The sequence below is a fragment of the Streptomyces sp. NPDC001851 genome (genome assembly GCF_040297165.1).
Lineage (GTDB): Bacteria > Actinomycetota > Actinomycetes > Streptomycetales > Streptomycetaceae > Streptomyces.
Genome location: NZ_JBEOYR010000008.1, coordinates 225,387 through 281,547 on the forward strand (window position 1 = coordinate 225,387; position 56,161 = coordinate 281,547).

Annotated in this window: 50 protein-coding genes and 7 pseudogenes (2 of these 57 only partly in view); 31 read left to right on the forward strand and 26 right to left on the reverse strand. The window is 70.4% G+C overall.

The window, feature by feature from the left end; all coding sequences use genetic code 11:
• From ABT171_RS14345 to ABT171_RS41895, 4 genes and pseudogenes are all read right to left on the reverse strand, one after another.
• Positions 1-347, reverse strand: the 5' portion of a protein-coding gene (locus ABT171_RS14345) for a PRC-barrel domain-containing protein (protein WP_351243355.1). The gene continues 85 nt to the left of window position 1, outside the view; 347 of the gene's 432 nt are visible here — the first part of the coding sequence; the start codon lies at positions 345-347; its stop codon lies beyond the left edge, outside the window.
• Entirely contained in the window at positions 344-946 is a 603-nt protein-coding gene (locus tag ABT171_RS14350) for a PRC-barrel domain-containing protein (protein WP_351243357.1), read from the reverse strand. Before ABT171_RS14350 ends, ABT171_RS14345 begins: the two co-directional genes overlap by 4 nt.
• On the reverse strand, positions 943-1,089 hold the full coding sequence (locus ABT171_RS14355; RefSeq protein WP_351243359.1) for a hypothetical protein: 147 nt from the start codon (positions 1,087-1,089) through the stop codon (positions 943-945). The genes ABT171_RS14350 and ABT171_RS14355 overlap by 4 nt, the downstream gene beginning before the upstream one ends.
• A gap of 58 nt (positions 1,090-1,147) precedes the next feature.
• A pseudogene (locus ABT171_RS41895) lies at positions 1,148-1,508 on the reverse strand (ATP-binding protein); the annotation flags it as partial.
• Positions 1,509-1,558: 50 nt separating this feature from the next.
• Between ABT171_RS41895 and ABT171_RS14365 the strand changes: the two are divergent.
• Positions 1,559-1,954: pseudogene (locus ABT171_RS14365) on the forward strand (amino acid transporter); the annotation flags it as partial.
• A 112-nt stretch (positions 1,955-2,066) separates the two neighbouring features.
• Here ABT171_RS14365 and glgX read toward each other — a convergent pair.
• Positions 2,067-4,208, reverse strand: a complete 2,142-nt coding sequence (glgX, locus tag ABT171_RS14370) for a glycogen debranching protein GlgX (RefSeq protein ID WP_351243361.1) — start codon at positions 4,206-4,208, stop codon at positions 2,067-2,069.
• Positions 4,209-4,418: 210 nt separating this feature from the next.
• Positions 4,419-4,574 (reverse strand): annotated as a pseudogene (locus tag ABT171_RS14375) (transposase); the annotation flags it as partial.
• A gap of 201 nt (positions 4,575-4,775) precedes the next feature.
• On the opposite strand from ABT171_RS14375, the gene ABT171_RS14380 reads away from it, so the two are divergent.
• Both ABT171_RS14380 and ABT171_RS14385 read left to right on the forward strand, forming a co-directional pair.
• A complete protein-coding gene (locus ABT171_RS14380) occupies positions 4,776-5,267 on the forward strand; it encodes a hypothetical protein (RefSeq protein WP_351243363.1) in 492 nt (163 codons plus the stop codon).
• Positions 5,264-5,584 (forward strand): transcriptional regulator, encoded by a 321-nt coding sequence (locus tag ABT171_RS14385; protein ID WP_225101151.1) that lies wholly within the window; start codon positions 5,264-5,266, stop codon positions 5,582-5,584. The genes ABT171_RS14380 and ABT171_RS14385 overlap by 4 nt, the downstream gene beginning before the upstream one ends.
• Positions 5,585-5,860: 276 nt before the next feature.
• On the opposite strand, the gene ABT171_RS14390 is transcribed toward ABT171_RS14385, so the two are convergent.
• Positions 5,861-6,310, reverse strand: coding sequence for a DprA-like winged helix domain-containing protein (locus tag ABT171_RS14390; protein WP_351243366.1), 450 nt, complete (start codon positions 6,308-6,310; stop codon positions 5,861-5,863).
• Positions 6,311-6,567: 257 nt separating this feature from the next.
• Between ABT171_RS14390 and ABT171_RS14395 the strand changes: the two genes are divergently transcribed.
• From ABT171_RS14395 to ABT171_RS14410, 4 genes are all read left to right on the forward strand, one after another.
• On the forward strand, positions 6,568-6,693 hold the full coding sequence (locus ABT171_RS14395; RefSeq protein WP_351243592.1) for a hypothetical protein: 126 nt from the start codon (positions 6,568-6,570) through the stop codon (positions 6,691-6,693).
• 312 nt (positions 6,694-7,005) lie between these two features.
• Positions 7,006-7,959: an AI-2E family transporter gene (locus tag ABT171_RS14400; protein WP_351243368.1), complete on the forward strand. Its 954-nt coding sequence runs from the start codon at positions 7,006-7,008 to the stop codon at positions 7,957-7,959.
• A 219-nt stretch (positions 7,960-8,178) separates the two neighbouring features.
• The gene (locus ABT171_RS14405) at positions 8,179-8,574 is read left to right on the forward strand and encodes a DUF2267 domain-containing protein (RefSeq protein WP_351243370.1); all 396 of its coding nucleotides are present in this window, start codon (positions 8,179-8,181) and stop codon (positions 8,572-8,574) included.
• 865 nt (positions 8,575-9,439) lie between these two features.
• Positions 9,440-9,622 (forward strand): hypothetical protein, encoded by a 183-nt coding sequence (locus ABT171_RS14410; protein ID WP_351243372.1) that lies wholly within the window; start codon positions 9,440-9,442, stop codon positions 9,620-9,622.
• A gap of 175 nt (positions 9,623-9,797) precedes the next feature.
• Here the strand turns inward: ABT171_RS14410 and ABT171_RS14415 are convergent.
• The 4 genes and pseudogenes from ABT171_RS14415 to ABT171_RS14430 all read right to left on the reverse strand — a co-directional run.
• Positions 9,798-10,058: pseudogene (locus ABT171_RS14415) on the reverse strand (AraC family transcriptional regulator); the annotation flags it as partial.
• A gap of 149 nt (positions 10,059-10,207) precedes the next feature.
• Complete coding sequence (locus ABT171_RS14420; RefSeq protein ID WP_351243580.1) at positions 10,208-11,014, reverse strand: RNA polymerase sigma factor SigF; 807 nt, start codon at positions 11,012-11,014, stop codon at positions 10,208-10,210.
• A gap of 202 nt (positions 11,015-11,216) precedes the next feature.
• Entirely contained in the window at positions 11,217-11,594 is a 378-nt protein-coding gene (locus tag ABT171_RS14425; protein ID WP_351243374.1) for an ATP-binding protein, read from the reverse strand.
• 370 nt (positions 11,595-11,964) lie between these two features.
• Positions 11,965-12,450 carry a MarR family winged helix-turn-helix transcriptional regulator gene (locus ABT171_RS14430; protein WP_351243376.1) on the reverse strand — a complete coding sequence of 162 codons (486 nt, stop codon included), beginning with the start codon at positions 12,448-12,450 and terminating at the stop codon, positions 11,965-11,967.
• A gap of 158 nt (positions 12,451-12,608) precedes the next feature.
• Between ABT171_RS14430 and ABT171_RS14435 the strand changes: the two genes are divergently transcribed.
• From ABT171_RS14435 to ABT171_RS14465, 7 genes are all read left to right on the forward strand, one after another.
• The gene (locus tag ABT171_RS14435; RefSeq protein ID WP_351243378.1) at positions 12,609-13,769 is read left to right on the forward strand and encodes a PP2C family protein-serine/threonine phosphatase; all 1,161 of its coding nucleotides are present in this window, start codon (positions 12,609-12,611) and stop codon (positions 13,767-13,769) included.
• A 148-nt stretch (positions 13,770-13,917) separates the two neighbouring features.
• Complete coding sequence (locus ABT171_RS14440; protein WP_351243380.1) at positions 13,918-14,802, forward strand: STAS domain-containing protein; 885 nt, start codon at positions 13,918-13,920, stop codon at positions 14,800-14,802.
• Positions 14,799-15,212, forward strand: coding sequence for an STAS domain-containing protein (locus tag ABT171_RS14445; protein ID WP_351243382.1), 414 nt, complete (start codon positions 14,799-14,801; stop codon positions 15,210-15,212). Before ABT171_RS14440 ends, ABT171_RS14445 begins: the two co-directional genes overlap by 4 nt.
• Positions 15,212-15,658: an ATP-binding protein gene (locus ABT171_RS14450; protein WP_351243384.1), complete on the forward strand. Its 447-nt coding sequence runs from the start codon at positions 15,212-15,214 to the stop codon at positions 15,656-15,658. The genes ABT171_RS14445 and ABT171_RS14450 overlap by 1 nt, the downstream gene beginning before the upstream one ends.
• Entirely contained in the window at positions 15,655-16,701 is a 1,047-nt protein-coding gene (locus ABT171_RS14455) for a SpoIIE family protein phosphatase (RefSeq protein ID WP_351243386.1), read from the forward strand. Before ABT171_RS14450 ends, ABT171_RS14455 begins: the two co-directional genes overlap by 4 nt.
• Positions 16,698-18,542 (forward strand): PP2C family protein-serine/threonine phosphatase, encoded by a 1,845-nt coding sequence (locus tag ABT171_RS14460; protein WP_351243388.1) that lies wholly within the window; start codon positions 16,698-16,700, stop codon positions 18,540-18,542. Before ABT171_RS14455 ends, ABT171_RS14460 begins: the two co-directional genes overlap by 4 nt.
• The gene (locus ABT171_RS14465) at positions 18,520-19,737 is read left to right on the forward strand and encodes a PP2C family protein-serine/threonine phosphatase (RefSeq protein ID WP_351243390.1); all 1,218 of its coding nucleotides are present in this window, start codon (positions 18,520-18,522) and stop codon (positions 19,735-19,737) included. The genes ABT171_RS14460 and ABT171_RS14465 overlap by 23 nt, the downstream gene beginning before the upstream one ends.
• 10 nt (positions 19,738-19,747) lie before the next feature.
• On the opposite strand, the gene ABT171_RS14470 is transcribed toward ABT171_RS14465, so the two are convergent.
• A complete protein-coding gene (locus ABT171_RS14470; RefSeq protein ID WP_351243392.1) occupies positions 19,748-20,260 on the reverse strand; it encodes a MarR family winged helix-turn-helix transcriptional regulator in 513 nt (170 codons plus the stop codon).
• Between the two features lie 336 nt (positions 20,261-20,596).
• Here ABT171_RS14470 and ABT171_RS14475 point away from each other — a divergent pair, with 336 nt between their 5' ends.
• Positions 20,597-23,005: a SpoIIE family protein phosphatase gene (locus ABT171_RS14475; protein WP_503075165.1), complete on the forward strand. Its 2,409-nt coding sequence runs from the start codon at positions 20,597-20,599 to the stop codon at positions 23,003-23,005.
• 50 nt (positions 23,006-23,055) lie between these two features.
• On the opposite strand, the gene ABT171_RS14480 is transcribed toward ABT171_RS14475, so the two are convergent.
• Both ABT171_RS14480 and ABT171_RS14485 read right to left on the reverse strand, forming a co-directional pair.
• Entirely contained in the window at positions 23,056-23,925 is an 870-nt protein-coding gene (locus ABT171_RS14480) for an acyl-CoA thioesterase (RefSeq protein WP_351243396.1), read from the reverse strand.
• A gap of 40 nt (positions 23,926-23,965) precedes the next feature.
• Positions 23,966-26,479, reverse strand: coding sequence for a DEAD/DEAH box helicase (locus ABT171_RS14485; RefSeq protein WP_351243398.1), 2,514 nt, complete (start codon positions 26,477-26,479; stop codon positions 23,966-23,968).
• Between the two features lie 145 nt (positions 26,480-26,624).
• Here ABT171_RS14485 and ABT171_RS14490 point away from each other — a divergent pair, with 145 nt between their 5' ends.
• Positions 26,625-27,419, forward strand: a complete 795-nt coding sequence (locus ABT171_RS14490; protein ID WP_351243400.1) for a metal-dependent hydrolase — start codon at positions 26,625-26,627, stop codon at positions 27,417-27,419.
• A 35-nt stretch (positions 27,420-27,454) separates the two neighbouring features.
• On the opposite strand, the gene ABT171_RS14495 is transcribed toward ABT171_RS14490, so the two are convergent.
• From ABT171_RS14495 to ABT171_RS14510, 4 genes are all read right to left on the reverse strand, one after another.
• The gene (locus ABT171_RS14495) at positions 27,455-27,718 is read right to left on the reverse strand and encodes a type B 50S ribosomal protein L31 (RefSeq protein WP_351243402.1); all 264 of its coding nucleotides are present in this window, start codon (positions 27,716-27,718) and stop codon (positions 27,455-27,457) included.
• A gap of 18 nt (positions 27,719-27,736) precedes the next feature.
• On the reverse strand, positions 27,737-28,207 hold the full coding sequence (locus ABT171_RS14500; RefSeq protein ID WP_351243404.1) for a DUF5709 domain-containing protein: 471 nt from the start codon (positions 28,205-28,207) through the stop codon (positions 27,737-27,739).
• A 757-nt stretch (positions 28,208-28,964) separates the two neighbouring features.
• A complete protein-coding gene (locus ABT171_RS14505) occupies positions 28,965-30,746 on the reverse strand; it encodes an ABC transporter ATP-binding protein (RefSeq protein WP_351243406.1) in 1,782 nt (593 codons plus the stop codon).
• Positions 30,743-32,548: an ABC transporter transmembrane domain-containing protein gene (locus ABT171_RS14510; RefSeq protein ID WP_351243408.1), complete on the reverse strand. Its 1,806-nt coding sequence runs from the start codon at positions 32,546-32,548 to the stop codon at positions 30,743-30,745. Before ABT171_RS14510 ends, ABT171_RS14505 begins: the two co-directional genes overlap by 4 nt.
• A 146-nt stretch (positions 32,549-32,694) precedes the next feature.
• On the opposite strand from ABT171_RS14510, the gene ABT171_RS14515 reads away from it, so the two are divergent.
• The gene (locus ABT171_RS14515; protein WP_351243410.1) at positions 32,695-33,465 is read left to right on the forward strand and encodes a L,D-transpeptidase family protein; all 771 of its coding nucleotides are present in this window, start codon (positions 32,695-32,697) and stop codon (positions 33,463-33,465) included.
• A 55-nt stretch (positions 33,466-33,520) separates the two neighbouring features.
• Here ABT171_RS14515 and ABT171_RS14520 read toward each other — a convergent pair whose 3' ends face one another.
• Together ABT171_RS14520 and ABT171_RS14525 are read right to left on the reverse strand one after the other, a co-directional pair.
• On the reverse strand, positions 33,521-35,539 hold the full coding sequence (locus ABT171_RS14520; RefSeq protein ID WP_503075171.1) for an N-acetylmuramoyl-L-alanine amidase: 2,019 nt from the start codon (positions 35,537-35,539) through the stop codon (positions 33,521-33,523).
• 159 nt (positions 35,540-35,698) lie between these two features.
• Positions 35,699-37,267 carry a M1 family metallopeptidase gene (locus ABT171_RS14525; RefSeq protein WP_351243414.1) on the reverse strand — a complete coding sequence of 523 codons (1,569 nt, stop codon included), beginning with the start codon at positions 37,265-37,267 and terminating at the stop codon, positions 35,699-35,701.
• Between the two features lie 151 nt (positions 37,268-37,418).
• Between ABT171_RS14525 and ABT171_RS14530 the strand changes: the two genes are divergently transcribed.
• Positions 37,419-39,029, forward strand: coding sequence for a peptide-N4-asparagine amidase (locus ABT171_RS14530; protein ID WP_351243416.1), 1,611 nt, complete (start codon positions 37,419-37,421; stop codon positions 39,027-39,029).
• A 202-nt stretch (positions 39,030-39,231) separates the two neighbouring features.
• Here ABT171_RS14530 and ABT171_RS14535 read toward each other — a convergent pair whose 3' ends face one another.
• The gene (locus ABT171_RS14535; RefSeq protein WP_351243418.1) at positions 39,232-39,681 is read right to left on the reverse strand and encodes a MarR family winged helix-turn-helix transcriptional regulator; all 450 of its coding nucleotides are present in this window, start codon (positions 39,679-39,681) and stop codon (positions 39,232-39,234) included.
• A 114-nt stretch (positions 39,682-39,795) separates the two neighbouring features.
• Here ABT171_RS14535 and ABT171_RS14540 point away from each other — a divergent pair, with 114 nt between their 5' ends.
• Complete coding sequence (locus tag ABT171_RS14540; RefSeq protein WP_351243420.1) at positions 39,796-41,604, forward strand: ABC transporter ATP-binding protein; 1,809 nt, start codon at positions 39,796-39,798, stop codon at positions 41,602-41,604.
• A gap of 62 nt (positions 41,605-41,666) precedes the next feature.
• Positions 41,667-42,566, forward strand: a complete 900-nt coding sequence (mltG, locus tag ABT171_RS14545) for an endolytic transglycosylase MltG (protein WP_351243422.1) — start codon at positions 41,667-41,669, stop codon at positions 42,564-42,566.
• Between the two features lie 12 nt (positions 42,567-42,578).
• Here the strand turns inward: mltG and ABT171_RS14550 are convergent, their stop codons facing one another.
• Together ABT171_RS14550 and ABT171_RS41900 are read right to left on the reverse strand one after the other, a co-directional pair.
• Positions 42,579-43,667 carry an NAD(P)-binding domain-containing protein gene (locus ABT171_RS14550; RefSeq protein WP_351243424.1) on the reverse strand — a complete coding sequence of 363 codons (1,089 nt, stop codon included), beginning with the start codon at positions 43,665-43,667 and terminating at the stop codon, positions 42,579-42,581.
• A 246-nt stretch (positions 43,668-43,913) separates the two neighbouring features.
• Positions 43,914-44,200: pseudogene (locus tag ABT171_RS41900) on the reverse strand (hypothetical protein); the annotation flags it as partial.
• Positions 44,201-44,770: 570 nt separating this feature from the next.
• On the opposite strand from ABT171_RS41900, the gene ABT171_RS14560 reads away from it, so the two are divergent.
• The gene (locus ABT171_RS14560) at positions 44,771-45,193 is read left to right on the forward strand and encodes a secondary thiamine-phosphate synthase enzyme YjbQ (RefSeq protein ID WP_351243426.1); all 423 of its coding nucleotides are present in this window, start codon (positions 44,771-44,773) and stop codon (positions 45,191-45,193) included.
• Positions 45,194-45,336: 143 nt separating this feature from the next.
• Here the strand turns inward: ABT171_RS14560 and ABT171_RS14565 are convergent, their stop codons facing one another.
• Together ABT171_RS14565 and ABT171_RS14570 are read right to left on the reverse strand one after the other, a co-directional pair.
• Positions 45,337-46,137 (reverse strand): FkbM family methyltransferase, encoded by an 801-nt coding sequence (locus tag ABT171_RS14565; RefSeq protein WP_351243428.1) that lies wholly within the window; start codon positions 46,135-46,137, stop codon positions 45,337-45,339.
• A 124-nt stretch (positions 46,138-46,261) separates the two neighbouring features.
• Positions 46,262-47,086 carry a helix-turn-helix transcriptional regulator gene (locus ABT171_RS14570; protein ID WP_351243430.1) on the reverse strand — a complete coding sequence of 275 codons (825 nt, stop codon included), beginning with the start codon at positions 47,084-47,086 and terminating at the stop codon, positions 46,262-46,264.
• A gap of 219 nt (positions 47,087-47,305) precedes the next feature.
• Here ABT171_RS14570 and ABT171_RS14575 point away from each other — a divergent pair, with 219 nt between their 5' ends.
• The gene (locus ABT171_RS14575; RefSeq protein WP_351243432.1) at positions 47,306-48,043 is read left to right on the forward strand and encodes an SDR family oxidoreductase; all 738 of its coding nucleotides are present in this window, start codon (positions 47,306-47,308) and stop codon (positions 48,041-48,043) included.
• Between the two features lie 669 nt (positions 48,044-48,712).
• Here ABT171_RS14575 and ABT171_RS14580 read toward each other — a convergent pair.
• On the reverse strand, positions 48,713-49,330 hold the full coding sequence (locus tag ABT171_RS14580; protein ID WP_351243434.1) for a TetR/AcrR family transcriptional regulator C-terminal domain-containing protein: 618 nt from the start codon (positions 49,328-49,330) through the stop codon (positions 48,713-48,715).
• 64 nt (positions 49,331-49,394) lie between these two features.
• Here ABT171_RS14580 and ABT171_RS14585 point away from each other — a divergent pair, with 64 nt between their 5' ends.
• The 9 genes and pseudogenes from ABT171_RS14585 to ABT171_RS14625 all read left to right on the forward strand — a co-directional run.
• Positions 49,395-50,657 carry a beta-ketoacyl-[acyl-carrier-protein] synthase family protein gene (locus ABT171_RS14585; RefSeq protein WP_351243436.1) on the forward strand — a complete coding sequence of 421 codons (1,263 nt, stop codon included), beginning with the start codon at positions 49,395-49,397 and terminating at the stop codon, positions 50,655-50,657.
• A gap of 20 nt (positions 50,658-50,677) precedes the next feature.
• Positions 50,678-50,833 (forward strand): annotated as a pseudogene (locus ABT171_RS14590) (Tn3 family transposase); the annotation flags it as partial.
• A gap of 110 nt (positions 50,834-50,943) precedes the next feature.
• On the forward strand, positions 50,944-51,600 hold the full coding sequence (locus ABT171_RS14595; protein WP_351243438.1) for a TetR/AcrR family transcriptional regulator: 657 nt from the start codon (positions 50,944-50,946) through the stop codon (positions 51,598-51,600).
• Entirely contained in the window at positions 51,597-53,024 is a 1,428-nt protein-coding gene (locus ABT171_RS14600) for an MFS transporter (RefSeq protein ID WP_351243440.1), read from the forward strand. Before ABT171_RS14595 ends, ABT171_RS14600 begins: the two co-directional genes overlap by 4 nt.
• A gap of 25 nt (positions 53,025-53,049) precedes the next feature.
• Positions 53,050-53,639: pseudogene (locus ABT171_RS14605) on the forward strand (IS5 family transposase); the annotation flags it as partial.
• A 53-nt stretch (positions 53,640-53,692) separates the two neighbouring features.
• Positions 53,693-54,472 carry a class I SAM-dependent methyltransferase gene (locus ABT171_RS14610; RefSeq protein ID WP_351243442.1) on the forward strand — a complete coding sequence of 260 codons (780 nt, stop codon included), beginning with the start codon at positions 53,693-53,695 and terminating at the stop codon, positions 54,470-54,472.
• 554 nt (positions 54,473-55,026) lie between these two features.
• On the forward strand, positions 55,027-55,446 hold the full coding sequence (locus tag ABT171_RS14615; protein WP_351243444.1) for a hypothetical protein: 420 nt from the start codon (positions 55,027-55,029) through the stop codon (positions 55,444-55,446).
• 8 nt (positions 55,447-55,454) lie between these two features.
• Positions 55,455-55,871 (forward strand): hypothetical protein, encoded by a 417-nt coding sequence (locus tag ABT171_RS14620; protein WP_351243446.1) that lies wholly within the window; start codon positions 55,455-55,457, stop codon positions 55,869-55,871.
• Between the two features lie 24 nt (positions 55,872-55,895).
• A protein-coding gene (locus ABT171_RS14625; RefSeq protein WP_351243448.1) for a hypothetical protein crosses the window boundary here: on the forward strand, positions 55,896-56,161 show its 5' portion. 148 nt of this gene lie beyond the right edge of the window; 266 of the gene's 414 nt are visible here — the first part of the coding sequence; the start codon lies at positions 55,896-55,898; its stop codon lies beyond the right edge, outside the window.

Consider the following 56,161-nt stretch of genomic DNA (forward strand, 5'->3'; position numbering starts at 1 on the left):
AGCGTGCGGACCTGGCCGGTCGTCTCGTCGAAGGCGATGTCCTTGACGGTGCCGTGGACGGTGCCGTCCTCGGTGAGGACGCGCCGGCCGAGGGCCTCGTGGTGAGGGGGGAAGGTGCTCTGGCCGGCATCGGTGGCGGTGCGGGAGCGCACGATGACGGCGTCAGGTCCCATGCCTTCGATCGCGTCCCAGGCGATGGTCGCAGCGTGCTTCGGTGCTCCGGAGAGACGCAGGCAGGCGATGCTCCTGGTGTGCGCGTCGATGGTCAGGCCCTCGACTCGCCCAAGCGGTTCGGCCTCCTCGGCGGTGATCACGGGAAGGTCCTCGGCCTGGGTGAACAGCATCATGCCTGGCCTCCTTCTCCGGTGGACGTGCCCCCGTACGGTTCTGCGGCATGCGTGTGGAAGGCCTCGACCTGGGCGCTGAAGCTGGGCAGATCGTCGGCGACGAAGTGACGGGCGTGGGCGGGAACGACCAGCGCTCGTCCGGAGACGGCCAGCGTTTCTCCTCGGGGGATGAACGCCCTCCGCTGCTCGTGGTCCAGATTCTCGTTGGCGGCGATCTCGAAGCCGATGACGCGCCCGCTGCTGCCGGCCTCGATCACGACGTCCAGGACCGTGCCGATCGCGGTCCCCTGGTCGGTGAGGACGGACGCGCCGATGACCTGGCCGTGTCCGGCTTCATCGGCTCCCACGACCATGTCGCGCTTCTCCAGGGCCGTCTCACTGAGGATCATCACGGCGGACGGTCCGACGGCGTGCACCTCGGAGAAGGGCAGGCTCTCCTTGAGAGGGCCGGCCAGCAGGCCGCGCCCGCTCAGAGTGAAGCCGGTGATCCGGCCGGCCCGTGCGTCGAAGACCGTATCCCGGATCTGGGCGACCGCCTCGCCGCCCAGCGTCACGACTACCCGTCTGGTCAGTTCCGAGGCGAGCAGAAGAGTGTTCACCGCGGATCCTCCCGACCGGGCCGGGGGCCCGTGCGTACGGCGATCACCGTGCCGCTGCGGCGTTTGGCCTGAACCGCCAGCGCCGCCGCGGTGATCACACCCGCCACCGCGATGAGGAAGACCACCCAACTCCACCACTCCATCGCCGACCTCCTTCATACCGTCTTGGCCATGGCCGTCGTTCTGTCCGGCGGTCCCTGGCTATCCGCTTGCCCGCAGCAGGGGCTCGCACGCCTTGCGCGACCGGAGTTGGCCGACCAGGTCACCTCTGCGAGTGACTCTGCCGGGGCAGGCGTACGACAGTGACGAAGAACTCGTCGATCTGGCGTACGGGGTGGAGCAGAGGCGGGTACCGCCGGTGTACGCGGTGTCGATCCAGAGATGGCCGCCGTGGAATTCCACGATCTTCTTGCAGCGAGCCAGGCCGATTCCGGTTTCCGAGTATGCGTCCCGGCCGTGCAGCCGCTGGAAGATGACGAACACCTTTTCCGTGAACTCATCGGGGATGCAGATTCCGTTGTGGCTCGCAGGTGATGCGGACCTCGGGGGTCCGGTCGGGGTGCCCTGAACTTGACCGCTGGCGCACCAGTACCTCGGGGAGGTGGGCGGCACTTCATGGGAGCGGCTGTCCTCATCACGTTCTGGTTCCCCGCGAACGTCGACAAGCAGAGCGGCGCCTACGCGACCGGCATGCTGGTACTGACGCTGTCGGCGTCCTTCGCCTCCACGGTCGCGGCGCACCGCCGGGGCCACCGGTGTGCGACCGCCGGCTTCGTGGTGATCACCGCCGTCTTCGGCTACACCCTGGTCGCCAACGTGGTCGAACGGCCCGACGGCATCAGGATCGCCGGCATCTTCGTCGTGGCCATCCTGACCACCTGCTTCGGCTCGCGCATCCACCGGGCGTTCGGACTGCGGGTCACGGACGTCCGTCTGGATGCGGAGGCGCGGCATGTCGTCGACCGGGCCGCCGCGCACGGCCCACTGCAACTGATCGCCCATGAGCCGCCCGGGCAGCACGGAGAGCCCCTGGAGTTCATGCCGCGGGCGCTCACCCGAGCCTGCGCCGACGGACCACCCCTGACCCGGAGCTCCGGCCGCGTGTCCACGTGAGCTGAGGTCACCCGTCCTGGTGAGCACGGAGGACGAGCATGGCACGGGCGTCGACCTCAACCTCGCTGCCCCCCTTGGTCAGTGGCCGGTACTCGGTGTAAGGGATGGCGGTGTCCACCTCGACCGCCCACCACGTGCCGAGCCCTTTGGGAACGGTGAAGGCGAGCGCCTGGCTGTGGGCGTTGAAGAGCAGGAGGAACGAGTCGTCCTCCACCCGCAGCCCCCGTAGATCCGGTTCCGTGATGGCCTTGCCGTTGAGGTGGACCATCAGGGACCTGGCGAAGCCGGTCTCCCAGTCGGTCTCGGTCATCTCGCGCCCGGCAGGCGTGAACCAGGCGATGTCCTTCACCGGGTTGCCGGATGCGAGCGCCGCACGTCCCCGGAAGAACCGGCGCCGCCGGAAGACGGGATGGTCGCGGCGCAGGGCGATCAGCTTGCGTGTGAAGTCGAGCAGTTCGCTGCCCTCGGTCACATGGGACCAGTCGATCCAGGTCAGTTCGTTGTCCTGGCAGTAGGCGTTGTTGTTGCCGTGCTGGGTGCGGCCGAGCTCGTCACCGTGCAGCAGCATGGGCACGCCCTGGGAGAGCAGCAGGGTGGCGAGGAGGTTGCGCTGCTGACGGGCGCGCAGGGCGAGGACGCCGCGGTGGTGAGTGGGGCCCTCCGCGCCGCAGTTCCAGGAGCGGTTGTGACTCTCGCCGTCGCGGTTGTCCTCGCCGTTGGCCTCGTTGTGCTTGCCGTTGTACGCGACCAGGTCGCGCAGCGTGAAGCCGTCGTGCGCGGTGACGAAGTTGATGGAGGCGTAGGGCCGGCGGCCGTCGCTCTGGTACAGGTCGGAGGAGCCGGTGAGGCGGGAGGCGAACTCGCCCAGGGTGCCGCCCTCGCCGCGCCAGAAGTCGCGTACGGTGTCGCGGTACTTGCCGTTCCACTCGGTCCACAGCGGCGGGAAGTTGCCCACCTGGTAACCGCCATCACCCACGTCCCACGGTTCGGCGATCAGCTTCACCTGGGAGATGACCGGGTCCTGCTGGACGAGGTCGAAGAACGACGACAGCCGGTCGACCTCGTGGAACTGGCGGGCCAGGGTGGCAGCCAGGTCGAAGCGGAAGCCGTCGACGTGCATCTCGGTCACCCAGTACCGCAGCGAGTCCATGATCAGCTGCAGGGTGTGGGGGTGGTTCATCCGCAGGCTGTTGCCCGTGCCGGTGGTGTCCCAGTAGAAGCGCGGGTCTTCCTCGGACAGACGGTAGTAGGCCGCGTTGTCCAGGCCGCGCAGCGACAGTACCGGTCCGAGGTGGTTCCCTTCGGCGGTGTGGTTGTAGACGACGTCGAGGATGACCTCGATGCCGGCCTCGTGCAGGGTCTTGACCATCGAGCGGAACTCCTGCACCTGCTCCCCCCGCTGCCCGGACGAGCAGTAGGCGTTGTGCGGGGCGAAGAAGCCGATGGTGTTGTACCCCCAGTAGTTCGACAGCCCCCTCTGCGTCAACACGTGGTCGTGGACGAACTGGTGGACCGGCATCAGCTCCACCGCGGTGACGCCCAGCGTGACGAAGTAGTCGACCATGGCCGGGTGCGCCAGCGCCGCGTACGTACCGCGCATCGCCTCCGGTATCGCCGGATGGGTCTTCGTCATGCCCTTCACGTGGGCCTCGTAGATGACCGTCTCGTGATAGGGCGTCCGTGGCGGGTGGTCGCTGCCCCAGTCGAAGAAGGGGTTCACCACCACAGACTTCGGGGCGTACGGAGCGGAGTCCAGGCTGTTCCGTCGGCCAGGGGCACCGAAGTGGTACGGGAAGAGCGCCTCGTTCCACTCGACCTCGCCCTCGATCGCCTTGGCGTACGGATCGAGCAGCAGTTTGTGGTGGTTGCAGCGCTCACCACGCTCGGGTCGGTATGGTCCGTGCACCCGGAACCCGTAGCGCCGGCCCGGTCCGACGTCTGGCAGATAGATGTGGTGGACGAATCCGTCCACCTCTTTCAACGTGACCCGCTCCTCGGCGCCATCCTCGTCGAAGAGACACAGCTCCACGCGCTCCGCTACCTCGGAGAACACGGCGAAGTTCGTTCCTGCACCGTCGAACGTCGCGCCCAATGGCGACATCTGACCCGGTCGCGGGCCCACCTCGGTACTCTCCTGCCATATACGCATGATCACGCGCCTCCCCAGCAAGGACGGCGGGCAGCCCGCGCCCGTCGTTCCCTTTTGCCCGCGCCACCGGTGAGCATGCGCGCAGGCCTGCCCGGCACGGCCAGGGGCGGGTGACGGCGTGTGGTCATGTCCCGCGGGGTGGTGTAGTCGCGGCAGCTGTTTCGGTTCCGGTTGTGGGGTGATCTGCGGTTCGGGTTCTGCCGGCTTGGTGGTGAAGAGCTCGGCCATGGAGGCTTCCGGCAGGTAGCGGCGGTCGAAGACCTGCCACTCGTCGTGGAGTTCGGCCAGCACCGCGGCGGCGAGCCGGTCCAGGGCGGCGGGGCTGGGAAAGACCTGGACCACGTCGGCCCGCCGTTTGATCTCCCGCGCACCTTCGGGATCTCCAGGTCCAGGTCACCGGCCTGCGTGGTCAGCAACTGTCTCCGGGACCCTGCCCGGCTGCCCCACTTCGTGGGGCGCGATCCGATCACGATCGAAGAGGCAGAACCGAAGCGGCCGAGTCACTCAGTTGCCGTACCGGAAACTTGCCTCTTTCCATACTGGAAACCAGCCGCTACTCTTTCCGGCATGGAAACTCACGGGGTACAGCTGACGCCGGAGCAGGCCCATGTGGCCCTGGCCGACACCGCGCACATCCGGGCCTCAACTGCGGCAGTGTCGGCCACACCGTGGCCGAACTGGTTCTTCGTCACGGTCACGCTCTACATCGCCGCGCTCCCGATCACCTGCGGAGGCGTCACGGCAGACTCGGACTGGCTGCTGCCGCGCCCCGCATGGATGGCCATCCTGCTGACGAGTACCGCGGTGTACGCGGCGCTCTTCGCCGTCGCGGCGAGGGCGTGGCGCGACAAGACCGGGGTGGCGCTACGGTTCGACGTGCTGCCGAAGCGGGCGACCGTGCCGCTCGCGGTCGGCCTGCCCGTGCTGCTGGTGGGGGCAGCGCTCGCCTTCCGCGTCACGGGGCGGCCGGTGTGGCTGATCGCGGCATCGCTGATCGGTGCCGCCGTGTCCGTCGGCTTCCACGTTGCCTTCGTCCGCCTGCACCGGAAGACGCCGTGAGCGCCGAGATCCACGACCGGCTGGAGGGTTTCGACACCACCATCCACGCCCCGAACCGGCTGCGCATCTGCGCCCTCCTGGACGCTGCGGGCGAGGCGGAGTTCGGACTGGTCCAAAAGCAACTCGACCTCTCCGCCTCCGTGTTGAGCAAGCATGTCACCGTGCTGATGGGCGCCGGCTACGTCGAGCAGCGCAAGGCCGTCCGCGACACCCGGCAGCGGGTGTGGCTCCGGCTGACCCGGCAAGGCCGGGACGCATATCAGGGGCACCTTGCGGCACTGCGGGCGATAGTGGGGCCGTCGGATCCGGCTCTCTGATCACGATCGGAGCCAGATGAGGACCGCGGCGGAGTGACCGTGCCGACGCAGACGCATCTGCGTCGGGCCCGGAGGCCACCGCGGCGCAAGACTCCTTTCCGCTTGCTGCTTGGCGAGCCGGTTTCCACCGGCGTCGGCAAAAGCGACATCAGGGAGCATGCACCGCCAGCGGATGCGCGTCCCGGGCAGACACCCGCGCGTTCCCCATCTCCTCGGTCCCTACCAGCAGACAGAGGCTGGGCATGGCGTATATCCAAGGGGCGGCGCCTGCCACGCTCAGAGCGGCGAGCGGCTGCGAGGCACCCGCGCCAGAGGGCTCACAGCCCCGTACAGCTGGTTGAACGTGTCCCGCAATACAGGGCGGTCTGCTGGTGCGGCGGTCACCAGTGTTTGTTCCAGAAGTTGACGACGGCGCTGACGTGTCGCTTCGAGCACACACTTTCCGGCGCCAGCGAGGCAGAACTCGCCGGACGGGAGGCGCCGTACCAGCGCGCGCTGCTCCAAGCGGTCAAGCAACCGGGTCGCCCATGAGGCGCTGACGCACAGGTCCCGGGCCATCCGGTCAGGATCGGTTGGCTCGCTGCCCACGGCGAGCAGAACTCGCATCTGCTCCTCGGAAACCGTGGGGGCGACGTCCTCATGGGCTTGCTGCCACAACTTGATCATCGCTTCGGCGACGTGTTCCGCAGCAGGACTCGCTTCGGCACGTTCGGGTTCCACTGACATGGCTTCCCCTTTCCTCGATGCCGTTGAGTACGCGCTTACCCGACCGTAGGACCGTCAGCCCCGCCTGGGTGTTCGAAAATGCTATGAGCTGGGGCGGGAGCTCAATAATATGTAGAATTGGTCGGTCGTCCGGGTGACACGATCCTTGTTTGGGGACCGATATTTCTCTCATTCCGCGAATTATCGCCGCTTGCCAGCCGGCGGGAATTCGGAGTGCAGTGCAACACGGACGTCATCTGGCGAGGAGACCGGAGTCCATGCTGGCCATTGTTTCTGCTGCCCTGTTCTTCATCGCCTTTTTGATCAACGCGGCGGACATCTCGGCCAACCCTCCGTCTGCCGGCACTTCGACGGCCTGCCACGGACGCGCGGGTACGGCTTGAGGGACACAGGATCGGGGAGGATGGGAAGACCGCCTGGGCACGGGCCGCGGCTCGGCGCTTCGATCAATACCATCCGACCCGCGCTGAGGAGGGCTGCTCATGGCACGCAGCTACGCCGCCCGGCTACGCCGTCGTGGGCGGGCGGCGAACGGATCGGTGCGGGGAACCCAGACCACCGCCGGGGAGCCGAGAAGCGGCGGGCAGGGGAGGAGAGGACTCGGAGGCGTCCGGCCACGGCCCGTAGAACGGAGTGGGTCGTGGCTGCGGGCCGGCTTTGCCCTGGGTCTCGGTGCGACTCTGGCCTGGCTGCTCGTGCACACCGTTCTGCAGATCGGAGAGCTGCTGTCACTGTTCTTGGCGGCCGTCTTCGTCGCGATCGGCCTGGAGCCGCTGGTCACCCTGCTGACCAGGCATCGCGTACGTCGCGGCTGGGCGGTTCTGGTCGTGCTCCTCGGTTTCGTGCTGTGCCTGGCGGGGTTCGTCGCGCTGATCGCCCAGCCGGTGACGGACGAGATCAACTCGTTGATCAAGGCGATTCCCAAGTGGCTGACCCAGTTGCACGACCGGCACACCTTCCTCGGCCACCTGGAGGACCGCTACCACCTGATCTCCAAGGTCCGCACCGCTCTGGCCTCGGGCGGTTCGAGTGTTCTCGGCGGGCTGCTGGGAGCGGGCAAGATGGTGCTCAGTCTGGTCACGTCGGTGGTCATCGTCGTGGTCGTGACCATCTACCTGATGGTCGCCCTGCCCGAGATCAAGCAGTTCGGATTCCGCTTCGTCGCCGCGAGCAAGCGCGCGCGGGTCGAGGCGGTGACGGACGAGATCCTGACCCGGACGGGCCGGTTCATGCTGGCCAACCTCGCGACGTCGGGCATCGCCGGGCTGGCGACCTTCGCCTGGTGCGCGGCCATCGGCGTACCGTACCCGGCCGCCCTGGGCTTCTTCGTCGCGCTCATGGATCTGATCCCGGTCGTCGGCTCAACGGTTGCCGGGGTGGCCGTGAGCCTGGTCGCCCTGTCGGTCTCCCTGCCGATCGCGGGTGCCACAGCCGGCTTCTACGTCGCCTTCCGCCTCGCCGAGGACTATCTGATCATGCCTCGCGCGATGAAGTACGCCGTCGACGTGCATCCCGTGGTCACCGTCGTGGGCGTCCTCGTCGGTGGTGCGCTGCTGGGGATCATCGGTGCCTTGGTCGCCGTACCGGCGGCCGTTGCCATCGGCATCCTGCTGGACGAGTACGTCTTTCCCGGCACCGACGCGAAGTGACGGCGTCGACGCGGGGCTCGCGGCGGCGCGGACGCGAGCCCGTTCGGGTGCTGCCTCGGCGGTTCCGGCGCCAGGCGGCCATCAGCGTGAAGACGGCGAAGGATGTGGTGGTCATCCCGTCTGGTCGTTCCGTCACCCGTCCGGCGCAGCCAGGGCATCCGCGGTGGCCCCGGGGGTACGCGACGCACCCAGCGGACATGCAGCGAGAGGAGCGTTCGAATGAACCAGCCGTGGGATCTGTTTCTGGGGCGGGTGCGTGAGAACGGTGCGTATGCCACCGACAAGGAAGCGGAAAGGGTCGTCCGTGCGGTCCTGGTCGCACTAGGAGCCCTACTTGAGAGCGAGGCCCGTACGGACCTGGCAGCGCAGCTACCGCCGAGGTGTGAGCCACTTCTGCTCGATCCGCTGCCGGCCACCAGGCCCATGACACCGGCGGAGTTCGTCGCGGCGGTGGCACTGCTGATCGACGGTGCAACCGAGGAGACTGCGCGCTGGGATACCAGCGCGGTCCTCAGCACCGTGGCGGACTCCGTCGACAGCCGGCTTGTTCGGCAGATTCTCGCTCAACTGCCTCCCGGCTACGGACTGCTGTTCGGCCATCCGGCTCGCACCTGACGAGCCGCTCGCCGGCCGGCGCTGCGCTGGTGCTCGCCGCGTCTGGAACTGCCCACCCGAAGGGCGGAGCCGGATACGGGCGAGGAGGGGTATGTCGAGGACGTGACATTGCCTGAAGACATGAACGGAGGCGGTGTCGCGCGAGTGGGCGCGCGACCCTACGCCGAAGTCGAACGTGCGCTTGACGACCTGGCGGTCCACCGAAGGGTGCGCTCGTCACAGTTCTCCATCGGGGCGGCTGCGGCATACGAGTGGGCCCTCGGGCGTATCGAGAATCCTCCGGTGACCGGTCGGGGCGGCCGGGGCACTCTTGATCTTCTCCAGTTGACATCCGAGTTGGACGCGGCCGCTGCTCTGCTCGAAATCCCTGAGGATCAGCCCGGCACCCTCGACTTCCTGCGCGGGGTGCGTACGGCTCTGGCGTGGGTGTGCGGTGATGACCGAGCCTCTGCGACCGACCGGGCTCGGGGTGGATGAGCTGCGGTGATCGCCCGTCGTGGCTGTCCGGTTCCGTCCCACGCCTGCCGACATCAGCGCCCGCTTCCGTGCCGTCGGAATGCTGTCGCTTCTGCCTCCGGGGAGAGAGAAGAAGACCGTGATCGTCCTCGCTGTCTTTGTTTATGGGGATGGCCTTGATCGCATCCGGTTCGCCGCCCGGGGTATTGAGCTGCAACACTGCGGGCGATTCGTCGCGGGCCACGCCGTCTGGCTGTCTCAACCGCCGCGCTGCCCGTAGGCTGCCGACGTGACCGACTCTGGGGACTTGTTCGAAGAGGTGTCGGCAGTGTTAGCCGCTGCCGGGTTCGATCTTGGATCTTCTGAGTCCGGGCTGTTCGTTGAGACTGTGGGGGATACGGCGCTACGGGTGACTTGGCGTCCCGCGGACATGCTGTCCCGCTCCACCCCGGTAGCCGGCACCGACAGGTTCTTCTGGCTGCACACCGTCCTGTACCGGGCACTTGCCGTCCTGCTCCAGGAGGCCGGATTCCGAGTCGAGTTCGAGGACTTGCGCGTCATGCACATATCGCGCTCCACCGTGTGCGGTTGAGGCCCGCGCGGAGGCGAGCCGTCGTTGGTGTTTGCCACGATCAGTTCACGTGGGAGTTCGGCGAGCAAGGACAGCATCCCGAACATGGCCCGGCCCTCGACAGCGGCCTCACCACCGAATTCGAGACAGGGGCCGTAGGCCGTACTGAAAGCGAAGGGGTGCTGTACCCGACCTCGGGCGGTTCGCCGACGAGTTCGGTGAAGCGGCGGCCGGCGCCGCGCGGGAGACGCTGGTCCGCGCGGCGAGCGACGCCACCGTCCACGGGTGCGCCGGGTCCTCGTGCCAGGAGGTTCAGGGCCGGCCCGACGGCCGGGTCGCTCGGGACGGCGTACCAGCCGGGCGCGCCGACCTCCGGCCGGGAGAACCAGGTCCGCAGTACCGCGATGAGCAGCAGGACAAGGAGGCGGTCGAGGATGATCTCCTGGCCGGGCCGGTCGCAGACGACTCACGGGGAGAACCATGGAGAGGCGCCTGCCTTGCCCTGACGGCAGATATCGGGCTGTGGCCACCCGTGGGCGACATGGCTCGTCCCAGCAGGACCTACGTCGCCGGGCAACCGACCGCCTCCGGACGACAGGTGCACCGTCAGGTGGTGAGCATGCCGCTGCGCAGACGGGCCAGGATGCGGGACAGCAGTCGAGAGACGTGCATCTGAGAGATCTTGAGTTGCTTGCCGATCTCGGCCTGGGTCCGCTCCTCGACGAACCGCAGATGAATGATCAGGCGGTCCCGCTCGCTGAGATCGGCGAGAAGGGGAGCGAGGGTGCGGAAGTCCTCCACGAGCTCCAGAGCCGGATCCTCAAGGCCGATGACTTCGGACAGCGCCGCCTCGTTGTCCTCGTCCGCGGAGCTGAGGGGTGCGTCGAGGGAGGCCGAGGTGTAGCCGTTCGCGGCGATCTGGGCCTCGACGACCTCCTCCTCGGTCAGGTTCATCAAGGCCGCGAGTTCGGAGACCTTGGGGGAGCGGCCCAACCGACTGGCGAGCTCCTCGGTGGCTTGGGAAAGTTCGGCGCGGGCCTCCTGAAGGCGGCGCGGCACGTGCACGGCCCAGGTGGTGTCGCGGAAGAACCGCTTGATCTCCCCGACGATGTACGGCACCGCGAAGCTGGTGAACTGGACCTCGCGTGAGATCTCGAAGCGGTCGATGGCCTTGATCAGGCCGATGGTGCCGACCTGGACGATGTCCTCCATCGACTGGCCATGGGCGCTGCGAAAGCGGCCGGCCGCGTAGCGCACCAACGACATGTTCATCTCGATGAGGGTGTTGCGGACGTACTGGTACTCCTCCGTACCCTCTTCGAGGACCGCCAGCTGGTCGAAGAACACCTTGGACAGTTGCCTGGCGTTCTCGGGCGCGACCTTCTGCGGTTCGCTGATCCGGGGCAGCTCCATGTCGGTTTCCGTGGTCGCACTGACGCCTGTCGCCGTCACAAGCCCTCCCTGGTCGTCCTCGGCCCCGGCACGGTGTCCCGTCGGCCGCCTTGCTCGGGCGCCTACCCCCGATGTCGGAGGGCATACCCGTAGTGACCGGAATGGAGAAACGACCACCATGGGTGACCGTGAGAAACCCGGTCGACGAGTACCTGGCGCTCCGTCAATGCGCCAGCGAGAGCACCGCTTTGACCGTCTTGCCGGAAGCGTGCTGTCTGACCCGGACTTCCTCCGCCAGCTCCAGGACCATCGGCCACCCGAACCCACCGGGCTCCCACAACGGAGTGTTGCGCCGGCGTGGCAGGGCGGGGCTGGCGTCGTGCACGGAAACGGTCACCGCGCCCGCGTCCGCCCGCAGTCCGAACCCGGTGACTCCGCCGGCGTGCCGGATGGCGTTCGTGACCAGCTCCGACACCGTGATGAGGACTGCCTCCGCCTCTGCTGAATCCTTGGGTTCCACCACGGACAGGAAGGTCCGCGTGATGTCGCGCGCGTGCTCGGCGGTGCGCGGACTGTCCGCGGACGGGTGTGCATCCTCCATGAAGGGGTGCACGATCGCTTCCTCCTCAGATCTCGAACAGTGCCTTTTCCGCCTACCCCGCGGTCGTGTCTTCAGGCCGACACGTACGGCCGGAGCCTTGGACGAGGACACTCTTCAGCCCTGTCGACCAGGCGCATCGGGCTTTTGAGGCGTCGCCCACGGTCGACTTGAGGCGGTCTCGGGGTATCCGAAGCCGAGTAGGGCCCCAAGACATCAGTTGCCATTTGACAACAATGGCCTTAGGGCAAGAAAGTAGCCGTGTCGCGCTGCACGGGGAAGGATGTGGAATGTTCCGGTGGGCGGAGGCTGCTCCGTGCGCTGGCCACCGACGCCCCCCAGTGTCGGGGAGTCCGGTGGGGCTGCCTGCTGCTCAGGCGGTCTGGTCGTCCGGCTGCTGGGCGTTGTCGTGTATCTGCAGCGCCGCCGCGCGGCAGAACGCCTCGAGTCCTTCCAGCAGCGCAGTTCGCTTGCCTGCGGGCATGAGGGCCAGCACCGCCTGCAGCTCCTGCTCCCTGCGCGCGCGCAGGTCGTCCAGGAAGGCGCGGCCCCGGCTGCTGAGGTGCAACCGCACTTCGCGCCGGTTGGTCGCACTGACCGCACGCTCCACGAGGCCGGCGGCGACCAGGCGGTCGCACAGTCGACTGGTGGACGGGGGCGTGGAGGCGAGCGCGTCACTGAGCGTGCGCAGGTTGATACCGTCCTGGTGTTCCAGGGTGAGCAGCACCCGCATCTGGGACGCCGACGCCGGAGCGGTGGACGCCCGGCCCCACAAGACTTCCAGCAACTCTCCGGCCGTCGCGGTCACACGGGCGACCTCGACGGATTCCGGGCGGGGGCGGAAAGCAGCCACTGTCACACTCTCGCAGGCACTGGGACGGCCGCCAGCCTACTAGGCGCGCGTAGCGCTGGAGATGGTGTGGACGGCTCGGACAGCTTGGCGCGGCTGAATCGTACGACCTCGTCGCTTGAGCGAGGTCGGTAAGTGTCCGCCGAAAGATTGGTGTATTTACCATCGTGAACAGATTTGTGACCGCCGAGCGCGCCCTGCGTACGGCGGCACCCCATGAGTTGCTCGACGCTGTCCGTCGTGTGCTGGCCGAGCAGTACGCCGCGGAGTCGGTGGAGCTGTTCATGGCCGATTACAGCCTGACGGTGCTCCAGCCGGTGTCGGTGCTCCCGCACACCGTGGAGCCGGTCTCCGTGCACAACAGCGTTGTGGGCCGGGCTTTCGGTGCGCAGGAACCAGTCGTCGAGGCCGGGTCAGACCGTCACGTGCGGGTACATCTGCCGGTCAGTGTGCGCGGGGACCGGCTGGGCGTCCTGTCGGTGACCCTGCCGGACGACGGTCAGGTGCGGAACCTGCTGGGCGAGCTCACGGACATCGCCGAGGTGCTCGGCCACGAGGTGGTCGTGGCCGAACGCGACACCGACATCTACCTGCAGGCGGGGCGCAAGGACCGGCTGACCCTGGCGGCGGAGATGCAGTGGCAGCTGCTGCCCGGCCGTTCCTGCTCCCGCCCCGAGTACCAGCTGGGTGCGCAGCTGGAGCCGGCGTACGCGACCTTCGGTGACAACTTCGACTGGTCGGCCACGGCAGACCATCTGATGCTCTACGTCACCAACGGCATGGGTGAGGGCATAGAGGCGTCCCTGCTGACGAACCTGGCCATCAACGCCCTGCGCAACGCTCGGCGTGCCGGGATCGCCATCGACGACCAGGCCGCCCTTGCCGACCAGGCGGTGTACGCCCACTACAGCGGCCGCTGCTACCTGTCGGTGCTGATGTTCGACTTCGACCTCGCAACGGGTCACGCCAAGGTCGTGGACGCCGGCTCCCCCCAGATGCTGCGGCTGCGCGACGGCGCGGTCGAGCGTGTCACCTTCGAGGCCCAGCTGCCGCTGGGCATGTTCGAGGAGACCGACTACGTGACCCAGGACTTCCGGGTCGAGCCCGGTGACCGGCTCGTCTTCGTCAGTGACGGTGTGTACGCCGTCGCCGACCCCAAGGGCGAGGCGTACGGCGACGTCGCGCTGGCCCGGGCGATCCAGGCCACCCGACTGCTGCCGGCCGCCGAGGTGCCGCGTGCCATCCTGCGGGAGCTGACCGGGCACCGCGGTCGGCCCGTCCCCGACGACGACGCCCTCGTGGTCTGCCTCGACTGGCATGGACGCTGACCACGCCGGAGATCGTGCGATCCCTCCTCGATATGTGTCGATCGCGTGTTGTTTGCCTCTCACCCTCGGCACTAACATTTGCCATGCGGCAATAATCGCCTCATGGGTGCGGCCGACCGGCGACCGCTGAGCCCGTACAGAGGAGACGATGCAGGTGTCGGAGCAAGAGGCGGTCGCGTCCGCGGCGCGCCGGCTGGGAGCCTTCCTGGAGCGCCGCCGGGAGCAGATCGCTCAGCGCTGGGCGGATGCCCCGCTCTTCCGTGCGGTTTTCACCGTCTCGCGCGACGAGACCGTGGAGGCGTGCAAGGCGGTCGTGGACGCTCTGTCCGACGTCGCGTCCGCTGGACGGCTGGAGGACATCGAGGCACCCGGATTCGAGACCGTGCGAGAGCAGCTCGGGCGCATGTCCGGCTCCCGGACCCGCACTGGATCGAGCCCCGCCCAGATCGCGGACGAGGTCGCCGCCCTGCGGGCGCCGGTCGCCGAGCTGCTGCGGGCCGAGTTCTCCGACCCCTCCGCTCCGGAGGCGGCGGAGAACCTCCTGGCGCTGACCGCCCTGATGGGCACTCTGCGCCTGGTGGTGATGCAGACGGCGCTGAGCGCGGGTGAGGAGTTGATCGCGCGGCAGCGGCAGCAGCTGCTCGAAGTGGCCACCCCGGTGATCAACCTGTGGGAGGGCGTCGTCGCCGTGCCGCTGATCGGCACCCTGGACAGCGCCCGCAGCCAGGTGGTCATGGAGGCCCTGCTGGAAGGCATCGTCAGCCGGCGGGCCCGCTACGCCATCCTGGACATCACCGGTGTGCCCACGGTCGACTCGCTCGTCGCCCAGCACCTGATGAAGACCGTCGCCGCCGCTCGCCTGATGGGAGCCGAGTGCATCGTCTCCGGCATCCGCCCGGCCATCGCACAGACCATCGTCCAGCTCGGCATCGATCTGGGTTCCGTTCTCACCCGCGCCTCTCTCGCCGATGCCCTGGCCCACGCCCTCACCCAGCAGGGCATCGAAGTGTCCCCGAGGGCGAGTCTCCTGTGACCACCCGTACCCCGGACGGCGTGGCCGCGGTGCCGGTCCTGGCACTGGGGGAGACCCTGCTGGTCAGCCTCCAGGGGGAGTTGCACGACAGCCTGGCCGAGCAGCTCCAGCACGACATCGCCCGCCGCATCGCCCACAGCGAGGCGACCGGGGTGATCATCGACATCTCCGGGGTGGAGATCGTCGACTCCTTCCTGGGGCGCGTTCTCGCCGAGATCGCCGCCAGTGCCGGTCTCCTGGCGGCCCGCACCGTCCTGGCCGGCATGCGACCGGCCGTGGCCATCACTCTGGTCGAGCTGGGCCTGACCCTGCCCGGCCTGGCCACCGCCCTCGACGTCGAACGCGCACTGGAACTGCTCGCGCAGACGTCCGCGCCGAGCGCTTCGGACGGACGCGAGAGGGGGACGTGATGCCGGCATCCGACCCCGCCACGGCGACAGTCCTGCCGATCGGCTCGGACGCGGACCTCGCATGGGTCCGTCAGCAGGTACGCCAGTCCGCCGCCGAACTCGGCTTCGGCCTGGTGCAGCAGACCAAACTGGTCACCGCAGCCAGTGAACTGGCCCGCAATACCCTCGTCCACGGCGGTGGCGGGCACGCCGAGATCAGTCCGCTGGCCCGAGGCACGGCCCGCGGTCTGCGCCTCTCCTTCATCGACACCGGCCCCGGAATCCGCGATGTCCAACTCGCCATGACGGACGGGTACACCACCGGCGGCGGTCTGGGGCTCGGTCTGAGCGGCGCCAAACGCCTCGTGAACGAGTTCGGGATCGACACCGAGCCCGGCCGGGGCACCACCGTCACCGTCGTCGCCTGGGCGACAGGCGTACCAGCAGCTCGTCCGGGGTCGCGATGACGCGCGTCTGGGACATCCCGGTACACGACTCCACCCGGGTACGGGACGTCCGGGTGGCGGCCGAGGCGGCCAGCCTCCTCGCCGGCCTCGACCCGCACCGCACCGCGGTCGCCGCCCTCGTCGCCACCGAACTGGCGACCAACCTGCTCAGACACGCCGGCGGCGGCCGCATGGTGATCGATCTCGTCGACCGTCCGCGAGAGGAGCCCCGCACTCCGGCGGTGCAGCTCACCGCCCTCGACCACGGCCCCGGCATTCATGACGTCGACGCGGCGATGCGGGACGGGTACACCACCAGTGAGGCGTCGCTCGGCGCGGGCCTGGGCACCTGCCTGCGCATATCCAGCGCGTTCGACCTGTACAGCACACACCGGGGCACCGTCGCGGTGGCCTGTATCGACCACGACCCCGGTCGGGAGAAGTCTCGGCCGGCCTCCCGGGCAGGGGGGATCAACGTCCCGCTCGCCCAGGCCGAGCACTCCGGAGACGCGTGGAGCTGGACCCGCTCAGGCCCCCGCCTGACCCTGGTGCTCGCCGACGGCCTCGGCCACGGAGCCAAGGCCGCGCAGGCGTCCAGCGCAGCGGTCGACGAGCTGCACCGCGCCGCGCACCTGCCACCCGCCGAGATCCTGCGCCGGATGCACCCCGCTCTGCGCCCTACCCGCGGGGCGGCCGTCGCCGTGGCCCAGCTGGATACGGACACCGCGGAACTCACCTTCGCCGGCGTCGGGAACATCGGCGCCCGGCTGTACACCGCGGGCTCATGGGAGCACCTTGTCTCCCACCCCGGCATCGTCGGTGCCCGGTTCCCGGCGACGGTACCCGTACGGCGCCGGTCCTGGAGACCGGGCAGTCTGCTCGTGCTGCACAGCGACGGACTGCCCAGCAGGTGGGTGCCGCCCGACGATTCCGACCTCCTCGCCCACGACCCGGCGGTGGTCGCTGCGACCATCCTGCGGGATGCCCACAGCCCTGCCAGCCCCGTACGCGACGACACGACTGTGGCCGTCCTGGCCTTCGACCCCGCGGACCGGCACCCATGAGCACGCCAGACGTTCGGAAGATCACCTCCGCCGCGGAAGCCGCCCGCGCCCGGACCTTCGCGGCGCGCCTCACCGCGGCCCTGGGCGCGCCCGAGGTCGAGCGGGCCCGTTTCCTCACCGAGCTCACGGCGCGGCTGCGCCAGTGTCTCGGTCAGGGCGGCGCGGAACTCACCCTCACCGTCCGGCAGCCCGGCCCCGGCCGCGCGGGGCAGGTCCGGGCCGTCGTACGCCCCACCCCGCCGACGCGCGACCCGAGGCCGCCATGGCGGCTCGCTCTCGCCTGCCCCGGCCCCCCGGCACACGAACTGCCCGTACCGGCGGCCCTGGACGACACCGACCCCGCCCAGGCCGTCCTCGCGGCGGACGAGGAGACCGCGGCGGTCCTGAACCGGCTCGACGACACCGAGAGACTGCTCGGCCTGCACCGGGAGGAACTGCACCAGACCAACCAGGGCGTGCTGGCCCTGCACGCCGAACTGGACGCAGCCGCGCTCACCCAGCGCACACTCCTCGACGCCGAACGGGCCGCGCGGGCCGAGGCGGAGAAGGCACGGCGCCTGCTGACCTTCCTGGGCGACGCGAGCGCGGCGGTGACCGCCTCCCTGGACCACAAAGACATCCTGCGGCGTCTTTCCGAGCTGCTGGTTCCCGAGTACGCGAGCCACGTCGACGTGTGGGTCTTCGACGACGAACAGGCGACCAGGAACCGTGCTCACTCGGCCGCCGCGGTGGCCGCCGCCCGCACCGATCGCCCGCAGCACGCGGCACCCTACCCGGGAGGACTCCCGGGTATCGACGACCTTCCGCCCTCGGCGATGAACCCCACCGGGTCGGTGCTGAGCATTCCCCTCACCGTGCGCCGGACGCTGGGTGTGCTGACCCTCATCCCCCACGGCGACCGCTTCGACGCGGACACCGGCGTCATGCTGCTGGAACTGGCCCGCCGCACCGCCATCGCCCTGGACCACGCCCTTCGCTACGAACAGCACCGGGACACCGCCGAGGCACTCCAACGCGCCCAGCTCACCGACCTGCCCCCCACCGACAGCCTGCGCCTGGCCGCCCGCTACCTGCCCGCCACCCGCGGACTCAACATCGGCGGAGACTGGTACGACGCCTTTCCCCAGCCCGACGGGAGCGTGCTGGCGGTCATAGGAGACGTCACCGGACACGGGCTGCGCGCCGCCGTCATCATGGGTGAGCTGCGCACCGCGCTGCGCGCCTACGCCGTCGAGAACGACAGCCCCGCCCAGATCCTCACCCGTCTGCACCGCATGCTGCGCCACCAGCAGCCGAACCTGTACGCGACCGCCATGATCGCCCGCTTCCGGCCCGGCGACCCCCACGTCGTGTGGTCCGCCGCCGGACATCCGCCGGCCGTGGTCCGCGCGCCCGACGGCAGTGTGCGCGTCCTGGACACCAAACCCGGCGTCATGCTGGGAGTCCCCCTGCCCTTCGAGTACGAGGACCACACGGCCGAACTGCCACCTGGCTCGACGCTCGTCCTGTACACCGACGGCCTGGTGGAGCGGCGTGCCCACGGAATCGACCCTGGGATCGAGTTGCTCAGCCGGACCCTGGCAGCCCTGGACGAGCCCCACCTGGAAGATCTCGAAACCTGCGCCGAGTCGCTGCTCGAACCGCTGCTGCACGACTCCGAACGCGACGACGACGTCTGCCTCCTGCTGTGCCGCACCACCACGCCGGGGACGCGGGAAGCGGCCGGTGCCGATTCCCCGCAGCGGCGGGCCGTGGTCCTGCCCGAGCGCTCCGGAACCGGCCTTCACCGCGATAGCGTGGAGGGCACAAGGGGAGAGGGTGGACGCCGTGAATGCCTCTGAATCGTTCCCGTCCGCGGAGAGCCGGCTGCGGGCCGTCCCGCCCCACGCGCTGGTCGCCACCGCCGGGTCGCTGCTGGCCGAGCGCTTCGGCGCCCAGGACGTGGCCCTGCTCCTGGCCGACTACGGCCTGACAGTCCTGCAACCCGTCACGCACCTGCCGCACACGGGCGAGCCGGTCTCCGCGTACGACGGCCCGGCCGGCACCGCGTTCACCAGTCAGAAGCCGGTTGTCGAGGTCATCGCTGACACGGCCACGGAGCGGGTTCACCTGCCCATCACCGTCCGCGGTGACCGGCTCGGCATCCTGACCGTCCGCGTGCCCGCCACCTCCGCGGACCCGGCCACGGTGCTCGGACTCGGTGAGTTCGCCACGGCCCTCGGCCACGAGGTCGCCACGGCGGGCCGGGACACCGACCTGTACCTGCAGGCCCGCCGTACCCGCCGGCTCACCCTCGCCGCCGAAATGCAGTGGCAGCTTCTGCCGGGGCGCGGCTGCGCCCGCCGGGAGTACACCATCGGCGCCCATCTGGAACCGGCCTACGCCGTTGGCGGTGACAACTTCGACTGGTCCACCAGCGCCGACCACCTCACCCTCACCGTCACCGACGGCATGGGCCAGGGCATCGACGCCTCCCTGCTCACCAGCCTCGCCGTCAGCGCCCTGCGCAACGCCCGCCGCGCCGGCATCGGCCTCGCCGACCAGGCCGCCCTGGCGGACCAAGCCGTATTCGCCCAGTACGGAGGCAAGGCGTATGCCTCGACGCTTCTGCTGCGCTTCGAACTGGACACCGGAACCGTGCGTGCGGTCGACGCCGGCTCACCGCAGCTGTACCGCCTGGGCGACACGGGTATCGATCTGATCGAGCTGGAAGCACAGCTCCCGCTGGGGATGTTCGAGGAGACCCCGTACGAGGAGCAGACCTTCCAGGTGGCGCCGGGGGACCGCCTGGTCGCCATCAGCACCGGCGTGCACGGCACCCGCTCGGCGACCGGAGACGTCTTCGGGGAACGCGCCCTGCGTCAGATCCTGAGCGCGACACGTCAGACCCCGCCGCACGAGACGGCGCGCGCGGTTGTCGCCGGGCTGATCGAGCACTTCGGCAGCAAGGACCTCACCTCCGACGCAGCGGTCGTCTGCCTCGACTGGACGGGCAGGAACATCGACAGGGCCCGGCTCACACCCGAAGCCACCTGAGCCACCCCGGTCACCGGGCGTCCGGCGGCTGCTCTCCCGGCGGGAGCGGCGCTCCGCCCTGAGCGGCGAGAAAGGCCTTCATACCGCGGCTCAGCGCCGAGCGCTCCGCCGGTTCCATGGCCGTCAGCGCGGCCGTCAGAGCCTGGACCCGCCGCTCCGCCACATCGTCCAGTACACGGCGTCCCTGCGCGGTGAGACTCAGCCGGACCTCGCGGCGCTTCTGCGGATGCAGCGCGCGCTCCAGCATCCCCGCCGCCTCCAACCGGTCACAGAGCCGACTGGCCGTGGGAAGCCCTATGTCCAGCCCCTCGGCCAGGGCGGTGAGGTTCAGCCCCGGTGCCGCCTGAAGAGTCCGCAGCGCCCGCAGCTGGTGCAAGGACAGGCGCAGGGCCGCCTCCTGCGCGGCCAGCGACCACAGGTTCGTGAGACTCTCCACGGCATCGGCGATCTCCAGCGCGACGGCGTCCGGGCCATCGCCCGGTCCCTCCACACGGTCGCCGCCGGGGCCGTCGAGACGGGTCACGAACACATCGCTTTCAGTGAGTTCTGCACGCTGCGGAGACCATCCTCATTCCATCGCTGTACCCGAAGACAGGGGGTGCAAGCAGCTCCTCCCGTGACTGGACGTCGTACGAACACCGTCGACCGGTGAGGGCTGTCCCGCGCGGTGATCATCCGTACCCCGCGTCTCCCTTTGCGGGCGTATTGTGCGCATATGGGTGATGTCCGGTGCGGGTGGTGTCGCGTGCCGCTACCGGATCAGTCTGCCCGTAACCGACGGTACTGCTGCCCGGCGCATCGGCAGGCAGCATGGCGGGCGCGGCGTCGATGGCGGGCTGCGGCGCAGGCTCGGCAGGCGATGCTCCGCGCGGGCGCGGAGTTGCTGGCCGGGGCACAGGCGGTGACGCAACAGGCGGATCCTTTGTTCCCAGCGCCGGGGGCTACGACGGGGTGCCTCTGCGCCGCGGTGGCCGACGTTCCCGGACTGGCCGAGCAACTGGTCCGGCAGGCGGTGCTCGCCGACCGGCAGGCCGGCGTCAGCTGGGCGCGGATCGGAGCCAGCTTCGGGGTCAGCGGTGGGGCGGCCCGGAGCCGCTTCGGACGCCCGCGTGCTTCCGGAACGGATGCGTGGGGGACAGCGGGCCGGGACGCGGGGGACGGCGCATCCGGGGTGGAGCTGCTGGAGCCCGCTCTTGCCGAGGCGGTGCGGGAAACGGGCGCCTCCGCGAGCTTGGTCTACCTGCTGTCGCCGGGCGAGCAGGTGCTGCGGCTGGCCGTGGTGGGCGGAGTACCTGCGAAGATCGCCGCTCTCTGGGCCCGGCTGCCGTTGTCCGCGTCAGGCCCCGTGGCCGACGCGGTGCGTGAACGGCGCATCGTGTGGGTTGCCAGCCAGACGGAGCTGGCGAGCCGCTACCCAACGGTCTCACTCGTGATGCCCTACGACGTGGCGCTGGCTGCCGCTCCCGTCACGACCGGCGCCACGGTATGGGGCGGTCTGGTACTCCTGTGGCCCGGCTCCCGTCCCGGAAACCCGAGCGCGCACGAACGCGAGGTGCTGGCTGCCGCCTGTGACCGTTTGGGCGTGCTCCTGCAGCAGTCCGCCGACGGCGGGCACCCGCCGCCGCCCAAGCGCCCCCTCCACATGACGGTCTCGCTTCCTGCCCGGACGGCCGGGCCGGCAGAAGCGCTGGCCGCGGTGGACTTCGTCAACCGGCTCTCGGAAGGCTGCATCGCACTGGATCAGGAAGGACGCATCACCTTCGTCAGCGCCGCTGCCGCCGACCTGGTCGGCAGCAGCGTTCCGGAGCTGCTCGGGGCACTGCTGTGGGAGGCGCTGCCCTGGCTGGAGGACCCCGCCTTCGAAGACCGTTACCGGACCGCGGTGATCGGCCGCCGGCCCACTTCCTTCACGACGCTGGGCCCGGCCGGGCGGCGGCTGGACCTCCTGCTGAGCCCGGATGCCTCCGGCACCAGCGTCTGCATCGTCCCGGGTGTCAGCACCACCCGAGCCGCCCCTCCGGGACACGGGCGAAGGCGACGCGACGCCCCGTCGGCCGAGGCAGGCGGTGTGTACGAACTGATGCGCTTGGCCGCCACGCTCACCGAAGCCGTCACCGTACAAGACGTGGTGGAGCAGGCCGCCGACCACATCCTGCCCGCCTTTCACGCCCAGGGCTTCGTCGTCTCCGTGACCGAGGGAGGCCGGCTGCGTATCGTCGGCCACCGCGGATACCGTCCCGAGGTCCTCGCCCGCCTCGACCTCCCCCCTTTCAGAGACCGGGCAGCCCCCACCGTGCGCGCTGTGACCACAGGGGTTCCGCTGTTCTTCGGCTCCCCCCGCGAAATGGCACGCCTCAACGCGGACATCCCGCGGCGGACACACAGGGCCGCGTGGGCGTTCCTGCCGCTGATCGTCTCCGGCCGGCCCGTCGGCTGCTGCGTCGTCTCCTACGACCAGCCCCACCCCTTCACGCCCGACGAGCGGGCCGTCCTCACCTCCCTCGCCGGCCTGATCGCCCAGGCCCTGGACCGCGCTCGCCTGTACGACGCGAAACACCAACTCGCCCGCAGCCTGCAGACCGGCCTGCTTCCCGCCACCCTGCCGACCGTGCCCGGCCTGGAAGTGGCCGCCCGCTATCTGCCCGCGACCCACGGCATGGAGATCGGGGGCGACTTCTACGACCTCATCCGCCTCGACGCCACCACGGTCGCCGCCACCATCGGTGACGTCCAAGGCCACAACATGACTGCCGCCGCCCTCATGGGGCAGGTACGCACCGCCGTCCACGCCACCGCCGGCGCACCACCCGGCGAAGTCCTCGCGCGCACCAACCGTCTGCTCACCGACCTCGACCCCGGCCTGTTCACCAGCTGCCTCTACGCTCAACTCGACCTCGAACGCCACCGCGCCCAGCTGGCCACCGCCGGCCACCCACCCCCGCTCCTGCGCCACCCCGACGGCCACACCGAGGTCCTGCGCATCCCACGCGGCCTGCTGCTCGGCATCGACCCCGCCACCGACTACCAGGCCACCGAGCTCCCCCTGCCGCCCGACTGCGTGCTGGCCTTCTACACCGACGGCCTCATCGAAACGCCTGGCACCGACCTCGAAGACGCCGCAGCAGCCCTCGCCGGCCACCTCGCACGAGCCCCGCACCAGCCCATGGACACCCTGGCCGACCTCCTCATCCACGACCACCCGCACACCGGTACCCGCAACGACGACATCGCCCTGCTCCTCCTCCACCCACAGCCGTCCGCCGGTTGATCGCGACGTCGATCAGTCGCCGGAACTCCGGGTCCCCGATGGCCTCCAGGTCAGCCCAGCTTGCGGAACAGCCCCTCCTGCACCACGGACACGATCAGTTGCCCTGAGAGGTTGTAGATGCGACCCCGGGCAAGCCCCCGGCCGCCCACCGCGATGGGCGACTCCTGGTCGTACAGGAACCACTCGTCCGCGCGGAACGGCCGGTGGAACCACATGGCGTGGTCCAGCGACGCCATGTCGAAGTTCCGCGGACCCCACAGCGGTTCGATCGGGATGCGGACCGCGTCCAGGAGGGTCATGTCACTGGCGTAGGTCAGCGCGCACGTGTGGACCAGCGGGTCGTCACCCAGCGGTCCGACCGCGCGCATCCACACGGCGCTGCGCGGCTCGGCCCCCTCGATGTCCTCGGCGTTCCAGCGCAGCCGGTCGACATAGCGGATGTCGAAGGGCTGCCGGCGCGCCATTCGCTCCAACCGTTCCGGCAGCGCGCCCAGATGCTCGCGGATCTCCTCGGTGACCGTGGGCAGCGACTCCGGGTCCGGCACCTCGCGGGCCGGCGGCAGCTGGTGCTCGAACGGTCCTTCCTCGGGCTTGTGGAAGGAGGCGGTCAGATTGAAGATCGTGCGGCCCTGCTGCACGGCCGTGACCCGGCGCGTGGTGAACGACCGGCCGTCGCGGACGCGCTCGACCTGGTACACGATCGGCACGCCCGGGCGGCCCGGGCGCAGGAAATACGCGTGCAGCGAGTGCACCGGGCGGTCGCCGTCCGTGGTGCGGCCGGCGGCGACCAGCGCCTGGCCCGCCACCTGGCCGCCGAAGACCCGCTGCAGCGACTCCTGCGGGCTTCGGCCACGGAAGATGTTGACCTCGATCTGCTCCAGGTCGAGCAGGTCGACCAGTCTCTCGGCCGGGTTTGTCATCGGTGGGATTCTCCTTGGCTCACAACTGTTCGGCAGCGGCTCAGAGTTGGCCCACGTCGGTGACGCGGACGACGGCACGGCCCTCGGCGTCCGAGGCCGCGAGGTCGATCTCCGCGCTGATGCCCCAGTCGTGGTCGCCGTTCGGGTCGTCGAAGATCTGACGGACGCGCCAGAGTCCGTTCTCCGGCTCCTCCTTGATGACCAGCAGCTTGGGGCCGCGGGCGTCGGGACCGGTGCCCAGGTCGTCGTACTCGTCCCAGTACTTGTCCATCGCCTCGCCCCAGGCGTCGGCGTCCCAGCCCGACTCGGCGTCCATCTCGCCCAGCTCCTCGACCTGGTCGAGGGCGGCCAGTTCCACGCGGCGGAACATCGCGTTGCGGACCAGGACCCGGAAGGCGCGTGCGTTGGCGGTGACCGGCTTGACCTCGTCGGCCTTCTCCTGGGCCTCTTCGGCGGTCATCTCCTCCGGGTTCGCGAGCTGCTCCCACTCGTCCAGCAGGCTGGAGTCCACCTGGCGCACCATCTCGCCGAGCCACTCGATGAGGTCCTGCAGGTCCTCGGACTTCAGGTCGTCCGGGATGGTGTGATCGAGAGTCTTGTAGGCGCTGGCCAGGTAGCGCAGGACGATGCCCTCGGTCCGGGCCAGCTCGTAGAAGGAGACCAACTCCGTGAAGGACATCGCCCGTTCGTACATGTCCCGGATGACGGACTTCGGCGACAGGGGGTGGTCGCCGACCCACGGGTGGCTCTTGCGGTAGGTGTTGTACGCGTGGAAGAGCAGCTCTTCCAGCGGCTTCGGGTAGGTGATGTCCTGGAGGCGCTCCATGCGCTCCTCGTACTCGACGCCGTCCGCCTTCATCGCGGCCACGGCCTCACCGCGCGCCTTGTTCTGCTGGGCGACGAGGATCTGCCGCGGATCGTCCAGGGTGGACTCGACGACGGACACCATGTCGAGGGCGTAGGACGGCGACTCGGGGTCGAGGAGTTCGAACGAGGCGAGTGCGAAGGTGGACAGCGGCTGGTTGAGCGCGAAGTCCTGCTGGAGGTCGACCGTGAGCCGGACGATCCGGCCCTCGGCGTCCGGCTTGTCGAGCTTCTCCACGATCCCGCCGTCGAGCAGCGAGCGGTAGATCGCGATCGCCCGGCGGATGTGCCTGAGCTGCTGCCTGCGCGGCTCGTGGTTGTCCTCCAGAAGGTGACGCATCGCCTCGAACGCGTTGCCCGGGCGGGCGATCACCGACAGCAGCATCGTGTGTGTCACCCGGAAGCGCGAGGTCAGCGGCTCCGGCTCCGACTCGATCAGCTTCTGGAAGGTGTTCTCCGTCCAGCCGACAAAGCCCTCCGGCGCCTTCTTGCGCACCACCTTGCGCCGCTTCTTCGGGTCGTCGCCCGCCTTCGCCAGCGCCTTCTCGTTCTCGATGACGTGCTCCGGTGCCTGCGCGACGACGAGCCCCGCCGTGTCGAAGCCGGCCCGGCCGGCCCGGCCGGCGATCTGGTGGAACTCACGGGCCCGCAGGGTGCGCACCCTGCTGCCGTCGTACTTGGTCAGCGCCGTGAACAGCACCGTGCGGATGGGCACGTTGACGCCCACACCGAGCGTGTCCGTGCCGCAGATGACCTTCAGCAGACCGGCCTGGGCGAGCTTCTCCACCAGACGCCGGTACTTGGGCAGCATGCCGGCGTGGTGCACACCGATGCCGTGCCGGACGTAACGGGAGAGGTTGCGGCCGAACTTGGTGGTGAAGCGGAAGTTGCCGATCAACTCCGCGATCTGGTCCTTCTCCTCACGCGAGCACATGTTGATGCTCATCAGCGCCTGCGCCCGCTCCACGGCCTGCGCCTGTGTGAAGTGCACGATGTACACCGGCGCCTGCTTGCTCTCCAGCAGGTCGGTGAGCGTCTCGGTGAGCGGCGTGAGCTGGTACTCGTAGGAGAGGGGCACCGGTCGGGTCGCCGAGCGGACCACCGCGGTGGGGCGGCCGGTGCGGCGGGTGAGGTCCTTCTCGAAGAAGGACACATCGCCCAAAGTGGCTGACATCAGGATGAACTGCGCCTGGGGCAGTTCCAGGATCGGGATCTGCCAGGCCCAGCCGCGGTCGCCCTCGGCGTAGAAGTGGAACTCGTCCATGACGACCTGGCCGACGTCCGCGTGCTTGCCGTCGCGCAGTGCGATCGAGGCCAGCACCTCGGCGGTGCAGCAGATCACGGGAGCGTCGGCGTTCACGGAGGCGTCGCCGGTGAGCATGCCGACGTTCTCGGTGCCGAAGAGCTTGCACAGCTCGAAGAACTTCTCCGACACCAGCGCCTTGATCGGGGCCGTGTAGAAGGTGACCTCGTCCCGGGCCAGGGCGGCGAAGTGCGCACCGGCGGCGATCATGCTCTTGCCGGAGCCGGTGGGCGTCGAGACGATCACGTTCGCCCCGGAGACCACCTCGATCAGCGCCTCCTCCTGATGCGGATAGAGGGTGAGGCCACGCTCCTGCGCCCACGACTCGAAGGCTTCGTACAGGGCGTCGGGGTCGGCGGTCGGCGGCAGCTGATCGATGAGGGTCACGCACCCATCTTGCCTGGCCTCGTCCCCGAGAAGGGAATCGGCTGCGGGCACGAAGATCACGACCGCTACGCTGTGACGCCGACGCAGGGTCGGCGCACCAGGTCAACTGGACAGCGACACACGAGGAACGGGGCGGGAAGCGGCCATGATGGGACCAGCACACTCACTGTCGGGGGCCGCGGCCTGGCTCGGCGTCGGAGCGGCCGCCGCCGCGGCCGGGCGCCCCATGCCCTGGCCGGTGCTCCTCGTCGGCGCTCTGATCTGCGCGGGCGCCGCGCTCGCCCCGGACCTCGACCACAAGGCGGCCACCATCTCGCGCGCCTTCGGGCCGATCTCGCGCTGGACCTGTGAGGTCGTGGACAAGCTGTCGTACGCCGTCTACAAGGCGACCAGGATGAAGGGCGACCCGCGTCGCTCGGGCGGCCACCGCACGTTGACGCACACCTGGGTGTGGGCGGTCCTGATCGGCGCCGGCTGCTCGGCGGCGGCGATCACAGGGGGCCGCTGGGCGGTGCTGGCGATCCTGTTCGTGCACATGGTGCTGGCGATCGAGGGCCTGTTGTGGCGGGCGGCGCGCGGCTCCAGCAGCGATGTCCTGGTCTGGCTGCTGGCCGGGACCAGCGCATGGATTCTCGCGGGCATCCTGGACAAGCCGGGCAACGGCTCCGACTGGCTCTTCACCGCGCCGGGGCAGGAGTACCTGTGGCTCGGACTGCCGATCGTGCTCGGCGCCCTGGTGCACGACATCGGGGACGCGCTGACGGTGTCGGGCTGCCCGATCCTGTGGCCGATCCCCTTGGGCCGCAAGCGCTGGTACCCCGTGGGACCGCCGAAGGCGATGCGGTTCCGCGCCGGAAGCTGGGTGGAGCTGAAGGTGCTGATGCCCGTGTTCATGCTGCTCGGCGGAGTGGGCTGCGCGGCGGCCCTCAACGTGATCTGAGGCACCCGTCACCTGCCCCGGGGCACCGCTCCGGATCAGGTCGCGTCGCCTGCGTCGGCCCCGCCGTACCGGCGCTCGAAACGGGCGATGCGGCCTTCGGTGTCGACGGTGCGGGCCCTGCCCGTGTAGAAGGGGTGGCTCTCCGAGGAGATCTCCACGTCGATCACCGGGTAGGTCCGGCCGTCGTCCCACTCGATGGTCTGCTCGCTCCGCGCGGTCGAGCGGGTCAGAAACGCGTAGCCGGCGGCGCGGTCACGAAAGACGACGGGGTGGTAGTCGGGGTGCTTGTCCTCCTGCATGGCGGCTCCTCGTGCGGGTCAGCCGGACAGGGAGTCCTCGTCGACGATGTGCATCGCGGCCTCCTCGGCGGAGGCGGCGGCGCCGTCGATGCCGACGTCGGTGGCGACGAGGGCTGCCTCCTCGTCCTCGTGCGCTCCCTCGTCCGGGGCCACCAGCCGGCCGGAGCGGAGGTGGCCGACCTCGTTGTCGAGGAGTTCCCCGTCGGTTCCCGTGCAGTCACCGAGGCCGTCGCCGTCGGGCGCGTCGAGGTCGGGCAGTTCCTCGGCGAGCCGCTGGTCGAGGGTCTCGCCCGCCTGGCGTTCGGCCGCCGTCACCCCGCGGTGCTCCACCGCCCAAGGGCGCTCCGGAGGGGACCAGCCGCGGTCGAGCGGGTCGTCCACGCCGTCGAAGTCCAGTGTGTCCTCGACGTCGAGCACCCCCGAGTCCTCCCGGATCTCCGAGGGATCGGGCTGGTAGACGTCGTCCCCCCAGCCGTCGGCGCTGTCCACGAGTACCTCCAGGTGGTGAGGACGGCCGTGTGCCACCGCGATGGGCGGCGGGCCGTCGGCACGCGCGGCACGGGTGTCACACGCCGCGGACCGGGTGGTTCCGGGGCGTTCCCCGAGCCTGTGCCGTTCTCCAGCCTTCCACCCCTGCTCGGGACCGCGCAACGGCACGGACGCCGGTCAGGGCGACCACTCATGCACCGGCACCGGGCAGACCCCAGCGCGCACCCGCCGCCCCCTCCTGGCCGCCCCGATCGCCGACGCACTCCACGAAACGCCGTCCCCGGCCGTCCGGGCGCCCTCCACCCCACACCGCCCCACCACAACCCGCGCATCTCAAGCGCTGGTGGAGTCCGGCGCGCGCCGTGTCGCCGTGACCCGAGTGCTGAAGCGTCGGCAGGGCCCGGCCGTTCGCCGGCCCGCTGCGGCGCGGACGTCCTGGCCTCGGCGGCTTCCACCGCGCGCCGCCTGCTGCGATCCGCCCACCTCAATCCTCGGCGGGTTCCGCCGCACGCCTTCCCCCGCAGGCGGCGCGTGTCGAGCGCTGGTGGAGTCCGGCGCGGCTCCGCGCATCTCAGGCACCGGCAGGTCCTGCCACATGCCCTCCCGCCCCGCCCCGACCGCCCCGTCCCGCGTTCCGGTCGTCGCGGCCCGGGCGCGCGGCGGTGCTGGGCCGGGCGCGGTCGGCGGCAGCGCCGTGGGGAGCGCGGGGCGAGGCGTTGCGGATGGGGGCCTCGCCGTCGTACCGGTCGGCGGTTCCTCACCCGTGCCAGGACTGCCACAGCGCGGCGTACGCGCCGCCCGCGGTGACCAGCTCGTCATGGCTGCCCAGCTCGCTGATGCGGCCGTTCTCCACTACGGCGATCACGTCGGCGTCATGCGCGGTGTGCAGGCGGTGGGCGATGGCGACCACGGTGCGGCCGTCCAGGACGCGGGCCAGGGAGCGTTCCAGATGCCGGGCCGCGCGCGGGTCGAGGAGCGAGGTCGCCTCGTCCAGCACCAGGGTGTGCGGATCGGCGAGCACCAGTCGGGCCAACGCGATCTGCTGGGCCTGGGCCGGGGTCAGCGCGAGTCCGCCGGAGCCGACCTCGGTGTCCAGGCCGTCGTCCAGCGCCCGCGCCCAGGGATCTGCGTCCACCGCGCCCAGGGCGGCCCACAGCTCGGCGTCCGTGGCACCGGTGCGGGCCAGCAGGAGGTTGTCGCGCAGGGAGCCCACGAAGACGTGGTGTTCCTGGTTGACGAGGGCGACGTGCGAGCGGACGCGTTCCGCCGGCATCCGGGAAAGCTCCGCGCCGCCCAGGGTGACCCGGCCGTTCCGCGGCGCGTAGATCCCGGCGAGCAGCCTGCCGAGGGTGGACTTGCCCGCGCCCGACGGGCCGACCAGGGCCAGCCGGGTGCCCGGGGCGACCTCCAGGGACACCTCGCGCAGCACGTCGACGCCCTCGCGGTAGCCGAAGTGCACCTGCTCGGCGTGCACGTCCCGCCCGTCCGGCGCCAGCGAGGCGTCCCCGGCGTCCGGCTCGATGTCCCGCACACCGACCAGGCGGGCCAGCGACACCTGGGCGACCTGCACCTCGTCGTACCAGCGCAGGATCAGGTTCACCGGGTCGACGAGCATCTGCGCGATCAGGGCGCCCGTGGTCAGCCGGCCCACCCCGATCCAGCCGTGCAGGACGAACACCCCGCCGACCATCAGGACCGAGCCCAGCACGATGACGTGCACGGCGTTGATGACCGGGAAGAGCACCGACCGCAGCCAGAGCGTGTACCGTTCCCAGGCCGTCCACTCCTTGATCCGCCGCTCCGACAGGGCGACGCGGCGGTCACCGAGCCGGTGCGCCTCGATGGTGTGGCCGGCGTCCACCGTCTCGGCGAGCGCGGCGGCGACCGCCGCGTATCCGGCGGCCTCGGAGCGGTAGCCGGAGGGTGCCCGCCTGAAGTACCAGCGGCACCCGGCCACCAGCACGGGCACGGCGAGCAGTACGGCGGCCGCCAGCGGCGGTGCCGTCACCACGAGCCCGCCGAGCAGCAGCAGGGCCCACACCACGCCGATGGCCAGCTGGGGCACGGCCTCGCGCATCGCGTTGGCCAGGCGGTCGATGTCGGTGGTGATGCGGGAGAGCAGGTCACCGGTGCCCGCCCGTTCCAGCACGCCCGGCGGCAGGCCGACCGACCGGACGAGGAAGTCCTCGCGCAGGTCGGCCAGCATCCGCTCACCGAGCATCGCGCCCCGCAGCCGTACCTGCCGTACGAACACGGCCTGGACGGCGAGCGCGAGCACGAACAGACCGGTGGTCAGGCCGAGATGAAGCTCCCGGGCCCCGTCGGACACCCGCTCGACCAGGCCGCCGAGCAGGTACGGCCCCACCATGGACGCGATCACGGCCACCGTGTTGACCGCGATGAGAAGCAGGAAGGCCCGGCGGTGCCGACGGAACAGCTCGGTGGTGTAGGCCCGTACGGTCGCCGCCGCACCGACGGGCAGGGTGGTGGCGGTCGTCGGGGCCGCCGGGTCGTACGCCGGTGGCGCAACGCCGATCATGCGCTCTCCTCGATCTCTTCCAGCTCCTGCCGCGCGCCCACCAGGGCGCCCTGGTCGGCCGAGGCCAGTTCGTCGTCCGTCTCCCGCGTGACCACGGCCCGGTACCGCGGCTCATCGAGGATCAGTTCGCGGTGCCCGCCGACCGCCACGACCTCGCCCTCGTGGACCAGGGCGACCCGGTCCGCGCGGTCGAGCACCAGCGGTGAGGAGGTGAACACCACGGTCGTGCGCCCCGAGCGCAGCCGGCGCAGCCCCTCCGCGATCCGCGCCTCGGTGTGCGAGTCGACCGCGGAGGTCGGCTCGTCCAGCACCAGCACCTCCGGGTCGGTGATCAGCGACCGGGCCAGCGCGAGCCGCTGGCGCTGGCCCCCGGACAGGGAGCGCCCGCGCTCGGTGATACGGGCGTCCATCGGGTCCGCGGCGCCCACCGATCCCTGGACGAGCGCGTCCAGGACGTCGCCGCACTGCGCCGCCTCCAGCGCGTCCGCGGCCCGTACGGTTCCGGAGGCGGGCACGCCGAGCAGTTCGCGCAGGGTGCCCGACAGCAGCACCGGATCCTTGTCCTGCACGAGGACGGCGGTACGGGCGCTGTCCAGGGGCAGTTCGTCCAGGGGCACCCCGCCGAGCAGCGCCGAGCGGCCCGGCTCGGCGGGATGGCCGCCCAGCCGCTCCGCGAGCCGGCCCGCCGCGTCCGGGTCGCCGCAGACCACGGCGGTGAGACGGCCGGCGGGAGCCAGCAGACCGGTGCCGGGGTCGTACAGGTCGCCACCCGGCACCTCCGCCTCGCGGGTGCCCTCGGTGGCGGTGGACCGCTCCAGCGACAGCACGCGGGCCGCCCGCTTGGCCGAAGGGCGCGAGAAGGAGTACGCCATGGCGATCTCCTCGAAGTGCCGCAGCGGGTAGTTGAGGACCATGACCGCGCTGTAGACGGTGACGAGTTCGCCGACGGTGATGCGGCCCTGGCGGGCCAGGTGGATGCCGTGCCAGACGACGGCGATCAGCAGCAGTCCGGGCAGCAGCACCTGGATCGCGGAGATCAGCGACCACATCCGGGCGCTGTGCACCGCGGCGTGCCGTACCTCCTGCGAGGCCCGGCGGTAGCGGTCGAGGAACAGCTCCTCGCCGCCGATGCCGCGGAGCACCCGCAGTCCGGCGACCGTGTCCGAGGCCAGCTCGGTGGCCCGGCCCGCCTTCTCGCGCTGGACGTCGGCGCGGCGCGTCGCGCGGGGCAGCAGCGGCAGCACCGCGAGGGCCACCACGGGCAGTCCGACGGCGACGACCACGCCCAGGGCGGGCTGGTAGACGAGGAGGCCCACACAGACCACGACGACCGTCAGGGCGGCCGCGGTGAACCGGGAGACGGCCTCGACGAACCAGCCGATCTTCTCGACGTCACCGGTGGAGACGGCCACCACCTCGCCGGCGGCCACCCGCCGGGTCAGGGCGGAGCCCAGTCGGGCGGCCTTGCGGGCCAGCAGTTGCTGGACGCGCGCGGCGGCCGTGATCCAGTTGGTGACGGCGGTCCGGTGCAGGAAGGTGTCGCCGAGGGCGATGCCCGTGCCGCACAGCAGCATCAGACCACCCGTCAGGGCCAGCCGGGTGCCGGAGCGGTCGACGACGGCCTGGACGGCGAGGCCGACGCAGAAGGGCAGGGCCGAGACGGAGACGAAGTGCAACAGGCCCCAGGCGAGCGACTTCAGCTGTCCGCCCAGCTGGTTCCGCCACAGCCACCAGAGGAATCGCGGGCCCGAACGTGCGTCGGGGACGCCCGGATCGGAATACGGAAGGTCTTGAATCTGCATGACGTCCCAGTTGCTCGTGTCAGGGGAGGGGGGAGCGGAGATGAGCGCTGACAAGCCGTGACAGGTTCGCGTCGCAGAGTGGTGAATTTCAAACGGTTTTCCTGGACCGCCACCTGAATCCACCGAGTTCAGGCCACCATGGCCCGGTGCACATCGAGATCGACAGCGTGCGGTGGCGTGGGACGGTTGCCGTGGCGGCCCTGGGAGCGCTCTTCGCAACCCTCACCGCGTGCGGCGGCCCCGCATCCGGCCTCGCCCGCACCGGCGGAGCGCCGGCGCCCGACGGCCGGACGGCGCAGAGCCCCACCGCGCACTCGGCCCCCACGACCGACCCGACCCGTATCCCAGGCGTCGGCACCCGCCTCCTCCGGCGTATCCCGGCCCACTCCCGCCAGGTCGTGGCCGTCTACGGCGAGGGCGCGAACTCCGCCGAGTCCAGGCTGGTGCTGTACACCCGGCGTGGTGCCGAGTGGCACCCGACGGGCAGTTGGCCCGCCCACAACGGGCGGCACGGCTGGACCACCGACCACCACGAGGGGGACCGGCGCAGCCCGGTCGGTGTCTTCACCCTCTCCGCCGCGGGCGGTGTGCTCCCCGACCCGGGCGCCCGACTGCCGTACGACCACGATGTGAGCGCCTATACGCCTCCGGCCGACTGGGACGAGGCGCACCAGCACGACTTCGACTACGTCATCGCCATCGACTACAACCGCTTCCCGGGCACCCCGCCGCGCGACGCCGGCCGCCCCTGGGGCACGGACAAGGGCGGCGGCATCTGGTTGCACATGGACCACGGCAGCGGCACCTCGGCCTGCGTCAGCGTCTCCAGGCGGGCCATGGAGTTCCTGCTGCGCACGCTCGACCCGGCGCGCGATCCGGTCGTGGTGATGGGTGACCGGGCGGAACTGGCCGCCTAGGGTCTGTCGTCACATTCCCGTCGTTGCCCGCAGACGGGAATGTGACGACAGGCCCCTAGCGCCCGGCCGGACCGTCCGTGGGTGCCGGCGGCGGTCCTGCCGCGGCCGGGGCGTTCTCGATGATGTCCACGTCGCTCGCGCGGACGTAGGCGAGCCGGTGGCCGAACTGGATCTCGTAGTACCCCTCGCGGCCCGTCACCACCGGGTCGGGCGTGTCGACGATGGACGACCGGGGGACGTACGAACTGCGGACGAGGGCCTGTGTCACATACCGCTGTCCCGCCCGGAGCCGGTAGGGCAGCGGCGCATCGGGCTCCTCCTCCACGCCCTCGGGGTAGGCGTCCGCCTCCGGGAGGGCACGTCCGTACACCGGGATCTCGTCCAGGCCTTCCTTCGGCGTGACCATCCGGCCGCTCGCACCGACGGCCGTCGGGTGTTTCGCCGGGTTCCTGAACCAGGCCCTGTGGCCCTGGAACCAGATCGCCGTCCAGTCGCCGCTGCGGTCGGCGACGGCGAAGGTCTGGCCGGCGGAGACGCGTGAGCCCAGGTCGTTGACGTCCTCCGTGGACGGGTCGCCGTCCGGCTTGCGGCCGGGGTCCTGGATCAGCGGGGCGTTGTCGTCCGGTCGCGTGTGGAGGCGCACGGCGTTGGAGCCGTGCGGCGCACACGCCTGGCCGTCGCCTTTGCACCCGGTGAACCGTGGCCTGTGGGTGGCGTAGTCCGGCAGGATCATCACCATGTCGCTGTCCGGGCCGGCCGAGGCCCGCAGCGGTGCGCCGAGCAGGTCGAAGTAGTGCCGCCAGTCCCAGAAGGGACCGGGGTCGTCGTGCATGTCGGGGATGGAGTCGGCGGTCGGCGCGGGCACGTTGTCGTGGCCGATGATGTGCTGCCGGTCGAGCGGAACCCGGTACTTCTTCGCCAGGTAGCGCACCAGGCGCGCCGAGGCCCGGTACATCGGTTCCGTGTACCACTTGCCGGGCTGGGTGAGGAAGCCCTCGTGCTCGACGCCGATCGAGCGGGCGTTGACGAACTGGTTGCCGGAGTGCCAGGCCTCGTCCTTGGTCCGCACGTGCTGGGTGATGTGGCCGTCGCTGGAGCGGATCGAGTAGTGCCAGGACGCCTCCGTGGGGTCCTGCACCGTCTTGAACATGTTCGGCAGATACGCCTCGGTGTCGTGGATGACGATGTAGTTGATCTCCTGGTCGACGGGCCGGTTGCCGAGGTCGTGGTTGCCGTAGTCGCCGTCCTCGTCGATCTCCTCGTACGGCGCGCTGAGCCAGTCGCAGGACAGCTCGGCGGGGCACTCGACCTGCTTGGGCCGCGGCGGCGTCTGTGCCCGTGTGACGTGAGGGCGTACGCCGGGGTGGGCGGGGAGGGTGACGTTCTGTCCTTCGGCGGTGATGCGGTGCGCCCCCTTGCGGATCACGTCGAAGACGTCGTTCGCGTAGGTGGTGGCCGCCGTGATGTCACGGGTGCCCGGGTAGTGCTGCACCGCCTCCCACCAGTCCGCCGGGTTGTCGCTGAGGGGCTTGCCGAGCTGGCGTTGTGTGGCGGCCAGGAGCGCCGCGCCGCCGCGGATGTTGGCGGTGGGGTCCGTCCGCAGGCGTTCGCTCGGGACGTCGATCAGGCGTGCCGCGCGGTCCAGGTCCGCCGGCTGGACGGTGTGGCCGGGCGAAGGGGTGGCCTCGGGTGCGGCAGCGATCCCGCCCGCCCCCGCGGGCGACCGGGTGCCGGCGCCGTGCTGTGCCGAGGGGCCCGCCGCCGCTGACGGGGCCTCGGTTCGGCCGGGGTCCACCAGGTGCATCGGCCCGTAGCCGCCCGCGACGCTGGGGGTCCCCGGATGGGTGTCCCAGCGCGTCTGCATGTAGGACACGCTCATGAGCACACTGCGTGGCACGTGGAACTCGTGGGCGGCCGCCGCGAAGGTGTTCTGCAGCTGCTGGTCCGGTGTGTCGTCGTCGGCCAGTGGGATGAGCAGCAGCGGCACCAGCACCGCCGCCGACGCGATCACGCAGGCCGTCCGGCGGCACTCGCGGAGGGAGTTGGGAACACGTGGGGCGGCCGGTCTTCTCATTGCACGGTTCTCCAGACATGTCGTCACCACCAGAACACAGGGATTTGTCCTGGACGCCACCCCTGGTACGTTTCCGTGCCTTTCGCGCCGTGTCGCGCCAAGCGTCACCGGGGTGGCCGAGCGGCCGGGCCGGGGCCACTCGGTCGGCGGCGTGCCGGCTCAGTCCTCGACCGGGTCCACCTGCCAGTCGGGGTGGCCCGGCATCGGCGGGGTGTGCGGGCCGTACAGCCACGGGGTCAGGAACGGGCGCAGGTCCTCGCCCGCGACGCGGGACGCGAGGGCGATGAAGTCCCGGGTGCCGGCCGCCCGGCCCTGATACGCCGTCACCCAGGAGCGCTCGATCCGGCCGAAGGTCTCCGCGCCGACCTTCTCCCGCAGCGCGTACAGCACCAGTGCCGAGCCGTCGTAGCGCATCACCTTGAACAGCGTGGACTCCGTGGGCTCGGCGGGTGCCCCTTCGTCGTGCCGCCACTGGTCGTGCTGTTCGTAGGCCGCCCGCATCGCGTCCTCCAGGCCGACGCCGCCGTGCTCGGCGGAGTACAGACGTTCGTAGAAACGTGCGTGGCCCTCGCTCAGCCACAGGTCGGACCAGCGCCGGATGGCGACGCTGTCACCCGTCCAGTGGTGGGTGAGCTCGTGGACGAGGTTGCGTTCGGCGTCGACCCGGTCGCCCAGCAGGTCGTCCTTCGGTACGACGGACAGCGACTGCGTCTCCAGGGCCACCGGAAGGTCGGTGTCGCCGACCAGCACGCCGTAGCGGCGGAACGGGTACGGGCCGAGGCGCTGTTCCAGCCATGCGAGATGCCCCGGGGTGAGCGAGCGGAAGTCCTCCGTGTCGCCCACCAGCCCGTCCGGGACCACGTCCCGGACGGGCAGTCCGCGCGGGCCGGTGCGGTCGGCGAACGTGAACCTCCCGATCGCCAGCTGGACCAGCTGCGCCGCGATCGGCTGCTCGGAGTCGTAGGTCCACCTGACGCGTCCGCCGGGTCGCCGGACGGTGCCGACGAGGCGGCCGTTGGCCGCCGCGCTGATACCGGGCGGGGTGGTGATGTGGAAGGTGACGGGCGCGCGCAGGCTCGGGTGGTCGTTCGCCGGGAAGATCAGTTTCGCGCCGTCCGGCTGCGCGCAGACCAAGGTGCCGTCGGCGGTGGGCACCCAGCCGTAGTCCTGGATCGCGTCGGCGCGGTGCCGGTTCTGCGTCGGGTCGGCGGTGTAGGTGACGCGGACGGTGAACGTGCTGCCGAGAGCGATGGGGCGCGCCGGGGTGACGACGAGTTCGTCACCGTCGCGCACCGCGGCGGCCGGTGTGCCGTCGACCGTCACCTGGTGCAGGGTGTTGCCGGCGAAGTCGAGGTCGAAGCGGGACAGGGGCTGCGTGGCGGTGGCGCTGACGGTGGCGTCGGCGGCGAACGGCGTCCGGGGCGCCCGCCAGTCGAAGTCGAGCGTGTAGTGGCGGACGGTGTAGCCACCGTTGCCGGCGAGCGGCATGAGCGGGTCGCCGATGCCCGGCGCGCCGGGGGAGGGCGCCGGGCCCGAGGAGGCGGCCGGGCCGGGGGCGGGCGGGCCGGGGGCGCCGGATGTGAGCGGGCCGGCGGCCACCCCGGCGCCGGCGACGGCACCGGCGAGGGCCAGGGTCAGGGCGGCGCGAGGGGTGCGCAGGGCGGGGCGGGGGCGCCGGGACTCCCGGCGCGGGGACCCCGCTGGGCGGCCCGCGGGCATGATCTCCATGACCGCACTATGTCAGCGAGGTGTGCTTATAGCACCAAATGTTCCGCTGTGCGGTCGGCCGGTATGCGCTGCCGCTGGACCGGCTCGCGCGGCGACTGTCGTCCGGTCTCCTCATTGCGGTCGGTGGTCAACTCCCCGTAGAACACGGGCCATGAGTAGACGGATAGTCATGTCCATGCTCGCCGGGGCGACCCTCCTGGCGAGCGCGTTCTTCGGCACCGGCGCCGCTGCCGCGCAGGCGGCAGACGTTCCGCCCGAGTTCGGCACCGACTGGCACGACCCGGTCACCGCGGCGCCGCCCGTCGACCGGCCGCACACCCCGTCCTGCCAGGTGACGCTCGCGGACACCCAGTTCCGTGACTTCACGCCCTACCGAGGCACGTACACCCCGCCCCAGGGCTGCGGCGACCGCTGGAGCAGGGTCGTCCTGCGGCTCGACGGCAAGGTGAAGGGCCGTCAGTACGACCGCCTCGGCTATCTGCACGTCGGCGGGGTCGAGATCCTGCGTACCTCCACCCCGGAGCCCTCGCCCGACGGCATCGCATGGCACGTCGAGAAGGACGTCACCCGCTACAGCGACACCTTCCGCGGCGCGCAGGACGTCGAGATGCTCATCGGCAACGTCGTGGACGACACCTACACCGGCGTCATCGATGTGCACGTCACCCTGACCTTCTACGCGGGCCGTCCCGCGGAGCGGACCCCCGACCGCGTGCTCACCCTGGCCGACACGCCCGACGGCACGACCCTCACCACGCCGCGCAACAGCGAGCGGATCGTCGCCGAGGTGTACGCGACCGGTTCGGGCGGCGGCTGCGAGGAGTTCTGGTACCTGACGGTGGCCGACCCGGCGTCGTACTCCTGCAAGGCCGATCACGGCCCCTACCGCGAGGTCCAGATCAAGGTCGACGGCCGGCTCGCCGGTATCGCCGCGCCGTTCCCGAACGTCTGGACCGGCGGCTGGTCCGACCCGTTCCTCTGGTACGTCCTCCCGGCGCCGGGAGCCTTCGACGTCCGTCCGGTCACCTACGACCTCACGCCCTTCGCGGGCCTGCTCGACGACGGCCGTCCGCACCGCGTCGAGGTATCCGTGGCCGGCGTGCCCGCGGGTCAGCCGGGCTGGAGCACGCCGGTGAACGTCCTGGTCTGGCAGGACGCGCACCGCGACCACGTCACCGGCGCGCTGACCGCGGACCGGGCGACGGACATGGCCAACTCCTCCGTCTACACGCCCGGTCCGGAGAACCGCGTGACCACCGACGCCGGACACCGGCTCACCGTCTCGGGATACCTCGACACCTCGCACGGCCGCGTGACCACCACCGTCACCCGGACGCTCGCCAACACCTCCGTCCACCACTGGACCGACGGCGAGAACACGGACGGCCTGGACGCCACCTGGTCCGACGTGCAGACGGTCACCGTCGGCGGGCACGGGCCCGCGCGGACGACGCACACGCGTCGGACGTACAGCCTGAACGGCGCCACCACCATCGGCACGGACGACCGGCTGCGCACCGTGCTGACGCTCGGCGACCGCGCGACGGCCGTGGCACTGCGGGACGGCCGGCGCACCGCGTGGTCGCGGCTCGACGACACCTACAGCGGTGACGCGGCGTACACCATGAACGTCCCGCGCGACCAGCGGCACGCGGTCGGCACGTCCAGCGAGCGCTACCGGCTGTACGGCTCCGACGGCTGCTACGACCATGAGCTGGCCACGGCTCAAGGGCTGCTGACGGAGGACCGCGACCGCTGCTGAGCACGGAGCGCCGAGGGCGGCCCGAAGGTGTTGATCAGGCGAGCGCCTTGACCGGGCGAGTGCCTGACCAGGTGCGTGCCTTGAACAGGTGCGTGCCTTGATCAGGTGCGTGCCTTGATCAGGTGAGAGGGACCGCCGCCGCGCGGCTGGAAAGCCGTGGCCGAGCCGACGCCGGCCACGGCTTTCCGCGGTGCGCCGCGGGTCAGCAGCGTGTGCCGCCGTCGCCGTCGATCAGCGAGTCCAGCAGGACACCGAGCACCTGGCGTTCCTTCTCCGTCAGCGGAGCGAGGATCTCCTCGGCCGCCGTACGACGCGCGCCGCGCAGCTCGCGCAGGGTCGTGCGCCCCTCGTCCGTCAGCTCGATCCGCGTCACCCGCCGGTTCGCCGGATCCGGCGCCCGCCGTACCTTCCCGCTCGCCTCCAGGCCGTCGACCAGCGTCGTCACCGCACGCGGCACCACCTCCAGGCGCTCGGCCAGGTCGGCCATGCGCGGGGGTGACGCGTAGTGCGCGAGGGTGCGCAGCAGCCGGGACTGGGCCGGGGTGATGCCCAGGTCGTGCCGTTCCAGATGGCGTTTCTGGATGCGGTGCACCCGGCGGGTCAGCCGCAGCAACTGCTCGGCGAGCAGGCCGTCGGGGTCGGGGGTGGTCATGCGGGAACAATATCAGGATGCCGTTCATTGTGAGTATAGGTAACAATGAGCTACGATCCGTTCGTCATCGTCGGCCGATCCCTGACCGGCGCCCGTTCACCTCCGTAGGAGCCCATGCACCCCGACCGTGAAACGTCCTGGACCCCGCCTGCCGACGCCAGGGAACAGCCCCGGCAGATGCGTCGCATCCTGAAGCTCTTCCGTCCCTACCGCGGCCGGCTGGCGGTCGTCGGCCTGCTGGTCGGCGCCGCCTCCCTGGTCTCGGTGGCCACGCCGTTCCTGCTCAAGGAGACCCTGGACGTCGCGATCCCCCAGGGCCGCACCGGCCTGCTCAGCCTGCTCGTGCTCGGCATGATCCTCAGCGCGGTCCTCTCCAGCATCTTCGGTGTGCTGCAGACGCTGATCTCGACCACCGTCGGCCAGCGCGTCATGCACGACCTGCGCACCGCCGTCTACGGCCGCCTGCAGCGCATGTCCCTCGCCTTCTTCACCCGCACCCGCACCGGCGAGGTGCAGTCCCGGATCGCCAACGACATCGGCGGCATGCAGGCCACCGTCACCTCCACCGCCACCTCCCTCGTCTCCAACGCCACCAGCGTCGTCGCCACGATCGTCGCGATGGTCGCCCTCGACTGGCGGCTCACGATCGTCTCGCTGCTCCTGCTGCCGGTGTTCGTGTGGATAAGCCGCCGTGTCGGCAGCGAACGCAAGAAGATCACCACGCAGCGGCAGAAGCAGATGGCCGCGATGGCGGCCACCGTCACGGAGTCGCTCTCGGTCAGCGGCATCCTCCTCGGCCGCACGATGGGCCGCTCCGACTCGCTGGCCGAGTCCTTCGCCGAGGAGTCCGAGCGCCTGGTCGACCTTGAGGTGCGGTCGAACATGGCCGGCCGCTGGCGCATGGCCGTGATCACGATCGTCATGGCCGCGATGCCCGCCGTCATCTACTGGACCGCCGGTCTCGCCCTCCAGTTCGGCGGCCCGAAGGTCTCGCTGGGCACCATCGTCGCCTTCGTCTCGCTCCAGCAGGGGCTGTTCCGCCCGGCCGTGAGCCTGCTCGCGACCGGCGTCCAGATCCAGACCTCCCTGGCCCTCTTCCAGCGCATCTTCGAGTACCTGGACCTGCCCGTCGACATCACCGAGCGAGAGCGGCCCGTCCGTCTCGACCAGGTCAAGGGCGAAGTCCGCTTCGAAGGCGTCGAGTTCCGCTACGACAACGACGACCGGTCCCGCCCCGTCCTCGACGGCATCGACGTCACCGTGCCCGCGGGCGGCAGCCTCGCCGTCGTCGGCCCGACCGGGGCGGGCAAGTCCACGCTCGGCTATCTGGTGCCCCGCCTCTACGACGTCACGGGCGGCCGTGTCACTCTGGACGGTGTCGACGTCCGGGACCTCGACTTCGACACCCTCGCCCGCGCGGTCGGTGTCGTCTCGCAGGAGACCTACCTCTTCCACGCCTCGGTCGCCGACAACCTCCGTTTCGCCAAGCCGGACGCCACCGACGAGGAACTGCGGGCGGCGGCGGGGGCGGCGCAGATCCACGACCACATAGCCGCGCTGCCCGACGGCTACGACACGATCGTCGGGGAACGCGGCCACCGCTTCTCCGGCGGTGAGAAGCAGCGCCTCGCGATAGCCCGCACCATCCTGCGCGATCCGCCGGTCCTCATCCTCGACGAGGCGACCAGCGCGCTCGACACCCGTACGGAGGCCGCCGTCCAGGAGGCGATAGACGCCCTGTCGGCCGACCGGACGACGATCACCATCGCCCACCGCCTGTCCACGATCCGCGGCGCCGACCAGATCGTGGTCCTCGACTCCGGGCGCGTCGCCGAAGTGGGCAGTCACGAGGAGCTGCTGGAGCTGGACGGGAGGTACGCCGCGCTGGTGCGCCGGGACGCCCAACTCGAACCGACGAGCTGACGCTGTGACCGACAACTGCATATGTACCGGATTTAGGGCGATATGCGTATTACCGTGCCCGCATGCAGACGAAGATTCCGCCACGGGGCACGATGCGACTGACACGCCGGGGCAGGCTCGCCCTCCTCGCGGCCGGCGCCGTCGTGGTCGGCGCCGCCGTGGCGGTGCCGCTGCTGACGCTGGACAGCCGCCCGGGGGAGCCGCCACCGCCCACCGCGCTCGTCGTCCCGGAGGGCTGGCGCGCGAGTCAGGTGTACGACGCGATCGACAGGGCCCTCAAGCTGCCCCCGGGCAGCACACGCAAGTCCATCGGGAAGGCCGGACTGCAACTGCCCGGCGAGGCCCAGGGCAACCCGGAGGGCTATCTCTTCCCGGCGACGTATCGCATCGAGAAGGGAACGACGCCCGAGTCGTTGCTGCGCTCCATGGTCGACACGGCCAACAGCGAGTTCAACGCGGCGCCGGTCGCGGCCGGGGCGCAGCGCAACGCGATGAACGTCTACCAGGCCGTCACCATCGCCAGCATCGTCCAGGCCGAGGCCGCGACGCAGGCGGACATGGGGAAGGTCGCCCGGGTCGTCCTCAACCGGCTGGAACGCGGGATGCCGCTGCAGATGGACTCGACGATCAACTACGCGATGAACCGCAGCACCGTCCGCACCAGCCAGGACGACACCCGCATCGAGAGCCCGTACAACTCCTACCAGCGCATGGGTCTGCCGCCCACACCGATCGACAACCCGGGTGAGGAGGCGATGCGCGCCGCGCTCAATCCGACACCGGGCGACTGGCTGTACTTCGTCACGGTCAGGCCGGGAGACACCCGCTTCACCTCCGACTACTCGACGCACCTGCGCAACGTGGCGGAATTCAACGCCGTGCACCAGGCGGCCGGGCAGGGGCAGAGCCCCGGTCAGAGCCCCGGCGGGTTCGGGGGCTCCCCGCAGCCTTCGGTCAGCTGAGCCGCCGGACGGTCACGCGGCGACCGACCGTTCCTCCTGTTCCTCCGCCAGCAGCCGCCTGATGTCCCGGACGGCCGCGCGCCCCGCGCGGTTGGCGCCGATGGTGCTGGCCGAGGGGCCGTAGCCGACGAGGTGGACACGTGCATCGGCGACCGCCCGGGTGCCCACGACCCGGATCCCGCCGCCCGGCTCGCGCAGCCGCAGCGGACGGAGATGGTCCAGCGCGGCTCGGAACCCGGTCGCCCAGAGGATCACATCCGCGTCGACGCTCCGTCCGTCGTTCCACGCCACGCCGTCCGGGGTGATCCGGTCGAACATCGGCTGCCGGTCCAGGACCCCGTCGGCGAGCCCCTGCCGAACGGCGTCGTTGAGAGGCAGCCCGGTGACCGAGACCACGCTGCGCGGTGGCAGGCCCTGGCGAACCCGTTCCTCCACCAGCGCGACGGCCGCCCGGCCCGCCTCCTGGTCGAAGGGCCCCTCGCGGAACACCGGAGGCCGCCGGGTGACCCAGGTGGTCGCGGCCGCGTACGGGGCCAGCTCCAGCAGGTGCTGGGTGCCCGAGGCGCCTCCCCCGACGACCACGACCCGCTGTCCGGCGAATTCCTCGGGCCCGGCGTACTGCGCGGTGTGCAACTGCCGCCCGCGGAAGGTCTCCTGACCGGCATAGCGCGGCCAGAACGGCCGGTCCCAGGTGCCGGTGGCGTTGATCAGGGCCCGCGTCGACCAACTGCCGTCCGAGGTCTCCACGAGCAGCCGCCCGCCCTCTCCCTCGCGCACGGCCCGTACGTCGACGGGCCGTCGCACGCGCAGGGCGAAGGTGCGCTCGTACCGGTCGAAGTACGCTCCGATCACCTCTGCCGAGGGCCGCGCGGGGTCGGCGTCCGTCAGCTCCATGCCGGGCAGGGCGTGCATCCCGTGCACCTTGCCGTAGGTCAGCGAGGGCCAGCGGAACTGCCAGGCGCCGCCCGGTGCGGGGGAGTGGTCGAGGACCACGAAGTCGCGCTCCGGCTCGTAGCCGGTGCGCCGCAGGTGGTAGGCGCTGGACAGCCCGGCCTGACCGGCGCCGATGACGACGACCTCGACCTCACGCGATTCGTTCACGCTTCTACTAACCGGGAACCTGGCGCGGATCTTCCCGGACACCGGGGACGGGCGTCCCGGCATCCGGCCTGCCGGCCTTCTCCACAGCCCCTAAGCCCCCCATCCCTCAGCCCTCAGCCCTTGATCGGGCTTGTCGACGGCGACCGCGACACGGGTGGAGTTGGTCCGCTCACGGAGGCCAGAGCCACGTCGTACGGCAGCCGGGTGCCCTCGGCCCACGCCTCGGCCCCATCCTGTGCATGGTGCGGCTTCGGCGGCGGTGCCGACGCCGAGCCGTTCCCGCAGGCCGGCGCGGAGCCCGGAGCGGGGGTGGGTGATCTCAACCCGGCCGCCGTCCCTCACCAGGACACGGCCGGCGAGCAGCACGGCCTCCGCCACGTCGTAGGTGACGAGCGGTACCGCGCAGCCACGGCGCGCTGCCACACCTTCCCGCCCAGGCGCAGTGCCTTGATCCCGGTGAGTGCGTCGAGGGCGCCCGGCGACACCTCCCGCGCCCGTTCAGGGCAGGGGGGAGGTTCGTCGAGCACCAGCAGAGCCAAGGCGCCTGGAAGGCGACGGCCCTGCGGCGCGGGACCAGCGCGGTGCGACGTCCCCGTGGCCGACGGCAGGGAACCGTCGCTCACCAGGGCCCGGCCGACCTGTGCGATCCGGCCCGGCGGGGGAGCGCATCGGCCGTCAGTTCAGGGGCAGCGCTGAGGAGTTGCCACAGGACGGGCAGCAGGACCGGGACCGCGGTACGGCGCAGCCGGCGGGGGACGTGGAGGTTGGGGGAGGAGGCGGGGGCGACGGGCTGGAGGTCAACGGGGAGCGGGTCGGAACGCCCCTGACCCGGATCCTCCGACGTGGGTGGCGAAGCCGGGAAGCAGCGGAGAACGGGAAGCAGCGGAGAAACGGGAAAGCGCGTCAGCGGCCACGACGACACCCGCGGAGGCCACCCGCAGCAGGTCGATGCGACCGCGCGGGGAGGGCCGTACGCGACGAGCCGCCGAGCGCCGGCCGGACGGCCGCTCCATGGTCCCTGGTGTCCCGCCCCCATGGACGCTCGTCTCGGCAATGGCCCGCGCCGCAGAGGGGGAACCCGGCGGATGGGTCAGGATGGAGGCATGTCAGATGCCTTCACCACCCGAATGCTGAACGTCTCCACCGGCTCCCGGGAACGCGTCGTCGACCTCACCTCCCACTGCGAGGACTTCCTGCGGGAGGCGGCGGCCGGCCGCGACGGCCTGCTCAACATCTTCGTCCCGCACGCCACCGCCGGAATCGCCGTCATCGAGACCGGCGCCGGGAGCGACGACGACCTCCTCGCCGCCCTGCACACCCTGCTCCCCGCCGACGACCGCTGGCAGCACCGTCACGGCAGCCCCGGCCACGGCCGCGACCACGTCCTCCCGGCCATCGTCCCGCCGCACGCGACCCTCCCGGTCATCGCCGGCCGCCTGGAACTGGGCACCTGGCAGTCGGTGTGCTTGGTGGACACCAACAAGGACAATCCCAACCGTCAGGTGCGGCTGAGTTTCCTGGGTTAGGCATGTGCTTCGGTGGACTGTATGGGTGAGGTCCGGCCCCGCCCAATGACCGTGGCAGGAGTCGGGCGGTGGGAACGGGAAGGCACCGTCCAGGAGGGATCGGCAAGGCCGTTGGAATTCAAACGCCGGGAAACTGTGCGTGGTCAAGGCCTGACCGCGAACACCATGCCGATGTCGCCGGCCTGCTGCACCGCATCCTGCTCGGTACTGACCGTGAAGCCGTGCGTGAGGAGGAACTCGCAGACCGTGTCGCGGTTCTGCTGCCAGCGCTCCACCTCGACGACGGCCTGGCGGACAAGCGGCCAGTGCCGTTCCTCGATGCCTCTGAGCACATCGAGTTCGGCGCCTTCCACATCGACCTTGAGCAGGTCGATGTGGTCGATGCCGTGCTCGTCGAGCGCTGATGACAGGGGCCTGACCTTCACCCGGTGCGTCTCAAGCCGCCGCATCACCCGCAGTTTGCGGCGGACGAAGAGAGTGAGGAGGGGAGCGGGTACGCGGCGCAGGACCGGTCCCAGGCCGCCCTGGCGGATCATTTCGACAACGCTGGCGGTGACCCGCCGCCGCTCAGCCTCGATGTTCCCCTGATCCCGCCAGGAGGACGAGAAGATCGTGGCGGCCGGAACATAGCTGAAATCGAGCTCGTCGTCCTGGGACGCCAGACCGTAAGGGAGCGCGGTCAGACGTCCGTTGAAGAACTCGCGGGCATTGCGTTCCAGTGTCGCGTGGAGGGGCGGCACCGGCTCGAAGGCGTAGATCCGCACGTCCCCGTCCAGCCGCTCATAGACGGCCGCCGAGAACACACCGATGTTTGCGCCCACGTCAAGTACCGTCGCGCCCGGCCTGCACTCGACGCCGTGGGTGAAGTAGCCGCCCACCTCCTCACGCAGGAAGGACGCCTCCCAACGATTGATACTGTGCAGTTCAATCGCCTCCATGGCCATGACTAGGTGATTTATCAGGATGGGGCCAACAAATCCAGCCCGAACGCTTCACTTCTTCCGCCTCGTTGCGCCCCACTGGGGCCGCGCCCGCCCGGGAGCCGACGGAGAAGTAGCCGTGTGCGGCTCATTCGCTGGTCACGGCTGCGCTCCCGTCGGGCGGTTCGCTGCTGTCGGCATAGACGACCAGTGTCTGTTCCGGCTGTTCGGCCAGGTGAAAAGCGGTGTACGCATAATCGATCACTCCCCGTTGGGGGTGTCGTAGCCGTTTGCGACCGCTGTGCCGGGCCTGCACCTCGTACTGCGGCCACCAGTCCCGTACCTCTGGGCTGCCCTCGTTCAGGTCCTCGATCAGCCGGGTGTACCGCGGGTCGCCGGAGTGGCGTGCCGCCAGCGTCCGAAGTCGGCCGAGCAGGCCGCGTGCTTCGGGTTCCCAGTCGACCAGGATGTCCCGGGCCACCGGTTCGAGGAACACCCAGCGGGCGAAGTTGGCGGGCCGGTCCGCCTCAGTGATGAGCCTCGGGAACAACTCGTGGGCTGCCTGGTTGTGGCTGAGGACGTCATAGTTGCCGCCGATGATGTACGCCGGGTTCGGCTGGAGCAACAGGGGGACGGCACCCGCCTCGGCCGGCAGCGGCTCGCGTTCCTCGGCTTCGGCCGCAGGCGCGTGACCGGCAAGCTGGAGAAGGTGATCGCGCTCGTGCCGGTCGAGCCGCAGCGCCGCGGCGAGGGCGTTGAGCACCTGTTCGGAGACGCGGATCTTTCGCCCCTGCTCCAGGTACGTGTACCAGGTGGCGCTGATCCCGGCCAGCAGTGCCAGTTCCTCTCGGCGAAGTCCCGGAGTCCGGCGGCGGCCGGTCTGGGGCAGGCCCACCTCGTCAGGGGTCAGGCGCTCTCTTCGGCTGCGCAGGAATTCACTTAGCTGACGGCGTCGGTCCGGCTGAGTGGGCATGACGATGGCACCTTCAGTTCCAGAATAAATACGGTCTGGATACCAGGCTAAGCGCGCCCAGAGACTGGTGTGCGAGCACGGGCCGCGGCATGACCGACGGCCTCACACGGTCACACCGGCACCCGGCCGTCCAGTGCGCAACGGCTTGGCGGACGTTCCTCCAAGACTCGCTGCCGCCCGGCACCCCGGCCCCGGTGCCGAAGAGGGAGAGGGCGACTCATGTGCGGAATCAAGGGCAAAGTGGTGGCGATCACGGGAGCCAGCAGCGGTATCGGCGAGGCGACCGCGCTGCTGCTCGCCGAACGCGGCGCACGACTCGTTCTCGGCGCGCGCAGGTCCGAACGTCTGGCGGAACTGGCGGCCCGGATCGAGAAGGCAGGTGGCACGGCCGTGCAGATCCGCACCGACGTGACCCTGCGGGAGGACCTGCAGGCCATGGTCGCGCTGGCCAGTGAGTGCTTCGGCCAACTCGACGTACTCGTCAGCAATGCCGGAGTCGGCACCATCTCGCCTCTCGACGATCTGCGCGTCGAGGAGTGGGACCACATGGTCGACGTCAACGTGAAGGGCGTGCTGCACGGGATCGGCGCCGCGCTGCCGGTCTTCCGGGCGCAGGGCACCGGCCATTTCATCGCCACCGCCTCCACGGCCGCGTTTCGCATCGTGCCGACCATGGCCGTCTACGCCGGCACCAAGTTCGCGGTCCGGGCCATCTGCGAAGGACTGCGCCAGGAAGCCGGCGCCTCCTTGCGGGTGACCACCATCTCACCTGGTCCGACTGCGACCGACTTCGCCGAGGCGTCAACCAACGGCCAGGTCAGAGCAGAGATAACGAGGATGCGGGACGACATCGCGATCCCGCCCGACGCGATCGCTCGGGCGATCGCTTTCGCGATCGAACAGCCTGCCGCGGTCGACGTGAACGACATCGTCGTCCGGCCCACCGCCCAGAGTTGACCTCCACCGGCCCTTCCGGTGCGGACACGCGGACCCGCGGGACTGTTCCGCGGGGTGCATGGCAACACACATGCCCGCTGGCCCGTGGGGTGGGTGGCATGGCCGAGTGGAAGCGACGGGCGCGCCGCCAGTTGATCAAGGCAGCTGAGACCGGAGATCGACCAGGCCGGCTCGGCTCACTGCTTGGCTGTGCCTGGTCGTGGTGCTCGGTGGCGCACGGTCGCCGGCGCAGGTCGCCCGCTTCGCGGCCGACGCGGCGCCTGAGGTGCACGACCAGCTGGGGCTCAACCGGGCCGCCCCGAACGCCTCCACCCTCGGACGCCCGCTGGCGCGGCTGGACGGGGACACGGTCGATGATGCGGTGGGCGCCTGGCGAACTCCCACCTCGACCTCGTCGCCGCGACGGTGCCCGCCCCCGCACCGCGCCCGAGGCGGAAGACGCCCGATCGGCGGCGGAGGGTGCGGCCGGGGCGACGTCGCCGGGCGCGGGCCGGCTGGCGGACCGCACCCACGGGTCGTCCGGGTCCTAACTGTTGCCGGCAAGCAGGTTCTTGACGCCTCGCACTAGCCGCAGCAGTGGAGTTCGTCGGCGACGGCAGACACGCCGACCGCGACAAGGCCACCGCCGCGCGGGAACCGCGCACGTCGTCGTCGGCCTGTTCGACTGAGCTAACCGAGCTCGGGTTCGTTATGGATGGTCAACGCTCCGGCGAGGTCGAGGTCGGCGTTGGTGCCGTGTGCCCCGGCGCGGACGAGCAGCACTGCGCCGAGCGCGGTGCTCCAGAACGTCCTGGTCTCCACGCTGAGTGGTCGACGGGTCGTCCAGCCGCGACTGTCGATGAGCTGGCTCACGAAGCGCTCGGATTGCCGGAAGAGCAACTGGAGGTGCTGGTCGACCACGGGGGCGAGTTCGGGCTTGGAGATCCCGGCGGCGAGGGCTCGCGCGACTGACGGGAGCGAGGGCATGGCCAGTACGGCGCGGGCGATGTTGCGCCGAAATGTCGCCGCATCGGGGGCTTGGCGACCGATGCGTTCGATCCGTCGGGCGTCGTGCAGCAGGCCGAGAAAGGCGGCGTGCACGAGCAGCGAGTCCTTGGAGCCGAAGTAGTAGGTGACCTGATTGGGGAAGACGCCCGCCGCGTTCGCGATCTCCGCGACGCTCACCTCGGCGCCGGGTCGCTCCTTGCAGAGCCGGGCAGTTGCCTCAATCAGCCGGCGCCTCGTCGCGCGACCGCGGTCACGCGGCCGAGTCGACGTTGATCGAGCTTCGGTTCGCTTCTTCTCCACACCCGAATTGTATGTGATACAACAAGGCGGTCCACTTGTATCGCATACAAGAAAGGTTGAGGGCATGCACCGGACTGAAGTCGTCGTGACCGGACTCGGCGCGATCACACCACTCGGTGGAGACGTGGAGTCCACCTGGAAGGCTCTGCTTGCCGGCGAGTCCGGCATCCGTGGCGGCTTCCTACCCGGCCACGAGGACACTGGCCTCCCCGACACCGTCGCGGGGACGATGGCGATCGACCCCGCCGAGTTGCTGCTGCCGGTGCGGGCCAGGCGGCTCGACCGCTCGCAGCAGGCGGCCTTCGCCGCCGCGGCCGAAGCCTGGACCGATGCCGGTGCCCCGGAGGTGGACCCGGACCGGCTCGCATCGGCGATCGGTACGGGAATCGGGGGCGTACGGACGCTGCTGAAGGAAGACGACGTGCTGGAGGCGGCCGGGACGCGGCGCGTCTCGCCACGTACGGTCCCGATGCTCATGCCCAATGCGGCGGCGGCGCTGATCAGTATCGAATACGGTGCACGAGCCGGGGTCTACACGCCCGTCTCGGCGTGCTCCTCCGGTGCCGAGGCGATCGCCCTGGGGGCCAGGCTCATCCGTGCCGGCGAGGCGGACATGGTCATCGCAGGCGGGACCGAGGCCGCGATCACCCCGATCACCGTTGCCGGCTTCGCTCAGGCACAAGCACTGTCGCGGCATACCGCCGAACCCGCGTCTGCGTCCCGGCCGTTCGCCGCGGACCGCAGCGGATTCGTCCTCAGTGAAGGCGCTGCTGTCGTGGTGCTCGAAAGCGCCGAGCATGCCAGCGCCCGAGGCGCGCGCGTCCACGCGGTGCTCGCGGGTGCCGGCATCGCCGCCGACGCTCACCACATCACGGCGCCCGCTGCCGACGGCTCCGGTCAGATCTCGGCCATGCGGAAGGCCCTCGCGCAAGCCGGTTTGGCTCCCGAGCAGATCAGCCACATCAACGCCCATGCCACCGGAACCCCGGTCGGCGACGTCGCCGAGGCGCACGCGATCGGGGAGGTCTTCGGCCGCGCCACCGTGACGGCCCCCAAGGCGGCGCTCGGTCATCTCTTTGGCGCCGCCGGCGCGATCGAAGCGCTCATCGCCGTCCTCAGCGTGAAGCACGGCGTCATCCCGCCGACCCGCAACATCACCGCAGCCGGCGTCGGTCCCGATATCGATCTCGATGTCGTCGCAGAGCGACGAGACGTCTCCCAGGAGGCCGTGCTCAGTAATTCCTTCGGCTTCGGCGGGCAGAACGTCTCGCTCATCGTCACCAGTGCACGACACCACGCGTCCCGTACGGCCTCAGTGACACCATGACCCACGCGAACGCGCCGTAGTACGACCAGATGGTCGCGTACGCCACCGCCCTGCGCCTGGGCACCGCCGAGGCGGAGCAGGTGCTGCGGCGCTTCACCCGCGGCGGCCCCAAGCGCCCGACCTGGCAGGCCCTCGAAGAGTCGGGCCGCGCGGTGCGCACGCCCTTCCTCGCCGAGCCGGCCTGGGGGAAGAAGTGAGTGACGAGGCGGCCCCGCCACCCGCTGAGGATTATGATCACTCACCCCAATGAGTAGACAGTGTCTACGATGCGTGGTAGACACTGTCTATGACTGATGAGGGCTCCCTTCGGGAGCGGTTGATCGATGTCGGGGTCGACCTTGTGCTGACCGAGGGCTCCGCGTCCGTGGGCCTGCGGGAAATAGCCCGGCGAGCGGGGGTGTCGCACGGGGCGCCACGTCGGTACTTCCCCACGCACCACGCACTGCTCTCGGCTATCGGCCGTCGCGGCTTCGAGGACCTGGCAACCATGTTCGAGGCCGCGGTCGCGGGCGCGACCACACCGCGCGGCCAGCTGGAGGCCCTCGCACGGGCGTACGTCGGGTACGCACTGGAACGCCGCGGCATGTTCGAACTCATGTGGCGGCACGACCTGTTCGACGGCGCGGCGCAGGCATCGGACCAACCGAGGCTGCGCGAGTCGACCCTCCCGCTGTTCCGGCACTTCACCGGACTCGTCACCCGATGCCTATCGGAGAGGGAGGCCGCGCGAAACGCCGACGGGCCGAACGAGGCCGGACCGCCGCCTGCGGTGACCGCCGCCGCCCTGTGGTCGAACCTGCACGGCGTGGCCCAGCTGTGGGCCTGGGGCAGCCTGCAACTCGCCCTCGGCGCCCCACCGCTGGACGGTGACCCCGGCGACAACCAACGCGACCGGCTCATCGCGGCAGTGCTGGACGCCCATCTCGGCCCGGCGACCTCATGACCGCCCCCGCACAGCGGCAGATTGCACTTCTGGTCAGCGTGGTCGGCGCGATGATCGTCGCACTGGACGGAACCATCCTGCTCATGGCGCAGCCCGGCATGCAGCGTGATCTCGGCGCGAGCGTGGCGCAGATCCAGTGGACGAGCACCGGCTATCTGGTCGCCGTGGCCGCGCTACTCGTGATCGCCGGGCGCCTCGGGGATCGGTACGGTCACCCGCGCCTGCTGTTCGTCGGCGTCCTCGGTTTCGGGGCTGCCTCGGCCGGGATCGCGCTTGCGCCGGCCGTCGGCTGGGTGATCGTCCTGCGCGCGGTGCAGGGCGGGTTCGCCGCGTTCCTGCAACCTGCGACGCTCGCGCTGCTACGGCTGGCGTATCCCGCGGACCGGCTCGGCACGCCGATCGCCATCCGCACCAGTGCGATCGCGGTGGCGGCAGGGTCCGGTCCGCTCCTGGGCGGTGTTCTCGTGGCTCATCTGGGTTGGCGCGCCGTCTTCTGGGTCAACGTGCCCCTCGCTTTCGTCATCGCCGCTCTCGCCCTCGCCGTACGGACGCCGGCACCTCAACGTGCCAACTCTCCACGGCTCAACCTCACCAGCGCGAGCCTGCTGGCGGTCGCGCTCGCAACCCTGGTCCACGCCTTGTCCGATGTACCCGTGCGGGGCTGGACCGCCGCGCCGACGCTGCTCGAATTCCTCGCCGTCATCGGCGTCGCATCGGTGCTCACCTGGCACGAACGACGCACCACGCACCCGATCGTTCCACCAGCCGTAGCGCGGTCCGTACCGGTGACGGCGTCGATGGCGATCCTGCTGGTCACCACCGCCGGCGTGTTCGGCGCGCTGTTCAGGGCCACGTTCTACCTCCAGGACGTACTTCGCCTCGACCCACTCGCCAGCGGTCTGCGCGTGCTCCCGCTGACCGTGCTCATGGTCCTCGGCTCACCCGCCGCGGTCGCGGCACTGCGCCGCTACGGTGCGCGCCGCACCGCGATCGCCGGTACGGTCCTCGTCGTGGTCGGCATCGCGGGGCTGTCCCGGCTCGGTCCCGCCAGCACATGGATGGCCATGGCCGCAGTCTTTGCCGCCATCGGTGCCGGGTTCGCCACCGTGATGGTCACCGCCACCGGGACCGTCGTCGGTGACGCGCCGCCCGGGTATGCCGGAGTCGTCGGCGGGCTCAAGCAGACCGCCATGAACATCGGGCCGACCTTCGGCATCGCCGTCGCGGCCAGCGCAACCGGCTCGGCTGTTTCAACCATGAGTTCCACTCTGCTGATCCTGGCCTCACTCGCCGCTCTCGGCCTGCTGCCCGCGTCGCGGCTGCCCCGGCGGCCGGCCGACCAGGAAGGAGACGACACGACCGCCTCACGCCCGGCGCAAGCACCAACAACACAGGCGGCACCCGCTCGACACACAACCAGTTGACAACCGCCGAACACACCCGGGATGGAAGTCGACCGCGCACCGCCGGTTCGTGATCTGGTCGCGGGCCGGGGTGACGGGCCGGCTGTATGAGGCGGTGCTGCACGTCGGCCTCATCGGCGTCTCGCGCGTGGCCCTCGACCCCGCTCACGTGCGGGCTGAAAAAGGGGCGAACGCGCAGGGCCGAGACCCGTGGACCGGGGTGGGCCGGGTTCCAGGACGCACGTCGTGCCGGACGCGAACGGACTGCCCCTGGTCGTCGGCGTCTCGGCCGCCAACGCCCACGACAGCGAGGCGCTGAAGCCCATGGTCGAGGGTCACCAAACGAGACACGCCCCACCGGGGCCGCCACTTCGAGCCTCAGCGCCTGCACGCCGACAAGGCGTATGACATCCCCACCTGCGGAAATGGTGACGAGGCAAGCGCATCGGTGCGCGCATCGCCCGCAAAGGCGCCGAGTCGAGCGAACGGTTGGGCCGCGGCAGGTGGGTGAACGAGCGGACGATCTCGTGGCTGTCCGGTTGCCGGCGACTCAGCTCCCGCTACGCATGCCACTCCCGCAACTACCGCGCCTTTCTCGGCCTCGCCGCATCAATGTGCTGCTACAAGCGACTTCTCAGTAGATTCGTGATCGCCCTGCTTCCCACTTGCGGCACGGATAAGGTGACCGCGTGGAACAGGACGAACGGCTCCTTCACGGCTCGTCGTTCGGCGCGGCGGCGGCCGCATACGCCGAGCACCGCCCGGACTACGCCCAGGCCGCGGTGCGCTGGGCGCTTGAGCCTGCGCTCGGCCCGCGAGTGCTCGACCTCGGTGCCGGAACCGGCAAACTGACCGCCACGCTGGTCGCGCTAGGCGCCGACGTCATCGCGGTCGAGCCCGACCCGGCGATGCTGACCGAGCTGCGCCGCGAGCTGCCTGCTGTCCCCGCCCTGCCAGGCAGTGCCGAGAGGATTCCGCTGCCGGACGCGTCTGTTGATGCCGTGCTGGCCGGCAACGCCATGCACTGGTTCGACATGGCCGTCGCGGGACCCGAGATCGCCAGAGTCCTCGTGCCCGGCGGCATTCTGGCCGGCCTGTGGAACCTCATGGACGACCAGGTCGAGTGGGTTGCCGGGCTCGCACGAGTCAGCGGGAGCGCGGCCGTCGGCCCGCGTGACACGCCCGCCAGCTGGCGGGTCGAGACGGCGGACATGCACCTTCCGAAGACCGGCCTGGCAGCCCGGTTCGGCTCGCCGGTGCAGGCCGAGTTCCCGCACGGGCAGCGCCGAACCGCCGACTCCCTCGTTGCGACGCTCGCGACGCGCGCGGGGATGCTGGTCATGCCGGAGCAGGAACAAGAGGCCACGCTCGGCCGGGTCCGCGCTTTCCTCGCGAGCACACCCGAGACCGCCCACGGCGAGTTCACCCTCCCGATGCTGACCGGCGTGCTGCGCGTCCGGCGGCTGTGAAGGTCATCGCCGCCCGATGTTCGTTTGGGCGCTGTTCGTTTCGAGTGATGGCCGCGATCACGCGGTGAGGGTGTGGTTGTCCTGGTCGGGCGTGGGGTGGAGGCGCTCGTGCTCGCGGGCGGCGTGGAAGTGCCAGGAGCAGTCGAGGTCGCCGTTGGAGACGACGGCGCGCAGTCGCAGGACGGCTTCGGCTCCGGCAAGGCCCCTGCCGGATGTGGCCCTACGTGGTTGGCAGGCCGTCAGGAAACATCAAGCCTAGGACGAACGTAGGCCGGATCAAGGACGGCTGTTCATAGCGTAGGGAGCGGCTGGAGTGCCTGATCCGGCCACCCGGAGCAGCACACCGGGCATGGTCGCTGACGCTGGTGGAACCACGGCAACGGCACGCCCTCCCGCATCACCTGGGATGACGGCAGCGGCACCTGCTGACGTGCCAAGCGCATGAACTCCGGCTCGACTCGCGGGCCGAGGCACGTCCGTACGCCTTCCCTTCCCAGGTGATCTTGACCTGTACTGCTCAGTCCGAAGGTAGGACCACCTCACATGGGGGACACATGAAAAGCAGACTCACCACACCCCTCCGCGCCGCCGCCGCCCTGGGACTCGCGACCGCCGGCATCATGGGCCTGGGAGCCGGTGCCGCGCACGCCGACACCCTGAGCTGCTCCGACCAGATGTGGAGCAACTACAACACCGAGTACCGCATCTGCATCGACTACATCGACTACGGCCACGCCGTCGTGAAGTGGGCGGTCAACACCACCTACCACACCACTGACGAGCGCTTCTATCTCCAGATCAGCGGCGGCTGCCAGAACGGCTACAACGCCAACTGGAACGACATCTCCCAGTGGAGGCAGAACGTCGGCCAGCTGGCGATCAGCTGCCCCGCCGGCGAGGCCAACGGGGGGATCGACGCCCAACTGTGGCCCACCGAGCGCTCCAGCTACAGCGGCCCCGTCGCAGAGGCGTGAGACGCACCATGAACCGACGCATCCTCACCCGTGGCCTCGCGGCCCTCGGCCTGGCCACCAGTGCCCTGGTCGGCCTCGGCACCGCCGCCGCACACGCCGACGAGCCCGTGTTCTGCTCCCAGTCGTACTACAGCCACTACGGGGCCCGCTACTCGGTGTGTCTGCACTACGTCGCCTGGGACCGTGCCTACGCCACCTGGGCCGTCGACCCGACGGCCGCCAGCACCGACGAGCGTTTCTACCTCCGCATCGCGAGCGGCTGCGGCGACGTCTACGACATCAACTGGAACGACAAGAAGGACCGGGTCTGGGACTCCAACCACTCCCCGGCGTTCACCTGCGACGCAGGTGACCTGACCTTCGAGGCGATCCTCCGGCCGCAGGAAACCGGCAACTGGTCCGGTCCCGAAGCCGCCGCCGGCTGACCCCTCGACTCTGCGGGGAGAAACATGATCAGACGCATAGCCACCGCCGCCGCGCTCAGCATCGCAGCCGCCGGTCTCGCGGGACTCGGCGCAGGCACCGCAAGCGCCACCGGCCAGTGCAGCAACCTGGGCCAGAGCCACTTCGGCGCCGTCTACGACTTCTGCACCGGACTGGTCACCGGCGGCGCCAACGAGGCCGACTGGCACGTCAGCACCTACCAGTCCCGCACCGACGAGCGGTTCCACGTCGTCGTGCACGACGTGTGCGGCCACGTCTACACCTTCAACTG

Excerpts from the sequence above, each read along its gene's own strand:
- ABT171_RS14390 (WP_351243366.1), bottom strand. The coding sequence starts at position 6,310 with ATGTCAGTGGAACCCGAACGTGCCGAAGCGAGTCCTGCTGCGGAACAC.
- ABT171_RS14505 (WP_351243406.1), bottom strand. The coding sequence starts at position 30,746 with ATGATCGGCGTTGCGCCACCGGCGTACGACCCGGCGGCCCCGACGACC.
- ABT171_RS14480 (WP_351243396.1), bottom strand. The coding sequence starts at position 23,925 with ATGACAAACCCGGCCGAGAGACTGGTCGACCTGCTCGACCTGGAGCAG.
- ABT171_RS14570 (WP_351243430.1), bottom strand. The coding sequence starts at position 47,086 with ATGCCCACTCAGCCGGACCGACGCCGTCAGCTAAGTGAATTCCTGCGC.
- ABT171_RS14565 (WP_351243428.1), bottom strand. The coding sequence starts at position 46,137 with ATGGCCATGGAGGCGATTGAACTGCACAGTATCAATCGTTGGGAGGCG.
- ABT171_RS14525 (WP_351243414.1), bottom strand. The coding sequence starts at position 37,267 with ATGGAGATCATGCCCGCGGGCCGCCCAGCGGGGTCCCCGCGCCGGGAG.
- ABT171_RS14530 (WP_351243416.1), top strand. The coding sequence starts at position 37,419 with ATGAGTAGACGGATAGTCATGTCCATGCTCGCCGGGGCGACCCTCCTG.
- ABT171_RS14585 (WP_351243436.1), top strand. The coding sequence starts at position 49,395 with ATGCACCGGACTGAAGTCGTCGTGACCGGACTCGGCGCGATCACACCA.
- ABT171_RS14595 (WP_351243438.1), top strand. The coding sequence starts at position 50,944 with ATGACTGATGAGGGCTCCCTTCGGGAGCGGTTGATCGATGTCGGGGTC.
- ABT171_RS14575 (WP_351243432.1), top strand. The coding sequence starts at position 47,306 with ATGTGCGGAATCAAGGGCAAAGTGGTGGCGATCACGGGAGCCAGCAGC.
- ABT171_RS14490 (WP_351243400.1), top strand. The coding sequence starts at position 26,625 with ATGATGGGACCAGCACACTCACTGTCGGGGGCCGCGGCCTGGCTCGGC.
- mltG (WP_351243422.1), top strand. The coding sequence starts at position 41,667 with ATGCAGACGAAGATTCCGCCACGGGGCACGATGCGACTGACACGCCGG.
- ABT171_RS14380 (WP_351243363.1), top strand. The coding sequence starts at position 4,776 with ATGGAAACTCACGGGGTACAGCTGACGCCGGAGCAGGCCCATGTGGCC.
- glgX (WP_351243361.1), bottom strand. The coding sequence starts at position 4,208 with ATGCGTATATGGCAGGAGAGTACCGAGGTGGGCCCGCGACCGGGTCAG.
- ABT171_RS14510 (WP_351243408.1), bottom strand. The coding sequence starts at position 32,548 with ATGCAGATTCAAGACCTTCCGTATTCCGATCCGGGCGTCCCCGACGCA.
- ABT171_RS14395 (WP_351243592.1), top strand. The coding sequence starts at position 6,568 with ATGCTGGCCATTGTTTCTGCTGCCCTGTTCTTCATCGCCTTTTTGATC.
- ABT171_RS14440 (WP_351243380.1), top strand. The coding sequence starts at position 13,918 with ATGCAGGTGTCGGAGCAAGAGGCGGTCGCGTCCGCGGCGCGCCGGCTG.
- ABT171_RS14405 (WP_351243370.1), top strand. The coding sequence starts at position 8,179 with ATGAACCAGCCGTGGGATCTGTTTCTGGGGCGGGTGCGTGAGAACGGT.
- ABT171_RS14455 (WP_351243386.1), top strand. The coding sequence starts at position 15,655 with ATGACGCGCGTCTGGGACATCCCGGTACACGACTCCACCCGGGTACGG.
- ABT171_RS14560 (WP_351243426.1), top strand. The coding sequence starts at position 44,771 with ATGTCAGATGCCTTCACCACCCGAATGCTGAACGTCTCCACCGGCTCC.
- ABT171_RS14425 (WP_351243374.1), bottom strand. The coding sequence starts at position 11,594 with ATGGAGGATGCACACCCGTCCGCGGACAGTCCGCGCACCGCCGAGCAC.
- ABT171_RS14535 (WP_351243418.1), bottom strand. The coding sequence starts at position 39,681 with ATGACCACCCCCGACCCCGACGGCCTGCTCGCCGAGCAGTTGCTGCGG.
- ABT171_RS14475 (WP_503075165.1), top strand. The coding sequence starts at position 20,597 with ATGCTCCGCGCGGGCGCGGAGTTGCTGGCCGGGGCACAGGCGGTGACG.
- ABT171_RS14460 (WP_351243388.1), top strand. The coding sequence starts at position 16,698 with ATGAGCACGCCAGACGTTCGGAAGATCACCTCCGCCGCGGAAGCCGCC.
- ABT171_RS14600 (WP_351243440.1), top strand. The coding sequence starts at position 51,597 with ATGACCGCCCCCGCACAGCGGCAGATTGCACTTCTGGTCAGCGTGGTC.
- ABT171_RS14540 (WP_351243420.1), top strand. The coding sequence starts at position 39,796 with ATGCACCCCGACCGTGAAACGTCCTGGACCCCGCCTGCCGACGCCAGG.
- ABT171_RS14620 (WP_351243446.1), top strand. The coding sequence starts at position 55,455 with ATGAACCGACGCATCCTCACCCGTGGCCTCGCGGCCCTCGGCCTGGCC.
- ABT171_RS14495 (WP_351243402.1), bottom strand. The coding sequence starts at position 27,718 with ATGCAGGAGGACAAGCACCCCGACTACCACCCCGTCGTCTTTCGTGAC.
- ABT171_RS14520 (WP_503075171.1), bottom strand. The coding sequence starts at position 35,539 with ATGAGAAGACCGGCCGCCCCACGTGTTCCCAACTCCCTCCGCGAGTGC.
- ABT171_RS14355 (WP_351243359.1), bottom strand. The coding sequence starts at position 1,089 with ATGGAGTGGTGGAGTTGGGTGGTCTTCCTCATCGCGGTGGCGGGTGTG.
- ABT171_RS14450 (WP_351243384.1), top strand. The coding sequence starts at position 15,212 with ATGCCGGCATCCGACCCCGCCACGGCGACAGTCCTGCCGATCGGCTCG.
- ABT171_RS14615 (WP_351243444.1), top strand. The coding sequence starts at position 55,027 with ATGAAAAGCAGACTCACCACACCCCTCCGCGCCGCCGCCGCCCTGGGA.
- ABT171_RS14420 (WP_351243580.1), bottom strand. The coding sequence starts at position 11,014 with ATGGAGCTGCCCCGGATCAGCGAACCGCAGAAGGTCGCGCCCGAGAAC.